60 protein-coding genes and 1 tRNA gene (2 of these 61 only partly in view) are annotated in these 54,670 nt (G+C 66.7%); 22 read left to right on the top strand and 39 right to left on the bottom strand.

From position 1 onward, the window contains the following. From AB0P11_RS10405 to infC, 15 genes are all read right to left on the bottom strand, one after another. On the bottom strand, nucleotides 1–865 hold the 5' portion of the coding sequence (locus AB0P11_RS10405) for an NAD-dependent epimerase/dehydratase family protein (protein ID WP_072591500.1). 98 nt of this gene lie to the left of the window's left edge; 865 of the gene's 963 nt are visible here — the first part of the coding sequence; its start codon is at nucleotides 863–865; its stop codon lies off the left edge, out of view. Nucleotides 866–927: 62 nt separating this feature from the next. Further along, on the bottom strand, nucleotides 928–1,644 hold the full coding sequence (locus AB0P11_RS10400) for a DUF402 domain-containing protein (protein ID WP_363521738.1): 717 nt from the start codon (nucleotides 1,642–1,644) through the stop codon (nucleotides 928–930). 132 nt (nucleotides 1,645–1,776) lie between these two features. Beyond that, nucleotides 1,777–4,281: a phenylalanine--tRNA ligase subunit beta gene (pheT, locus tag AB0P11_RS10395; protein ID WP_363521735.1), complete on the bottom strand. Its 2,505-nt coding sequence runs from the start codon at nucleotides 4,279–4,281 to the stop codon at nucleotides 1,777–1,779. Continuing rightward, complete coding sequence (pheS, locus tag AB0P11_RS10390) at nucleotides 4,281–5,321, bottom strand: phenylalanine--tRNA ligase subunit alpha (protein WP_072591503.1); 1,041 nt, start codon at nucleotides 5,319–5,321, stop codon at nucleotides 4,281–4,283. The genes pheT and pheS overlap by 1 nt, the downstream gene beginning before the upstream one ends. Before the next feature lie 48 nt (nucleotides 5,322–5,369). Then, nucleotides 5,370–6,311, bottom strand: a complete 942-nt coding sequence (locus AB0P11_RS10385) for an amino acid ABC transporter permease (RefSeq protein ID WP_053096895.1) — start codon at nucleotides 6,309–6,311, stop codon at nucleotides 5,370–5,372. After that, complete coding sequence (locus AB0P11_RS10380) at nucleotides 6,308–6,964, bottom strand: amino acid ABC transporter permease (RefSeq protein ID WP_053096897.1); 657 nt, start codon at nucleotides 6,962–6,964, stop codon at nucleotides 6,308–6,310. The genes AB0P11_RS10385 and AB0P11_RS10380 overlap by 4 nt, the downstream gene beginning before the upstream one ends. Nucleotides 6,965–7,022: 58 nt before the next feature. Then, nucleotides 7,023–7,931, bottom strand: a complete 909-nt coding sequence (locus AB0P11_RS10375; protein WP_053096898.1) for a glutamate ABC transporter substrate-binding protein — start codon at nucleotides 7,929–7,931, stop codon at nucleotides 7,023–7,025. Between the two features lie 46 nt (nucleotides 7,932–7,977). Continuing rightward, nucleotides 7,978–8,724, bottom strand: coding sequence for an amino acid ABC transporter ATP-binding protein (locus AB0P11_RS10370; RefSeq protein WP_053099175.1), 747 nt, complete (start codon nucleotides 8,722–8,724; stop codon nucleotides 7,978–7,980). A gap of 355 nt (nucleotides 8,725–9,079) precedes the next feature. After that, on the bottom strand, nucleotides 9,080–10,060 hold the full coding sequence (locus tag AB0P11_RS10365) for a TAXI family TRAP transporter solute-binding subunit (protein ID WP_053096900.1): 981 nt from the start codon (nucleotides 10,058–10,060) through the stop codon (nucleotides 9,080–9,082). Further along, nucleotides 10,057–11,433: a HAMP domain-containing sensor histidine kinase gene (locus AB0P11_RS10360; protein WP_056280153.1), complete on the bottom strand. Its 1,377-nt coding sequence runs from the start codon at nucleotides 11,431–11,433 to the stop codon at nucleotides 10,057–10,059. The genes AB0P11_RS10365 and AB0P11_RS10360 overlap by 4 nt, the downstream gene beginning before the upstream one ends. 6 nt (nucleotides 11,434–11,439) lie before the next feature. Further along, a complete protein-coding gene (locus AB0P11_RS10355; RefSeq protein ID WP_053096904.1) occupies nucleotides 11,440–12,108 on the bottom strand; it encodes a response regulator transcription factor in 669 nt (222 codons plus the stop codon). A 76-nt stretch (nucleotides 12,109–12,184) separates the two neighbouring features. After that, a complete protein-coding gene (locus tag AB0P11_RS10350; RefSeq protein WP_363521728.1) occupies nucleotides 12,185–12,997 on the bottom strand; it encodes an RNA methyltransferase in 813 nt (270 codons plus the stop codon). Nucleotides 12,998–13,099: 102 nt separating this feature from the next. Next, nucleotides 13,100–13,486 (bottom strand): 50S ribosomal protein L20, encoded by a 387-nt coding sequence (gene rplT / locus AB0P11_RS10345; RefSeq protein WP_045252681.1) that lies wholly within the window; start codon nucleotides 13,484–13,486, stop codon nucleotides 13,100–13,102. Nucleotides 13,487–13,518: 32 nt separating this feature from the next. Further along, nucleotides 13,519–13,713 (bottom strand): 50S ribosomal protein L35, encoded by a 195-nt coding sequence (gene rpmI, locus AB0P11_RS10340; RefSeq protein WP_017828564.1) that lies wholly within the window; start codon nucleotides 13,711–13,713, stop codon nucleotides 13,519–13,521. Nucleotides 13,714–13,785: 72 nt separating this feature from the next. Next, nucleotides 13,786–14,436 (bottom strand): translation initiation factor IF-3, encoded by a 651-nt coding sequence (gene infC / locus AB0P11_RS10335; protein WP_072591506.1) that lies wholly within the window; start codon nucleotides 14,434–14,436, stop codon nucleotides 13,786–13,788. Between the two features lie 231 nt (nucleotides 14,437–14,667). Between infC and AB0P11_RS10330 the strand changes: the two genes are divergently transcribed. Then, nucleotides 14,668–15,066, top strand: a complete 399-nt coding sequence (locus tag AB0P11_RS10330) for a DUF1844 domain-containing protein (protein WP_053096908.1) — start codon at nucleotides 14,668–14,670, stop codon at nucleotides 15,064–15,066. A gap of 48 nt (nucleotides 15,067–15,114) precedes the next feature. Here the strand turns inward: AB0P11_RS10330 and AB0P11_RS10325 are convergent, their stop codons facing one another. Beyond that, nucleotides 15,115–15,942: an SseB family protein gene (locus tag AB0P11_RS10325; protein ID WP_363521725.1), complete on the bottom strand. Its 828-nt coding sequence runs from the start codon at nucleotides 15,940–15,942 to the stop codon at nucleotides 15,115–15,117. Further along, complete coding sequence (gene priA, locus AB0P11_RS10320; RefSeq protein ID WP_053096912.1) at nucleotides 15,926–16,672, bottom strand: bifunctional 1-(5-phosphoribosyl)-5-((5-phosphoribosylamino)methylideneamino)imidazole-4-carboxamide isomerase/phosphoribosylanthranilate isomerase PriA; 747 nt, start codon at nucleotides 16,670–16,672, stop codon at nucleotides 15,926–15,928. The genes AB0P11_RS10325 and priA overlap by 17 nt, the downstream gene beginning before the upstream one ends. A gap of 666 nt (nucleotides 16,673–17,338) precedes the next feature. On the opposite strand from priA, the gene AB0P11_RS10315 reads away from it, so the two are divergent. Then, nucleotides 17,339–18,346 (top strand): AAA family ATPase, encoded by a 1,008-nt coding sequence (locus AB0P11_RS10315; RefSeq protein ID WP_053096914.1) that lies wholly within the window; start codon nucleotides 17,339–17,341, stop codon nucleotides 18,344–18,346. 75 nt (nucleotides 18,347–18,421) lie between these two features. On the opposite strand, the gene hisH is transcribed toward AB0P11_RS10315, so the two are convergent. The 4 genes from hisH to AB0P11_RS10295 form a co-directional block, all read right to left on the bottom strand. Further along, on the bottom strand, nucleotides 18,422–19,063 hold the full coding sequence (gene hisH / locus AB0P11_RS10310; RefSeq protein WP_053096916.1) for an imidazole glycerol phosphate synthase subunit HisH: 642 nt from the start codon (nucleotides 19,061–19,063) through the stop codon (nucleotides 18,422–18,424). After that, a complete protein-coding gene (hisB, locus tag AB0P11_RS10305) occupies nucleotides 19,060–19,677 on the bottom strand; it encodes an imidazoleglycerol-phosphate dehydratase HisB (RefSeq protein WP_053096918.1) in 618 nt (205 codons plus the stop codon). Before hisB ends, hisH begins: the two co-directional genes overlap by 4 nt. After that, a complete protein-coding gene (locus AB0P11_RS10300; protein ID WP_198032320.1) occupies nucleotides 19,674–20,768 on the bottom strand; it encodes a histidinol-phosphate transaminase in 1,095 nt (364 codons plus the stop codon). Before AB0P11_RS10300 ends, hisB begins: the two co-directional genes overlap by 4 nt. A gap of 91 nt (nucleotides 20,769–20,859) precedes the next feature. Continuing rightward, nucleotides 20,860–21,222 (bottom strand): LysM peptidoglycan-binding domain-containing protein, encoded by a 363-nt coding sequence (locus AB0P11_RS10295; RefSeq protein WP_053096921.1) that lies wholly within the window; start codon nucleotides 21,220–21,222, stop codon nucleotides 20,860–20,862. A 282-nt stretch (nucleotides 21,223–21,504) separates the two neighbouring features. On the opposite strand from AB0P11_RS10295, the gene lexA reads away from it, so the two are divergent. Both lexA and AB0P11_RS10285 read left to right on the top strand, forming a co-directional pair. Then, a complete protein-coding gene (gene lexA / locus AB0P11_RS10290) occupies nucleotides 21,505–22,191 on the top strand; it encodes a transcriptional repressor LexA (RefSeq protein ID WP_056280140.1) in 687 nt (228 codons plus the stop codon). Nucleotides 22,192–22,246: 55 nt separating this feature from the next. Then, complete coding sequence (locus AB0P11_RS10285; RefSeq protein ID WP_363521718.1) at nucleotides 22,247–24,112, top strand: prolyl oligopeptidase family serine peptidase; 1,866 nt, start codon at nucleotides 22,247–22,249, stop codon at nucleotides 24,110–24,112. Here the strand turns inward: AB0P11_RS10285 and smpB are convergent, their stop codons facing one another. From smpB to ftsE, 3 genes are all read right to left on the bottom strand, one after another. After that, on the bottom strand, nucleotides 24,113–24,589 hold the full coding sequence (gene smpB, locus AB0P11_RS10280) for an SsrA-binding protein SmpB (protein WP_053096927.1): 477 nt from the start codon (nucleotides 24,587–24,589) through the stop codon (nucleotides 24,113–24,115). It abuts the gene before it with no gap. Between the two features lie 85 nt (nucleotides 24,590–24,674). Then, on the bottom strand, nucleotides 24,675–25,589 hold the full coding sequence (gene ftsX, locus AB0P11_RS10275; protein ID WP_056280135.1) for a permease-like cell division protein FtsX: 915 nt from the start codon (nucleotides 25,587–25,589) through the stop codon (nucleotides 24,675–24,677). Then, nucleotides 25,586–26,638 carry a cell division ATP-binding protein FtsE gene (gene ftsE, locus AB0P11_RS10270; protein WP_363521714.1) on the bottom strand — a complete coding sequence of 351 codons (1,053 nt, stop codon included), beginning with the start codon at nucleotides 26,636–26,638 and terminating at the stop codon, nucleotides 25,586–25,588. The genes ftsX and ftsE overlap by 4 nt, the downstream gene beginning before the upstream one ends. Nucleotides 26,639–26,777: 139 nt before the next feature. On the opposite strand from ftsE, the gene AB0P11_RS10265 reads away from it, so the two are divergent. Then, nucleotides 26,778–28,205, top strand: a complete 1,428-nt coding sequence (locus AB0P11_RS10265; protein ID WP_363521711.1) for a DUF2510 domain-containing protein — start codon at nucleotides 26,778–26,780, stop codon at nucleotides 28,203–28,205. 21 nt (nucleotides 28,206–28,226) lie between these two features. Next, nucleotides 28,227–29,273, top strand: coding sequence for a DUF2510 domain-containing protein (locus AB0P11_RS10260; RefSeq protein ID WP_363521708.1), 1,047 nt, complete (start codon nucleotides 28,227–28,229; stop codon nucleotides 29,271–29,273). A gap of 12 nt (nucleotides 29,274–29,285) precedes the next feature. On the opposite strand, the gene prfB is transcribed toward AB0P11_RS10260, so the two are convergent. After that, nucleotides 29,286–30,395: a peptide chain release factor 2 gene (gene prfB / locus AB0P11_RS10255; RefSeq protein ID WP_053096937.1), complete on the bottom strand. Its 1,110-nt coding sequence runs from the start codon at nucleotides 30,393–30,395 to the stop codon at nucleotides 29,286–29,288. Between the two features lie 108 nt (nucleotides 30,396–30,503). Here prfB and AB0P11_RS10250 point away from each other — a divergent pair, with 108 nt between their 5' ends. Together AB0P11_RS10250 and AB0P11_RS10245 are read left to right on the top strand one after the other, a co-directional pair. Next, nucleotides 30,504–31,736, top strand: coding sequence for an MFS transporter (locus AB0P11_RS10250; RefSeq protein ID WP_363521792.1), 1,233 nt, complete (start codon nucleotides 30,504–30,506; stop codon nucleotides 31,734–31,736). Next, nucleotides 31,733–32,287, top strand: a complete 555-nt coding sequence (locus AB0P11_RS10245) for an NUDIX domain-containing protein (protein ID WP_363521705.1) — start codon at nucleotides 31,733–31,735, stop codon at nucleotides 32,285–32,287. The genes AB0P11_RS10250 and AB0P11_RS10245 overlap by 4 nt, the downstream gene beginning before the upstream one ends. A 50-nt stretch (nucleotides 32,288–32,337) precedes the next feature. Here AB0P11_RS10245 and AB0P11_RS10240 read toward each other — a convergent pair whose 3' ends face one another. Genes AB0P11_RS10240 through AB0P11_RS10225 form a run of 4 tightly spaced genes read right to left on the bottom strand, consistent with a single transcriptional unit; the run spans nucleotide 32,338 to nucleotide 33,804 of the window. After that, nucleotides 32,338–32,748, bottom strand: a complete 411-nt coding sequence (locus AB0P11_RS10240; RefSeq protein ID WP_363521702.1) for a hypothetical protein — start codon at nucleotides 32,746–32,748, stop codon at nucleotides 32,338–32,340. Beyond that, entirely contained in the window at nucleotides 32,745–33,179 is a 435-nt protein-coding gene (locus AB0P11_RS10235; protein WP_363521699.1) for a TadE family protein, read from the bottom strand. Before AB0P11_RS10235 ends, AB0P11_RS10240 begins: the two co-directional genes overlap by 4 nt. Beyond that, complete coding sequence (locus tag AB0P11_RS10230; RefSeq protein WP_363521696.1) at nucleotides 33,169–33,579, bottom strand: TadE/TadG family type IV pilus assembly protein; 411 nt, start codon at nucleotides 33,577–33,579, stop codon at nucleotides 33,169–33,171. Before AB0P11_RS10230 ends, AB0P11_RS10235 begins: the two co-directional genes overlap by 11 nt. A gap of 12 nt (nucleotides 33,580–33,591) precedes the next feature. Then, entirely contained in the window at nucleotides 33,592–33,804 is a 213-nt protein-coding gene (locus tag AB0P11_RS10225) for a hypothetical protein (protein WP_187250602.1), read from the bottom strand. 131 nt (nucleotides 33,805–33,935) lie between these two features. Here AB0P11_RS10225 and AB0P11_RS10220 point away from each other — a divergent pair, with 131 nt between their 5' ends. From AB0P11_RS10220 to AB0P11_RS10190, 7 genes are all read left to right on the top strand, one after another. Continuing rightward, nucleotides 33,936–35,339, top strand: coding sequence for a recombinase family protein (locus tag AB0P11_RS10220; RefSeq protein ID WP_363521693.1), 1,404 nt, complete (start codon nucleotides 33,936–33,938; stop codon nucleotides 35,337–35,339). A gap of 931 nt (nucleotides 35,340–36,270) precedes the next feature. After that, entirely contained in the window at nucleotides 36,271–36,672 is a 402-nt protein-coding gene (locus AB0P11_RS10215; RefSeq protein WP_363521690.1) for a hypothetical protein, read from the top strand. Next, on the top strand, nucleotides 36,669–38,534 hold the full coding sequence (locus tag AB0P11_RS10210; RefSeq protein ID WP_363521789.1) for an AAA family ATPase: 1,866 nt from the start codon (nucleotides 36,669–36,671) through the stop codon (nucleotides 38,532–38,534). The genes AB0P11_RS10215 and AB0P11_RS10210 overlap by 4 nt, the downstream gene beginning before the upstream one ends. 229 nt (nucleotides 38,535–38,763) lie before the next feature. Further along, a complete protein-coding gene (locus AB0P11_RS10205) occupies nucleotides 38,764–39,066 on the top strand; it encodes a WhiB family transcriptional regulator (RefSeq protein WP_363521687.1) in 303 nt (100 codons plus the stop codon). A 10-nt stretch (nucleotides 39,067–39,076) separates the two neighbouring features. Beyond that, nucleotides 39,077–39,649, top strand: coding sequence for a hypothetical protein (locus AB0P11_RS10200; RefSeq protein WP_363521684.1), 573 nt, complete (start codon nucleotides 39,077–39,079; stop codon nucleotides 39,647–39,649). A gap of 182 nt (nucleotides 39,650–39,831) precedes the next feature. Beyond that, nucleotides 39,832–40,155, top strand: coding sequence for a hypothetical protein (locus AB0P11_RS10195; RefSeq protein ID WP_363521681.1), 324 nt, complete (start codon nucleotides 39,832–39,834; stop codon nucleotides 40,153–40,155). Further along, nucleotides 40,152–40,793 carry a recombinase family protein gene (locus tag AB0P11_RS10190; RefSeq protein WP_363521678.1) on the top strand — a complete coding sequence of 214 codons (642 nt, stop codon included), beginning with the start codon at nucleotides 40,152–40,154 and terminating at the stop codon, nucleotides 40,791–40,793. Before AB0P11_RS10195 ends, AB0P11_RS10190 begins: the two co-directional genes overlap by 4 nt. 63 nt (nucleotides 40,794–40,856) lie before the next feature. On the opposite strand, the gene AB0P11_RS10185 is transcribed toward AB0P11_RS10190, so the two are convergent. Both AB0P11_RS10185 and AB0P11_RS10180 read right to left on the bottom strand, forming a co-directional pair. Continuing rightward, the gene (locus AB0P11_RS10185) at nucleotides 40,857–41,585 is read right to left on the bottom strand and encodes a hypothetical protein (protein WP_363521675.1); all 729 of its coding nucleotides are present in this window, start codon (nucleotides 41,583–41,585) and stop codon (nucleotides 40,857–40,859) included. Nucleotides 41,586–41,645: 60 nt separating this feature from the next. After that, nucleotides 41,646–42,251 carry a hypothetical protein gene (locus AB0P11_RS10180; protein WP_363521672.1) on the bottom strand — a complete coding sequence of 202 codons (606 nt, stop codon included), beginning with the start codon at nucleotides 42,249–42,251 and terminating at the stop codon, nucleotides 41,646–41,648. A 179-nt stretch (nucleotides 42,252–42,430) separates the two neighbouring features. Between AB0P11_RS10180 and AB0P11_RS10175 the strand changes: the two genes are divergently transcribed. Then, nucleotides 42,431–43,306 (top strand): hypothetical protein, encoded by an 876-nt coding sequence (locus AB0P11_RS10175; RefSeq protein ID WP_363521669.1) that lies wholly within the window; start codon nucleotides 42,431–42,433, stop codon nucleotides 43,304–43,306. 50 nt (nucleotides 43,307–43,356) lie between these two features. Here AB0P11_RS10175 and AB0P11_RS10170 read toward each other — a convergent pair whose 3' ends face one another. Both AB0P11_RS10170 and AB0P11_RS10165 read right to left on the bottom strand, forming a co-directional pair. Next, nucleotides 43,357–44,211: a DUF6602 domain-containing protein gene (locus tag AB0P11_RS10170; RefSeq protein WP_363521666.1), complete on the bottom strand. Its 855-nt coding sequence runs from the start codon at nucleotides 44,209–44,211 to the stop codon at nucleotides 43,357–43,359. Then, nucleotides 44,208–44,432, bottom strand: coding sequence for a helix-turn-helix transcriptional regulator (locus AB0P11_RS10165; protein ID WP_363521664.1), 225 nt, complete (start codon nucleotides 44,430–44,432; stop codon nucleotides 44,208–44,210). Before AB0P11_RS10165 ends, AB0P11_RS10170 begins: the two co-directional genes overlap by 4 nt. Before the next feature lie 124 nt (nucleotides 44,433–44,556). Here AB0P11_RS10165 and AB0P11_RS10160 point away from each other — a divergent pair, with 124 nt between their 5' ends. The 3 genes from AB0P11_RS10160 to AB0P11_RS10150 all read left to right on the top strand — a co-directional run bounded on the left by AB0P11_RS10160 (nucleotide 44,557) and on the right by AB0P11_RS10150 (nucleotide 46,723). Then, on the top strand, nucleotides 44,557–45,006 hold the full coding sequence (locus AB0P11_RS10160) for a hypothetical protein (protein WP_363521661.1): 450 nt from the start codon (nucleotides 44,557–44,559) through the stop codon (nucleotides 45,004–45,006). A gap of 74 nt (nucleotides 45,007–45,080) precedes the next feature. Then, the gene (locus tag AB0P11_RS10155; RefSeq protein ID WP_363521658.1) at nucleotides 45,081–45,809 is read left to right on the top strand and encodes a hypothetical protein; all 729 of its coding nucleotides are present in this window, start codon (nucleotides 45,081–45,083) and stop codon (nucleotides 45,807–45,809) included. A 62-nt stretch (nucleotides 45,810–45,871) separates the two neighbouring features. Further along, nucleotides 45,872–46,723, top strand: a complete 852-nt coding sequence (locus AB0P11_RS10150) for an AbiJ-NTD4 domain-containing protein (protein WP_363521655.1) — start codon at nucleotides 45,872–45,874, stop codon at nucleotides 46,721–46,723. A gap of 12 nt (nucleotides 46,724–46,735) precedes the next feature. Here AB0P11_RS10150 and AB0P11_RS10145 read toward each other — a convergent pair whose 3' ends face one another. The 4 genes from AB0P11_RS10145 to AB0P11_RS10130 form a co-directional block, all read right to left on the bottom strand. Then, the gene (locus tag AB0P11_RS10145; protein WP_363521652.1) at nucleotides 46,736–47,491 is read right to left on the bottom strand and encodes a hypothetical protein; all 756 of its coding nucleotides are present in this window, start codon (nucleotides 47,489–47,491) and stop codon (nucleotides 46,736–46,738) included. 208 nt (nucleotides 47,492–47,699) lie between these two features. Next, the gene (locus AB0P11_RS10140; protein ID WP_363521649.1) at nucleotides 47,700–48,575 is read right to left on the bottom strand and encodes a type II secretion system F family protein; all 876 of its coding nucleotides are present in this window, start codon (nucleotides 48,573–48,575) and stop codon (nucleotides 47,700–47,702) included. A 5-nt stretch (nucleotides 48,576–48,580) separates the two neighbouring features. After that, a complete protein-coding gene (locus AB0P11_RS10135; protein WP_056280114.1) occupies nucleotides 48,581–49,438 on the bottom strand; it encodes a type II secretion system F family protein in 858 nt (285 codons plus the stop codon). After that, complete coding sequence (locus AB0P11_RS10130; RefSeq protein WP_295102826.1) at nucleotides 49,435–50,616, bottom strand: ATPase, T2SS/T4P/T4SS family; 1,182 nt, start codon at nucleotides 50,614–50,616, stop codon at nucleotides 49,435–49,437. Before AB0P11_RS10130 ends, AB0P11_RS10135 begins: the two co-directional genes overlap by 4 nt. A gap of 120 nt (nucleotides 50,617–50,736) precedes the next feature. Between AB0P11_RS10130 and AB0P11_RS10125 the strand changes: the two genes are divergently transcribed. Then, nucleotides 50,737–50,818 (top strand) — tRNA-Leu (locus tag AB0P11_RS10125). 66 nt (nucleotides 50,819–50,884) lie between these two features. Next, entirely contained in the window at nucleotides 50,885–51,655 is a 771-nt protein-coding gene (locus tag AB0P11_RS10120; protein ID WP_187250481.1) for a VTT domain-containing protein, read from the top strand. A gap of 27 nt (nucleotides 51,656–51,682) precedes the next feature. Here the strand turns inward: AB0P11_RS10120 and AB0P11_RS10115 are convergent, their stop codons facing one another. Further along, the gene (locus tag AB0P11_RS10115; protein WP_053096954.1) at nucleotides 51,683–52,537 is read right to left on the bottom strand and encodes a Ku protein; all 855 of its coding nucleotides are present in this window, start codon (nucleotides 52,535–52,537) and stop codon (nucleotides 51,683–51,685) included. Nucleotides 52,538–52,595: 58 nt separating this feature from the next. On the opposite strand from AB0P11_RS10115, the gene ligD reads away from it, so the two are divergent. Then, nucleotides 52,596–54,572: a non-homologous end-joining DNA ligase gene (ligD, locus tag AB0P11_RS10110; protein ID WP_363521786.1), complete on the top strand. Its 1,977-nt coding sequence runs from the start codon at nucleotides 52,596–52,598 to the stop codon at nucleotides 54,570–54,572. 3 nt (nucleotides 54,573–54,575) lie between these two features. Here the strand turns inward: ligD and AB0P11_RS10105 are convergent, their stop codons facing one another. Beyond that, nucleotides 54,576–54,670 carry the 3' end of a cation diffusion facilitator family transporter gene (locus tag AB0P11_RS10105; protein ID WP_053096956.1) on the bottom strand. Its footprint extends 826 nt past the window's final position, so only the last 95 of its 921 coding nucleotides appear in the window; the start codon falls outside the window, past its right edge; it ends in the stop codon at nucleotides 54,576–54,578.

Genomic DNA, 54,670 nt, shown 5'->3' with positions numbered 1-54,670 from the left:
CGGCGATCGTCTCGTCGAGCGGACGAAGCCGACCTCCTGCCGCGCGGTAGCGGGCGTTCGACCTGGTCATGAATCCGGTCATCTCGCTCGGCAGCCACAGCGGCAGCGACCGCTCCCCCGCCCAATACGCCACACCGTGCTCGACGAGCCAGGCGTCAGATGCCGCGACCGTGTCTCCCCGGTGCCCCGCACGTCTGCGCACGGCGTCGAGGACCTCGCTCAGCCGATGCCGATCGCCGATCGTGTTGATCACGCCGGTGGCCCCCGTGGTGGCGACGAACTCGGACAGGTCGTCGACGTCGATCACCTGCACGTCGCGCTCCTCGACAGGCGGAAGCAGCACCGGGCCGTCCTCGGCACGCAGAAAAGCGGCAGCCCAATACCCGAAACGATCACTCGGGTCGTCCGCCCCGACGATCAATCCCGGGCGCACGATCAGGGTGCGGTCGCCGAGTGCACGGACAGCGTCCTCGGCGGCCACCTTCTGCCGGCCGTACTCGTCGTCTCCCCTCTCAGCCGGCGGATGCAGCGTCGCCGACTCGTCTGCACCGACCGTCTCCTCGTCGGAGTATGCCGACATCGACGAGACGTACGTCCAGCGGCCCGCTCGCTCACCGAGTGCCGCGACCGCAGCGGAGACGTGGGCCGCGTTCGACGAGACGTCGATCACGTGATCCCACTCCCGACCGGACACCGCATCGTAGGCGTCCCTGGCGTCACGATCGGCCAGCACCAGGCTCGCGCCCTCCGGAGACGGTCGTCCTCCGCGCGCCAGGCACATCACCGTCGCCCCGCTCAGGAGCAGCCGTCTGGCGATGCGGCCGGACAGCCAGCCGGTGCCGCCGAGGATCAGAACATCCGTCATGACCCCATGCCACCATCTTCGCCGCGCGAGGGGAAGGGTCTTCCGCTCAGGGCGGATGCCGGTCAGCTCGTGCGAAGATCCGACAGGCCGGACAGTTCCGGGACCATCCACGAGGGATCCGGGCGCCAGTAGCGCCATTCGGCGTCGAACGGCCAGTCACCGTGATGGAAGGACTCGATCGCCGCGTCCGCGTGTCGTTCGATCTGCGCGGCCTGCTCAGAGGTGAGACGTCCCTGCTCGACGGCCGCGATCACCTCGTCCTCGTCCTTGAGGTGCACCTGACCGTCCGCCTGGATCTCCACGTCGAGGATGTGATCCGATGAATACGTGTCGCGGTCGGTGCGCAGATGCGCGTTCTCGAGATTCACGTACCACCCGGCGAACTCCCATTCGGGACCGCTCACATCGCTCCAGAACAGCCACACCGACCACGCCGCACCGGCCGGAGCGATGCGGAGGATGCCGTTGCCCCACCACTCCTCCACGATCCGGGTACGCGGATCGAGCCACCGACGCTCGAGCGGAACGGTCCGGATGCGCTCGCCCGCCGGAGTGCCCTGCCCCTCCTGGAGCGTGCCCGGAGCGAGCCATGCCACCAGACCGCGTTCATCGTCGCGGACCACCCGCATGGGCGTGATGGTCGACGCATCGCCGGGCTGCCAGCCGGGCTTGCGGTAGTGCCAGGAGATCTGGTCGCCGGGTTCGAGGAACGGCGCTTCACCCATCGGTCGGACACCATCGGGAACCGCCGCGGGAGTGCTGTGGGGCAGGATGCTCATCCCGACACGGTACCTCGCAGGTCCACCGCGCTCAGGTCGGCTCGGCGGCGTCGGCAGCATCCCGAGAGCACACGCGCACGCGGACCGCACCGTTCGAGTGCGGTCCGCGTGCGGGTCGGTTCAGGCGGAGCTTCAGTCGCGCAGGGTCGCGTCGAAGCGCTCAGCTGCGACAGCGACACCCGCGAGCTTCGCCTCTGTCGCCTCGGCTGCGGTGAGCGTGCGGTCATCCGCACGGAAGCGCAGCGCGAAGGTGAGACTCTTCTGACCATCCGCGACGCCGTCCCCCCGGTAATCGTCGACGAGGCGGATCGACTCGAGAAGCGCACCGGCGCCCTCGGTGAGCGCAGCGCGCACGTCGCCCGCCGGCACATCAGCGCCGACCACCAGCGACACGTCCTGTGTCGCAGCGGGGAAGGTCGACAGCGAGGGGGCGACCGCACGGTTCCCGCCGAGCGCGATGACCTCGTCGAGGTCGAGCTCGAGCACGGTGGCGCGACCGGGAAGGTCTGCTCCGGCGGCGACCTCGGGGTGGAGTTCGCCGACGTAGCCGATCTCGACGTCGCCGACGGAGAGCACGCCGGTGCGTCCGGGGTGCAGCGCCGCGCGCTGCCCCTGCTCGACATCGAGGTCGACTCCGGCTGCAGCCGCGATGACTCTGGCGGCGTCGAGCGCCTCGGAGAGCCCGTAGGGCTCCGCGGCGCGTCCCGGCTGCTTGGTCACGACGTTGCCCGTGAACAGCGCCGCGACATGGCGGTGCTGCGGTGGGATCGACGCGTTCAGTTCGGCGAGCGTGTCGTCCGACGGACGCTCGCCGAGCGGCGGCACCTCGTCCGTGCCGTACTCGACACCCGGCTCGGGCAGGAACACGACTCCGGTCTCGAACAGCGCGAGGTCCGTGAGGCCGCGCGAGATGTTGCGGTGCGCGGTCTGCAGAAGCCCGGGGATCAGCGATCGACGCAGGAACGGAGCGGAGCCGTCGAGCGGGTTCGCGAGCCGGATGCTGGGCAGATGCTCTCCCGACGCCGAGCCGTGCAGGTCGTTCTCCGCCTCCGTCGTGAAGGGGAATGAGGGCGTCTCGACGAGACCGGCAGCCGCCAGCGCGTCGGCGACGCGGCGACGACCCTGCTGGTGTGCGGTGAGCCCGCGGCCGGACGGCGGCGTCGGCAGCACCGACGGGATGCGGTCGAGACCGTGGATGCGAGCGACCTCTTCGGCGAGAGACCACTTGTCGGTGAGGTCGGGACGCCAGGTCGGCGGGATCACGGTCCACCCGGCATCCGACCCGGAGACCTCTGCGCCGATGGTCGTGAGCGCGCCGGCGATCTCGTCGTCGGAGTAGTCGACGCCGATGAGCCCCTGCACGAATCCGCGCGGGAGGTCGATGTCCGCGACGAACACCTCGGCGAACAGAGCGCCGCCCTCGTCGGTGAGCGTGCCGCCGGCGAATTCGACCATCAGGTCGGCTGCACGGCGGGCTGCCACGAACGGCACGAGCGGGTCGACACCGCGCTCGAACCGCTTGGATGCCTCGCTGGGCAGCTTGTGACGGCGTGCGGTGCGGGCGATCGTCACGGGGTCGAAGGTCGCGGCCTCGATCAGCACGTTGTGCGTCGTGTCGCTCATCTCGGTCGTGCCGCCGCCCATGACTCCGGCGAGACCGATGGGACCCGATTCGTCGGTGATCAGGAGGTCCTCGACGTGGAGCTTCCGCTCCTGGCCGTCGAGGGTCGTCATCGTCTCACCGGCCGTCGCACGACGCACGGTGATGCCACCGGAGAGCCTGTCGAGGTCGTACCCGTGCAGCGGCTGCCCCAATTCGAGCATCACGTAGTTGGTGATGTCGATCAGGATGCCGAGCGAGCGCATGCCGGCGAGCGACAGCCGCGCGATCATCCACGGCGGGGTCGGCCGCGCGGGGTCGACGTCTCGGACGACGCGCGTGACGAACTCGCTGGCGCCGACGCGGCCGCGTACGGGGGCTGCATCGTCGACGATCGCCGTGTGACCGGCGCCCGGCTGGAGCTCGGTGAAGTCGCGCTCGGCCGGGTCGCGGAACGGTGCTCCGGTCGCGTGGGAGTACTCACGGGCGACACCGCGCAGCGAGAACGCGTACCCGCGGTCGGGCGTGACGTTGATCTCGACCGCGACATCGTCGAGTCCGAGCAGGCTGATGGCGTCTGTGCCGACGGGTGCATCGATACCGAGGTCCGCGAGGACGAGGATGCCGTTGTGTTCGTCGCCGAGCCCCAGCTCACGCGCAGAGGCGATCATGCCGTCGGACACGTGCCCGTAGGTCTTGCGGGCGGCGATCGGGAACGGCCCCGGCAGCACTGCACCGGGAAGCGTCACGACGACCTTGTCACCCGCGACGAAGTTGTGCGCGCCACAGACGATTCCGCGGATTCCGCCGTTCGCCTCACCGACATCGACCTGGCACCAGTTGATCGTCTTGCCGTTGGACTGCGGCTCGGCCTCGAGCGAGACGACCTGTCCGACGACGACGGGACCCGAGATCTCGAAGCGGTGGACGTCCTCCTCCTCGAATCCGACGGTCACGAGCGCTGCGAGGACGTCTTCCGGTGTCGTATCCGCTGCCAGATCGACGTACTCACGCAGCCACGAAAGCGGGACGCGCATCACACCACCATCCCGTACTGCTCGCTGAAACGGACATCGCCCTCTGCCATGTCCCGCATGTCCTGCACATCGCTGCGGAACATGAGTCCCCGCTCGACGCCCATTCCGAACGCGAAGCCGCTGTAGACGTCGGGATCGATCCCCGCCGCGCGGAGCACGTTCGGGTTGATCATGCCGCAGCCGCCCCACTCGATCCAACGGGCGCCGCCCTTGAAGGTGGGGTGCCAGAGGTCGAGCTCGGCCGACGGCTCGGTGAAGGGGAAGAAGTTCGTGCGGAAGCGCGTCTTGGCCTCGGGGCCGAAGAGCTGACGCGCGACGTGGTCGAGCGTTCCCTTGAGATGCGCCATCGAGATGCCCTTGTCGACGACGAGTCCTTCGAACTGGGTGAAGACGGGGAGGTGCGTCGCGTCGAACTCGTCGGTGCGGTACACACGGCCGGGGCAGAGCACGTAGATCGGCACCTCGCGATCGAGCATCGAGCGCACCTGCACGGGGCTCGTGTGCGTGCGCATGACGAGATGGCGCGACGGCGGGTCGACGTAGAAGGTGTCCTGTTCCTGACGGGCGGGGTGGTCGACGTCGAAGTTCAGAGCGTCGAAGTTGAACCACTCGTGCTCGAGCTCGGGTCCTTCCGCGATCTCCCAGCCCATGCCCACGAAGATGTCCGAGATCTGCTCACTCAGCAGGGTCAGCGGGTGCCGGGCGCCGACGCGCGTGCGCGAGGGGATCGCCGTGATGTCCAGCCGCTCGGCCTCGAGGCGCTCAGCGACCTCCGCGGCGGCGAGCTCCTCCTCCTTGGCGGCGAGCGCCTTGGAGACCTGACCGCGGCCCTGTCCGACGAGCTTGCCGAAGGCGGCCTTGTTCTCGGGGGCGACCTGACGCATCGAGGCGTTCAGGACGGCGAGCGGCGATCCGTCGGCGACGTGCGCGGCGCGAGCGGCTTTCAGTTCGGTCGTATCGGCGGCTGCGGCGATCGCTTCGAGCGCGGCCGCCACGGCGGCTTCGACCGCTTCCGGGGTGATTTCGGGAGACTCAGACACGAGACAGGAGTCTACCGGCGCGAGGCGGTCGCCCCGCGCCGGTGGACATCACTTCGGATCGGAGCTGTCCAGCCCGCCTACACCACCGGTGCCGCCGAAGCCGCTGCCCCCGCGCTGCAGCGTGATGAGCTCGGTGTCGGTGCCGTCGCCGTGCTGGCGGGGATCCTCTGCCGCGTGGATCGCCTTCACCTTCGGCGAGCGACGGGTCTGGATCTCGACCCACTTCGCGATGCCCGACAGGATGAGGCACATGACGATGTAGATGCCGCCGATGACGAAGGCCGACTGCAGGATCGGGCGACCCTGCTGCGACGTCAGCTGCTTCGCGTAGTACAGCAGCTCGGGGTAGGTGATGATGAAGCCCAGAGCGGTGTCCTTCATCGTGACGACCAGCTGCGCGACGATCACCGGGAGCATCGCCCGGATCGCCTGCGGCAGGAGGATGAGACGCATCACGCCGCTCTTGCGGAGTCCGATCGCGTAGCCCGCCTCTTTCTGCCCCCGAGGCAGGGACTCGATGCCGGCCCTCAGAACCTCGGCGAGCACGGAGCCGTTGTAGGCCATCAGTGCGATCACGACGGCCCAGTAGGGATCCATCTTGATTCCGACCACGGGGAGCCCGTAGTAGAGCAGCATCATGAACACCAGCACCGGAACGGCACGGAAGAGCTCGGTGACGGCTGTCACGGGGATCCGCACCCACGCGTGCTCGGAGAGCCGCCCGATGGCCAGCACGAAGCCGAGGACGACGCTGAGGACGGCGGCGAGCGCGAAGGCTGCGAGCGTGTTGCCCAGGGCCTTGAAGATACCCATCCACACGTTGGAGAACGTGAACACGTACCACTTCTCCGCCGAGAACTGGCCTGTCTCCACCATGCGGAGCACGATGAAGCCGATGGCGGCCAGGACGAGGACGACGGTGGCGACCGCGATGATCCGGTTGCGGGCGATCGCCCGGGGTCCGGGGACGTCGTACAGTACAGAGCTCATCGCGCGATCCTCCAACGGTTCTCGAGATATCGCTGCAGCCAGCTCAACAGCAGCACCAGGGCGACGAACACGACGGCGACCCAGAGGAGGACCTCCATCGGGTTGCCCGGACGGTCGGCCGAATCGTTGATGGTCGACCGGAGAGCCGCGAGCTCGGCGACCGAGAACCCGGCTGCGACGGTCGTGTTCTTCAGGAGCGCGATGAAGACGCTCATCATCGGCGGGACGACCGAGCGGAACGCCTGCGGCAGGATCACGAGACCCATCACCTGTCCGAAGGGAAGTCCGATGGCCCGCGCGGCCTCGGCCTGACCGACGGGCACCGTGTTGATACCCGCCCTCAGGACCTCGGCCACATAGGTCGCCGTGTAGATGCCGATGGCGAGGATGCCGAGCACGAGGTTCGACAGTTCGGGCAACCCGAGTTGCGGGTACCCGAAGATGAAGAAGAAGAACACGAGGGTGAGCGGGGTGTTGCGCACGGTGTTCACGTACACCGTGCCGACGCCGCGGGCGATGGGCACCGGGGAGACACGCATGGCCCCGACGATCAGACCCAGGATCAGTGCGATGATCCCGCCCGCGAAGAACACGATCAGCGTGTTGCTGATCGCCTGTCCCCACAGGTCGAGGTTGCCGAAGATGACGTCCACGCCACCCTCCCTTCTTCAGAGTGAATGGGCGGCCCCCGGAGGGGGCCGCCCATGTCGATCAGTACGCGTCGACCTCGGGCTGTTCGACCTCGATGCCGCTGGAACCGAGGTTCGCGTCGAAGATCGCCTGCCAGATGTCGCCACCGTCGGTGAAGAGCTCGTTGATGTGCGTGCGCAGCGCGTCGTCGCCCTTCGTGAGGCCGACACCGTAGCGCTCCTCGGTGAAGAGGCCGCCGGTCACCTTGACGTCATCCGGGTACTGGGCCGCGTAGCCGATCAGGATCGCCTGGTCGGTGGTCACGGCGTCGACCTTGCCGTCGATGAGGTCCTGGACGCAGGCGGAGTACAGGTCGTACTCCTGCGTCTTGATCTCGGGGAAGTTCGCCTTGATGTTCTGGATCGGCGTCGAGCCGGTCGCCGAGCAGACGGTCTTGCCGTTGAAGTCCTCGAGAGCCTCGGCGTCGTCCGCGTCGGCGGCGACCAGGAGTCCCTGACCGGTGATGAAGTAGGGACCCGCGAAGTCGATGAGCTCCTTGCGCTTGTCGTTGATCGAGTAGGTGCCGACGTAGTAGTCGATGTCACCGTTGGTGATCGCCTGCTCGCGGTTCGCCGAAGCGATCGGCTTGAACTCGATCTTGTCCTCGTCGTAGCCCAGGGATGCGGCGATCCACCGTGCGATGTCGACGTCGAAGCCGGTGCGCTCTCCGGTCGTGACATCGAGGTAGCCGAGCCCGGGCTGGTCCTCCTTGACGCCGACGATCACCTTGTCGCGCTCCTGGATGGCGTCGAACGTCGGGCTGCCCTCGAGCTGGACGTCGTCAGCGACCTCGAACCAGGTGGAGTCCTCGCTCTCTTCGCCGCCGGTTCCGGCGCCGGGGCTGGACGGGCTGCCGCTGTTGCAGGCCGTCAGCGCGAACAGTGCAACCGTCGCGATCCCGATTCCTGCCAGTGTCCGTGTGCGTCGCATGTGCGTCTCCTTCGTGTGCTGTGTGTGCAAAGGTCTGTGAGGCTCGTCAGTGCGTGAGGAGCTTGGAGAGGAAGTCCTTGGCGCGGTCGCTCTTCGGGTTCGTGAAGAACTCCTCAGGCGTCGCCTCCTCGACGATCTTGCCGTCGGCCATGAACACGACCCGGTTGGCGGCCTTGCGAGCGAAGCCCATCTCGTGGGTCACGACGATCATCGTCATGCCGTCACGGGCGAGCTCCACCATGACGTCGAGGACCTCGTTGATCATCTCGGGGTCGAGCGCGCTGGTCGGCTCGTCGAAGAGCATGACCTTGGGCTGCATGGCGAGAGCGCGGGCGATCGCGACGCGCTGCTGCTGTCCGCCGGAGAGCTGTGCGGGAAGCTTCGAGGCCTGCTGGGCGACGCCGACGCGCTCGAGAAGCATCATCGCCTCCTTGTCGGCATCGGCCTTCTTCATGCCGCGGACCTTGATCGGGCCGAGCGTCACGTTCTCGAGGATCGTGAGGTGCGCGAAGAGGTTGAACGACTGGAACACCATGCCGACGTCTGCGCGCAGATGCGCGAGGCCCTTTCCCTCAGCGGGGAGCGCCTTGCCGTCGATGCTGATCGTGCCGCTCGTGATCGTCTCGAGGCGGTTGATCGTGCGACACAGTGTCGACTTGCCCGAGCCTGAGGGACCGATCACCACGACGACCTCGCCGGCGTTCACCGTGAGGTCGATATCCGTGAGCGCCTGGAAGTCGCCGTAGTGCTTCTGGACGTTGTCGACAACGACGAGGGGCTTACCGGTGGTCATCATTTCTCCAAACTAGCCAGGTCGCTCACGTGGCTCCACAGTGATGCGTCGACATTTACACGTTCGTAACCACGCGATGGGGCCGATCCCGCCCGATAACCGGAGTGCCCCACGGTCCGCCCCCGCGGACCGTGGGGGCGTCCCTGCTGCTCCGTTCCTCCCCCGAGTAGAACGTGGCAGCAAGCCTCCGACCGGATCCGATCGCAGGACGACTCCGGAGAATGGCCGAGTCCGCGCCTCAATGAGGGGCGTGGACTCTGTGGCATCTGAATTCTCCGTTGAATCGAGCGCGATCGACCCCCACATTGGCAGAGTGACATGCCGGAATGAGACTTCTTGAGGATTTCTTGAGGCCTCAGTCCCGCTGGTCCCGGTAGTACTCGACGGCCCCCGGATGCAGGTCGACCGGCCCCGTGAAGATCGCCTGCCTGCGGTCGAGCAGGGACGCGACCGGAACCCGCTGCGCGATATCGGTGCGGACCGTGAAGAGGCTCGTGAGGACGTCCCGTACGACGCCGTCCGGAGTGTCGGACGAGGTGACCAGATAGTTCGGCACCGCCATCGTGGGCGCGGACTCGTCGAGTCCATAGAGCCCGACGGGGAAGTCGGACGGCCGATACGCATCGGAGTATCGAGCGTTGATCGTCGTGACCCATGTCTGCTCGATCGGCACCAGCCGCACGGGCGTCGTCGTCGCGAGCTCCGCGATGCCCGGTGTCGGGATGCCGCCGACCCAGAAGAATCCGTCGATCTCGGATCTCTCGAGCGCGCTGATCGACTCACCGAGATCGAGCCGGGGATCCGTGATCGTCGCGACGTCGACGTCGGCGGCGTCGAGTGCTCGCGCCGCGATCACATTGACGCCGGAATTCTCGGCCCCGAGCGACACCGTCCTGCCCGCAAGGTCGCTGAGGGCGGCGATGTCCGAATCCGCGCGTACGACCACGTGGAGGTACTCGTCGTACAGGCGAGCGACAGCCTGCACCGGCATGGGCTCGTCGAACGCTCCCACTCCGGCGACGGCGTCGGCCGCGGCATCCCCTTGCGCGAAGCCGAGGAGGGCCTCCCCCGAGCTCACCCGCAGGAGGTTGTCGACGGACCCGGCGGTCTCGGCTGCCGACACGCGGATGCCCAAGGACTCCGACAGCTCCCGAGCGAGTTCGTCGCCGTAGGCGTAATAGACCCCGTTGGCTCCCCCGCCAGCGATCTCGTAGGCAGAGTCGTTCCACTCCGTCGATCGAGCGCTGCACGCGCTGCTCGTGGCGGCGAGCAGCAGCACGAGTGCCGTCGCCACCCCTCTGCGCCACCATGCGCGGCGGCTAGCCCGCCCGCTCATCCCTCAGCTCCGTCCGGCAGCATCAGCGACACCAGCAGCCCGCCGTCGTCCGGCGTATCGACCCGCAGCTCGCCGCCGATCGACTCCAAGAGGTCGGTCGCTATCGCGAGGCCGAGCCCTGACCCCGGAACCCCGCCGCTGTCGTCGCTGCGCCAGAATCGGTCGGCGGCGTTCGCGGCCTGCTCTCGCGTCAGGCCGGGGCCGTGGTCGCGGACTGTCAGCACGCAGAGTCCACCGCTGCGGTGCGCGTCGACCTCGACGGCCGACTCGGCGGGCGAGAACTTCACCGCATTGTCGATGACGGCGTCGAGCGCGCTCTCGACGATCGTGCGGTCGGTGATGCTCATCACCGGGCCCACTCCTGTCGAGAGCATCCGGACGCGTCGCTGTGACGCGACCTCGCTCCAGGCGTCTGCGCGGCGGGTGGCGAGCGTCGTCAGATCGACGGCTGAGATCGTCGTGTCGGCGCGTCCGCCGCGCGCGAGTCCGAGGAGCGTCTCGAGGATGCGGGCCATCCGGCGCCCTTCCTCCCTCGTCTCCTCGACGTCGTCCTTCCAGTCGGCTCCGAGACCGGTCGAGAGGTGCTCGACACGCAGCAGCAGCGCGTTGAGGGGATTGCGGAGCTCGTGCGAGGCGTTCAGGGCGAACTCCTGCTGACGCGTCATGACGCGCTCGATCTCATCCGCCATGCCGTTGAACACGCGCGTCATCCGGCGTAGCTCAGGAGGCCCCGTGTCCTCCGCGACCCTCGCATCCATCTCGCCGCGTTCGATCGCGATCATCGCCTCATCGAGACGTCGGACCGGAGAGAGCACCCACCGGGCGAGTTGGAAGACGAGGAGCACGCCGAGTCCGATCGAGACGATCGACACGACCGTCAGCACAAGAATCTGCTGCAGGATCTGGGTCCGTGGCGCCTCGACGTCCGCGGAGAGCATCACGGCGCCGATCACGTCGCCGTCGTCGAAGACCGGCTCGACGAGCGAGGACTCTGCCGCGATCCAGGGGAACACCGGCTCGGGCGCCTCGGCGCGGCGCCCCGAGAGCGCGAGGCCGACCCGTGCGGCATCGTCCTCTGACAGGACTTCGCCGCCGCCGTCGCGCGCTGACCACACCCCACCGGAAAGATCGAAGACGATCACATCGATCCCGTACACCTCGTGGAAGCGGGCGACCTCGGCATCGATCACCGTCGCGCTGCCCGACCGCAGCGCCTGCCGCGCGCTGGTCACGAAATACCCGAGGTCACCGAGCTGCTCGGTGTAGAAGGCCTGCTGGATGCTGCGGGTCGCGCTCCACGCCGTGGCGCCGCCCAACGACAGCAGGATCGCGACGAGCGGCACCAGGAAGACGACGACGAGACGTCTGCGCATCGAACGCTACCCGGCCAACCGATAGCCGACACCGCGCACGGTCTCGATCAGATGCCGCTGACCCGCCTTCTTGCGGATCGCGCCGACGTGCACCTCGAGCGAGTGCCCGAAGCCGCGCCAGTCGGTGTTCCAGACCTCGCGGATGAGTCTCTCCTTCGGCACGGCGACGCCGGGGTACCGGGCGAGCACCGCCACGATGTCGAATTCCTTGCGAGTGAGTTCGATGGGAGCGCGTCCGATGATCACCTGCCTGGCGACGAGGTCGATCTCGATCTCGCCATCCTGCAGACGTACGCGCGCCTCGGATTCCGGTCGCACGGGTCGAGAGCGTCGTGTGACCGCCTCGATCCGGGCGAGGAGCTCGTGGACGTCGTAGGGCTTGACGACGAAATCGTCAGCGCCGGCACGCAACCCTCTGATGCGCTCCGTGACCTGGTTGCGTGCGGTGACGATCACGATCGGCACCTCGGAGCGTGCGCGGATCCGACGGCAGAGATCGATGCCGTCGACATCGGGCAGACCGAGGTCGAGGAGCACCACCTCGGTGTCCGCACCCAATTCCTGCAGCGCGGAGGCTCCGTCCGCGGCTCGCACGGTGGCGTACCCGGATCGCGCGAGGAAGGCCTCGAGTGCAGCGGCGACACGCTCGTCGTCCTCCACGATCAGAATCTGCATCGACCCTGGGTCCCCTTCTCCGCTCGAGCAGGGACAAACCTACCAGCAGGACGGGCGGCCGCTCGTCCGCCGGAGATCAGGCCGAGGATGCCGCCCGCTGCGCGAACGCGCTCTCGTACAGGCAGACGCTCGCTGCCGTGGCGAGGTTCAAGGATTCGGCGCGGCCGAAGATCGGCAGCTTCAGCACCTGGTCGGCCTGCGCGAGCGCCTCGTCCTCGAGACCGCGCGCCTCATTGCCGAACAGCCACGCCGTAGGCTCGGCGAGCACTCCGTCCGCCCGCGCATGAAGGAGATCCTCGCCCTTGACGTCCGCGGCCAGAATCCGGAGTCCGGCGGCGTGAGCCTTCTCGACCACATCCGAGAGCTCTGCGCCCACGGACACGGGCAGATGGAACAGCGAACCTGTCGTGGCGCGCACGACCTTCGGGTTGTAGGGGTCGACCGTGCGGCCCGTCAGCACGACGGCGTCGGCTCCCGCCGCATCGGCGGCCCTGATGATCGTGCCGAGGTTTCCCGGGTCCCTGATCTCCTCGCAGATCGCCACCAGACGGGGGGATGCCGCGAAGATGTCCCGCACCGACGCGGGCGCCTGCCGGACGACGGCCACCAGCCCCTGCGGAGTGACCGTGTCGGCCATCGCGTTCAGCACGTACTCCGTGACGTACTCCACGTCGATGCCGGCATCCGATGCCTTCGCGCGGATGTCCGGATGCTTCTCCCAGCCGGTCGGGGTCGCGAACAGCTCCACGATCGCCTCAGGACTGTAGGTCAGCGCCTCGCGAACCGCCTGGGGACCTTCGAGGAGGTAGAGCCCTGTCTCGGCGCGCGCGCTGCGCTTGGTCAGCTTGGCGACGGCACGGACTCGGGGCGAACGGGGGTTCTCCAGCACGTTCACAGTCTAGAGAACGGCAGGACCGTTCCTGCGCAAACGCCGGACGAACGACAGAGGACGCCCTCCCGAAGGAGAGCGTCCTCTGTGGTGAAGAGCTGCTTACGCAGCCGACTTCGGAGCGTTGACGTCGGAAGGCAGAGCCTTCTTCGCCGTCTCGACCAGCGTCGTGAAGGTCGCTGCGTCGTTGACCGCGAGGTCGGCGAGCATGCGACGGTCGACGGTGACACCCGCGAGACCGAGGCCCTGGATGAAGCGGTTGTACGTGATGCCGTTCTGGCGTGCAGCGGCGTTGATGCGCTGGATCCAGAGACGACGGAAGTCGCCCTTGCGCTTGCGACGGTCACGGTACGAGTAGACCAGCGAGTGGATGACCTGCTCTTTGGCCTTGCGGTAGAGGCGCGAACGCTGACCGCGGTAGCCGGAGGCGCGCTCGAGGATGACCCGACGCTTCTTGTGGGCGTTTACCGCCCGCTTGACTCTTGCCATTTTCCTGTGTTCCTATCGTGCGTTCGGGCGCGTCAGCGACCGAGAAGCTTCTTCGCGACCTTGGTGTCAGCCTTCGACAGCACCTGGTCCTGGTTGAGGCGGCGGGTGCGACGGCTCGACTTGTGCTCGAGGTTGTGGCGCATTCCGGCCTGCTGCTTCTTCAGCTTGCCGCTGCCGGTGATCTTGAAGCGCTTCTTAGCACCCGAGTGGGTCTTCTGCTTCGGCATCTTCTCTTCCTTCGTATGGCGCCTTCTCAGGCGACGGTGTCAACCCGCGGTGCGGGAGTCTGGGGGCGGGAGTTACTCCGCTGCGGCCTCGGCCGGCTCGTCGGCGTCGGTCTTGGCTTCGCGGGCGGCCTGCTTGTTCGCTGCGCGCTGGGCGTCGCGAACCGCATTCTGCTCCTGCTTCGCCTCGGACTTGCTCTTGAGCGGAGCCACGATCATGACCATGTTGCGGCCGTCGATGGTCGGGTTCGACTCGACGGTTCCGAGTTCGGCGACATCCTCGGCGAACTTGCGGAGGAGACGGACGCCCTGCTCGGGACGCGACTGCTCGCGACCACGGAACAGGATCATGGCCTTCACCTTGTCGCCGGCCTTGAGGAAGCCCTCGGCGCGCTTGAGCTTCGTCGTGTAGTCGTGCGCCTCGATCTTCAGTCGGAAGCGGACCTCTTTGAGGATGGTGTTCGCCTGGTTGCGGCGAGCTTCCTTCTCCTTCTGGGCGGCTTCGTACTTGAACTTGCCGTAGTCCATGATCTTGACCACGGGCGGCTTCGAGTTGGGCGCGACCTCGACGAGGTCGAGATCTGCTTCCTGCGCAAGGCGCAGCGCCGCCTCGATGCGGACGACGCCGATCTGCTCACCCGCGGGACCGACGAGGCGGACCTCGGGGACGCGGATGCGCTCATTGGTGCGGGGATCGCTGATGCGTAGCTCCTTAGACGATGGGATTCGGCCACCAGGATGCTGTCAGCACCCCGGGCGAAATCAGAATCGTCCCACCCACCGGCATTCAGACGCCGGCTCCGCACCCTGCCTGCCGGACCCCGTCTGACGACGCGATCCGGTGGAGTGCAAGACCCGGTAGCCTGGAACGGCAAGCGCGGGTGGGAAGTGAATCCTCTTTCGTACCGGAGCATGACGCTCCGGAGCCCGACAAAGTCTAACAGAAGGCAAGGCGAAGTGACGAACCAGGCATCGGATGAGGCTGCACGCGAGCGCGAAGAGCGCTGGGCACGGCAGGAGGAGGCGGCGTCCTCCGCCACGCGGGACATCGCCGATGTGCCGGCGGTCGAGGTCATCACGACCGCAGCCGTCCACCTCATGAGTGCCGCGGCGGTCAAGCTCGGCCTCGCCGACGACCCGCACGCCGCGGAGCAGCTCGACCTCGATGAGGCGCGCAAGCTCATCAACGCCCTCGCCGGGCTGATCACCGCCGGCGCACCGGAGATCAGCGACATGCACGCGCGGTCCCTCCGAGACGGGCTGCGCTCGCTGCAGCTCGCGTTCCGCGAGGCGTCGACCATTCCCGACCCGATCGGCAAGGGTCCGGGCGAGAAGTGGACAGGCCCGGTCAACTAGGGACTGCCGGCCGCTGCGGCTGACCGGTCGGTGGCAGCACCGAGCCGGTCAGGCCGAGCGACGCAGCTTCACGGTGAGAGAGTCGGCGAGCACCGCGATGCGATCATCCGCCGCCCACCGCTGCGCCAGGCGCGCGAGCACGGCATCGAGCACCTCGCGCTCGAGCCCGTCGACCAGCTCGAGGATGACGATCAGTTCCGGTCCGCGTAGACGGGCGTCCGGGTCTCCGGCCGCGACGGCGATGTCGATCACTGCGAGTTCATGCGCGACACTCTCCTGCAGAGCAGTGAAGACCTCGGGCGAGAGGAAACTCGGCTCCCACCGATGACCCTGCGCGACTGCCCACACCGCGGGACGACGGAGGACGAACTCGGTGTCGGACGTCGGGTCGAGAACGATCAGATCCGTCTCCTCCGCCGACGCTGCGAGAGCGGCGCGCACGGCTTCCACCGGGATCGGACGGGCCGTCGCGTCCCAGCGCTGCATCGCCTCGACCGACGAGAACACCGGCTGCACGCGACGACCGTCGGGAGCCGCGACCGTCACGATCGAGAGCTCCTGAGTCTTGTCGACAGCGAGACCGCTCGGCGCCACGCCCTCCTCGCCCTTCTCGGCGATGAGCGGGATCAGGACCCGCGCCGAACGGAACGCGTCGACGACCTCGGTCTGAGCACCGTCGCCCGCCCGAAAACGCAGCAGCGCGTCGAGCAGAACCGGGTCGGCCGATCCGTCGTCGGCGGCATGAGGGTTCGACTGGAAGCTGCGGCCTTCCCAGGGCACACCGGCCGAGTCGCCCCGATCGCTGGACGGGTGCTCGTGCGACCCATGACGGTCGTGGGGACCGTGGTCCCCGGCGTCGTCAGTCCCCTGCGACATCCAGCGCCTCAGCCAGCGTGAACGCGCCGGCGTAGAGTGCCTTGCCGACGATGGCGCCTTCGACGCCCAGCGGCACCAGTTCGCGGAGCGCCACGATGTCATCGAGGTTCGAGATGCCTCCGGATGCCACGACGGGCTTCGGGGTGCGGGCTGTGACCTCGCGCAACAGCTCGAGGTTCGGCCCCTTGAGGGTCCCGTCCTTGGTGACGTCGGTCACGACGTAACGGCTGCAGCCGGCATCCTCGAGGCGCTCGAGCACCTCCCAGAGGTCGCCGCCCTCCTTCGTCCACCCGCGAGCGGCCAGCGTCGTACCGCGGACGTCGAGCCCGACAGCGATCGCTTCGCCGTAACGGCTGATCACGTCGGCGGCCCACTCGGGGTTCTCCAGCGCGGCCGTGCCGAGGTTGATGCGGGTCGCACCGCTCTCGAGAGCCGCCTCGAGCGTCGCGTCGTCACGGATGCCGCCGGACAGCTCGACGTTGACGTTCTTGAACTGCTTGATGACCTTGCGGAGGATCGGCGCGTTGCTGCCGCGTCCGAAAGCGGCATCGAGGTCGACGAGATGGATCCACTTCGCCCCCTGTGCGACCCACTCCCCCGCGGCGTCGAGCGGGTCGCCGTAGCTGGTCTCGGTGCCGGCCTCACCCTGAGTGAGGCGGACGGCCTTGCCCCCGGCGACATCGACGGCGGGAAGCAGGGTGAGAGCGGGAGACTGCGCGAAGTCGTTCATGACGTCCTCAGGTGAGATGGAGAGACCGATTCGTCGGCACGAGAATCGACACTAGCCCGCGTATCGGCCCGCTCCAAAACGATGACAGCAGAGAACCTCCCGTGCCACGCGGTAGCCTCGATGACGCCCCTGTTTCGGTGTGTGAGGAGATGTTCCATGGTGCGCGATGCGGAAGCGCGAGGAGGCGGACCCCTGCGACGCGGGAATGCGCTGCCTCCCGAGACTCCGGATGAGCGCGCTCAGATGCCGGCTGGACCCGACGCGGAGCCCACAGCCCCGCACCCCCGACCGGCACCCCAGCCCGCCCCCGCGCCGGGGACACGAGCCGCAGCGGCATGGGCAGCAGCCTCCGCCGCAACTCCTCCTTCCGATGATGCGCGACCGGCCACGCCCGCTGTACCGATCTCCGCACCGCCTTCGGTCCCCGCTGCGCCACCCGCCGCCCCTGCAGTACCGCCCGCGCCCTCAGCCGCATCGCCCGCAGCCCCTGCGGTACCGACGACGCCGGCACCTTCCGGTGCGCCCGCTGCGACCGGATCGCTTTCGACCGCGTGGTCGGAACAGCAGAGCTCTTCGACTCAGGACAGCACCGCGCGGCCCGCCGTTCCGGCGGCCACGGCGCCGCGCCCCCAGTCTTCCGACGTACCGCCTGCTCCGCCGCTGCCCGTGCCCGCCTCGGCCCCGTCCGCGCCCAACGCCGCCGCTGCAGAGTCGGCGTCCTCGGCATCCTCGCGTCGTCAGCAGCGCGAGCAGGGCGTGGGGCGTCGCTCGTTCCTTCAGGAGGAGCGCCGTGAGGAGCCAGCGCGTCAGGGCGGACGCGGGCTGCTCAACCGCGTCGGGTTCACCCTCGGCCCGAGCGCTCGCGAACGCGCCGTCCGCGACGACGAGCACGCGGTGAGCCGCCATTGGCCGGGCCCCCGCACCGTCGCTGTCGTCAACGGGAAGGGCGGGGCGGGAAAGACACCGGCCACCGTGCTGCTGTCGGCGGTCTTCGCGCAGTACGGCGGCGCCGGGGTTCTCGCGTGGGACAACAACCAGACCCGCGGCACCCTCGGTTGGCGCACCGAGACGGGGGCGCACGATCGCACACTGCTCGAACTGCTTCCGCAGACCCAGCGCCTGCTCGGAGCCCAGGGACAGTCAGCCGACCTCGCGCACTTCGTGCATCACCAGCCGCAGGAGAAGTACGACGTCCTGCGGTCGAAGCCCGTCCGACTGGCCCACGAGAATCGGCTCCGGCCGAGTGACGTCGACTCCATCCACGCGATCGCGGCTAAGTTCTACCGTCTGATCATCATCGACTCCGGCAACGACGAGTCCGATCCGATGTGGCTGCGGATGATCGACCTCGCCGACCAGATCGTCGTGGCGACGACGACACGTGACGACCATGCCGAGGCCGGGGCGCTGCTGCTCGAGGCACTCGAAGACCGCGACGAGCGATCCGCACGGTTGGCTCGCGAGTCAGTGGTCGTCGTCAGCCAGGCGGACCCGAAGGCATCCCCCGCCGAAGTCGCAGACGTCATCGCCGGATATCAGCCGCTCGCGCGCGAAGTCGTCGGCATCCCCTTCGATCGGGAGATGGTCGACGGTCACCTCCGTCTTCGCGCACTCGCGGCGCCGACGCAGCGGTCGTGGCTCTCTGCCGCGGCCGCCGTCGCCCGAGGCTTCTGAGCCGTTCGGCAGTGGACCCGGCGGATCGGTCGTCCGAGGTTCGGATCGACGGCGGCTCAGCGGGCTGCCGACGCGTCAGGACCGAAGGCTGTCGACCCAGTTGCGGAGCAGCTGGATTCCGGCCTCGCCGGACTTCTCAGGATGGAACTGCGTCGCGGAGAGCGGCCCGTTCTCGACCGCAGCGAGGAACGGATCGCCGTACGTCGACCACGTAAGCACCGGCTGAGGGAACGGCGGGATGACATCGAGCTCCCACGACTGCGCGGCGTAGGAATGCACGAAGTAGAAGCGTTCGTTCTCGATGCCCTTGAACAGCACCGATTCGGCGCCCGGCTCGACCGTGTTCCACCCCATGTGCGGCAGCACCGGCGCGTTGAGCTCCGTGACCGCTCCCGGCCATTCGCCGAGACCCTCGGAATCGTGCCCGCGCTCGACACCGTGCGCGAACAGAACCTGCATGCCGACGCAGATGCCGAGCACCGGGCGCCCGCCTGCGAGCCGGCGATCGATGATCTCGTCGCCGCCGTGCGCGTAGAGCGCATCGCGGACGGCCTGGAACGCGCCGACCCCCGGCACCACGAGACCGTCTGCCTCGAGCGCTTCCTTGCGGTCGCGCGTCAGCACCGCATCAGCACCGGCGGCGATGAGCGCCTTGACAGCCGAGTGGACGTTGCCGGATTCGTAATCGAAGACGGCGACCCGGGGAGCCCTGCTCACAGTGCGCCCTTCGTCGACGGGATGCCGTCGACCAGAGGGTCGAGGGCCTTGGCCTGGCGGAACGCCCGAGCGAATGCCTTGTACTCGGCTTCGGCGATGTGGTGGGGGTCGCGGCCCCCGAGAACGCGCACGTGCACCGTGAGTCCCGCGTTGAAGGTGATGGCCTCGAACGTGTGGCGCACGAGCGAACCGGTGAAGTGGCCGCCGATGAGGTGGTGCTCGAAACCGGCAGGCTCCCCCGTGTGAACGAGATAGGGACGCCCCGAGATGTCCACGACAGCCTGAGCGAGCGCCTCGTCGAGCGGCACGAGAGCGTCGCCGTATCGCGAGATGCCGGACTTGTCGCCCAGCGCTTCACGGATGGCCTGACCGAGAACGATCGAGATGTCCTCCACGGTGTGGTGTGCGTCGATCTGCGTGTCCCCCGAGGCGCGCACCGTGAGGTCCGTGAGCGAGTGCTTCGCGAAAGCCGTCAGCATGTGATCGAAGAACGGCACCGACGTGTCGATACGGCTCGCACCGGTGCCGTCGAGGTTCAGCTCGAGCTCGACGGTGGACTCCGACGTGCTGCGCACACGCGTGGCGGTGCGCGGGGTCTGGGCGGGGCTGCTCATGAAGCCGATCCTATCGAGGCGAGGGCATCGAGGAATGCCGTGGTCTCCGCCTCGGTGCCCGCGGTGACGCGGAGGTGCCCGGGTATCCCGACGTCGCGGATGAGAACACCCTGCTCGTAGAGCTGCTGCCAGACCTTCTGGGGCTCTGCGACACCCCCGAACAGGACGAAGTTCGACCAGGACTCATGCGGGGTGTACCCCAGCGCCTCGAGCGTCGCGGAGATGCGATCCCGCTGCTCGACGATCTCCTCGACCATGCCGAGCATCACGTCGGAGTTGCGCAGAGCGGCGACGGCTGCGGCCTGCGTGAGAGCGCTGAGGTGGTACGGCAGGCGCACGAGCCGCAGAGCGTCGATGAAGGCAGGATCCGCGGCGAGGTACCCCACGCGGGCACCCGCGAAGGCGAAGGCCTTGCTCATCGTGCGGGAGACGGCGAGCCGCGGTCGTCCCTCGAGAAGGGTCAGAGCCGATGCCGCGTCGTGCGGCGCGAACTCCTGGTACGCCTCGTCGACGACGACGATTCCGTTCGACGCCTCGTACACGGCTTCGACGACGTCGAGGCCCAGCGGCGTGCCTGTCGGATTGTTCGGAGAGCACAGCAGGATGACGTCAGGATCGACATCTCGCACCTGCGATGCCGCCTCTTCGGGGGTGATCGTGTAGTCGGGCTGCCTGGTGCCGGCGACCCAGCGCGCTCCGGTGCCCTTCGAGATCAGCGGATACATCGAGTAGGTCGGGGCGAAGCTGAACGCCGTGCGGCCCGGCCCGCCGAACGCCTGCAGAATGTGCTGAAGGACCTCGTTCGACCCGTTGCCCGCCCAGATCTGAGCCGGTTCGAGACCATGACCGAGGTACTCCGCGAACCCTTCCCGGAGCGTGGTGAACTCGCGATCCGGGTAGCGGTTGACATCGCGGAGCGCGACCGCGATGTCGTCCAGGATGTCACTGGCGACCGCGTCGGGAACCGGATGCGTGTTCTCGTTGACGTTGAGTGCGATCGGAAGAGGCGCTTGCGGCGCTCCATAGGGCGTGAGCCCTCGGAGGTCGTCGCGAAGAGGGAGGTCGGCGAGTGATGCAGTCACCCTCCCCATGGTAGGCCGCCTTCGCTACACAGACGCTCGTGGTGACGGAGTGTGAACGCGCTTCCGCGCCGCACCGCTCGATCGAACGGCCCTCACGGGTTCATTCCGAATACTGCGCCGGAATCGCCAGCTCCTGGCCGATCTGCAGCTCGCCGCCGCGCAGCAGGTTCAGACGCGTGATGTCGCCGATCACGTCGCGCGGATCCGCGCCGGGGGCCACGCTCTCGGCGATCGACCACAGCGTGTCGCCGGGCATCACCGTCACCGTCGCGAACGATGCCGTGGCGGTCTGTTCGCCTGAGGCCATCGCACTGCCGCCGCTGAGTGCGGCGAATGCGATCCCGGCTGCGAGCGGCACGGCCGCGACAGCGAGAACGACACGTCGACCGCGCGCCGTCAGCTTGAGCCGCGTCGCCGGACGAGCCGGAAGGACTGCTGCACTGCTGAAGGTGATGGTGCTCATGTCGTGCTCCTCTGCATCTACCGCGTGCGCGGTGAAGTTGGCGTAGCGTTCGCATTCGCGCCTCGGCCGGGAGCCGTGAATGCGAAGCTACGTTCCGAAGTTATCTTCGAATTCGAACATCTGTCAAGCGTTCTTCGAAACAGAAGTCCGGGAATCGTCCGACACGCTCGAACAGATCTTCCACTTCGGCGCGATTCTCGGATACGGTTTCGATGTCAACACCCCACCACGGGCCTCCGACATTCGAACTGAGACGCCGGAATCGCACACCTGAGGAGCACCATGAGCGACATCTCCGCCCCCGACGCCGACGTCCCGCGCACCCGTCGCCGCAAGAGCCTGAGTCCCAAGCAGATGGCGATCCTCGAGGTCATCCAGACGTCGATCAGCCGTCACGGGTACCCGCCGAGCATGAGAGAGATCGGCGACGCCGTGGGCCTCAAGTCGCTGTCCAGCGTGACCCACCAGCTCGGCCAGCTCGAGCTGAGCGGATATCTGCGACGCGACCCCGGCAAGACCCGTGCCATGGAAGTGCTCATCGACCTCCCCGGCACCAGCGGAGAGAATCCCGCCGATGTGGCGACCCCCGTTGGCGATGCGGCGCTCGTGCCGCTCGTCGGCCGCATCGCCGCAGGTGTCCCGATCACCGCCGACCAGCAGGTCGAGGAGATCTTCCCGCTCCCCCGGCAGCTCGTCGGCAAGGGCGACCTGTTCATGCTCAAGGTGTCCGGCGAATCGATGATCGATGCGGCGATCTGCGACGGCGACTGGGTCGTGGTGCGGTCGCAGAGCAGCGCCGAGAACGGCGAGATCGTCGCCGCCATGCTCGACGGCGAGGCGACGGTGAAGGTTCTCCGTCGACGCGACGGCCACACCTGGCTGCTGCCTCGCAACTCCGCATTCGAGCCGATCCTCGGCGACGAGTCCGTCATCCTCGGCAAGATCGTCGCCGTGCTGCGCGCGGTCTGACTCCCCTCCCACCCTGCCGGTGACGGCGGGCGTCGACGCACCATAGGCTCGAACCATGTCGTCGCCGTTCGGTACCTGGACCTCTCCGTTCACCCCCGACCGGATCGCCGCGTCGTCTCCGCGGATCGATGGCAGCGCCTTCGTGGCTGACGAGATCTGGTGGGGTGAGTCGATCCCTGCCGAGGGCGGTCGCCTGACCGTGCGAAGTTCGACGGGTGCCGAGATCCTTCCCGCGCCATGGAGTGCTCGGTCTCGCGTCCACGAGTACGGCGGCGGGGCGTGGACCGCGGATGCCGACGGCACGCTGTACTTCGTCGATGCCAAGGATCAGCGCGTGCACCGCATGCCCCGCGGCGGTGTCCCCGTTCCTCTGACACCCCCGGGCCCGGCGCACGGCGGTCTGCGTCTGCAGAGCGGCCGCCTGTTCGCCGTGCGGGAGGATCTGTCCGTCTCCCCTCACCGACGCGCCATCGTCGAGATCCCGACCGACGGGTCGGCATCCGACCGGCCTGCGCTGTTGAAGACCCTCGTCGAAGGCGAGTCGTTCTACGCCCATCCGGCACTGTCTCCCGACGGTTCTCGTGCAGCGTGGGTCGAGTGGTCCGGCGATCGGATGCCGTGGCAGCGAGCGTCGTTGGTGATCTCGGACGGCACCGCGCGCACAGAGCTGTCCACTCGCGCCGCGCTGCAGCCCGAGTGGACGGCTGACGACGAGATCGTGTACTCCGACGATCCCTCGGGCCGCTGGGCTCTGCACCGACAGCGTGTCAGCGGAGCCCAGGCGGTCGGCACGGCGGAGCAGATCATCGACGACGACGCCGACACGGGATACGGCCTCTGGGTGCTCGGCAATCGCTGGTACCGCCCGCTCGCCGACGGTCGCGTCGTGGCTGTGCGCACGAACGGTCGCGACCGGGTCGTCGTCATCGACCCCGACGGCAGCGCCCACCGCATTCCCCTCCCCGCAGACGGCCACGTGAGTGTCGACGATGTCGCGGGCTCCCGCGTGCTGCTCTCCGGAAACAGCTCGACGACAGAACCCGGGGTCTGGTGCGTCGACGTCGACACGGGTCGCGTCGAGGCCGTCGCGGGAGCTGCGCCGACCGATCCTGCGTGGATGCCGCCCGCATCCGAGGTCCTGGTCGACGGCTCGCACGGGCCCGTCCATGCCTTCGCGTACCCGCCGACGAATCCCTCGGCCCACGCTCCGGCCGTGGATGACGAGCTCCCGCCCTACATCGTGCTCGTCCACGGCGGCCCGACCGCGCATGTGACCGGCGCGGCGTCCGCCGCCGTCGCGTTCTGGACGAGCCGCGGCATCGGCGTGCTCGACGTCAATTACGGCGGATCGACGGGCTACGGCCGTGCGTACCGCGAACGGCTGGACGGCGGATGGGGCGTGGTCGACGTCGACGACGTGATCGCAGCGGCCCGCGGCCTCGCCGATGCCGGGCTCGCGGATCCCGCCCGCATCGCGATCAGAGGCGGCTCGGCGGGTGGTTGGACAGTGCTCTCGTCGCTGGTGCGGGGAGGGACGTTCGCCGCGGGGATCAGCCGATACGGAGTGGTCGACCTGCGGATGCTGAGCGCGCACTCCCACGACTTCGAGGCGCACTACATCGAGGGGCTGGTGGGTCCGCTGCCCGAGGCGGAGGCACTCTACATCGCGCGTTCGCCCCTGACACACGCCGACCGGATCGACGTGCCGGTGCTGCTGATGCAGGGTGCGGACGACCGTGTCGTGCCACCGGCACAGTCCGAGGCGATCCGCGATGCGCTGGCGACGAGTGGTGTGGAGCACGAGTACGTGCTGTACCCGGGTGAGGGCCATGGCTTCCGGTCGAGCGAGACGATCATCGACGCCCTCGAGAGGGAGCTCGCTTTCCTCGGACGCGTGTTCGGATTCACGCCCGCGCGCTGATCACTCCCCCACGCGGTTGCGCAGGCGCATCGCGCGCTCGGCTTCGCGGGTGTCCTGACGCTCGCGGAGGGTCTGGCGCTTGTCGAACTCGCGCTTTCCCTTGGCGAGAGCGATCTCGACCTTGGCGCGACCGTCGGAGAAGTACAGCTTCAGCGGGATCAGCGTGTAGCCGCCGGCGGAGACCGCGTGCTGCAGCTTCGCGATCTCCTCACGGTGCAGCAGCAGCTTGCGGACGCGCTTCGCCGAATGGTTGGTCCAGTGGCCCTGCGAGTACTCCGGGATGTGCACCGAGTCGAGAAAGACCTCGTTCCCCTTGACGAACGCATATCCGTCGCTCAGGTTCGCGCGCCCCTGGCGCAGTGACTTCACCTCGGTGCCGGTGAGCACCATCCCCGCCTCGTACGACTTCTCGATGTTGTAGTCGTGACGTGCGCGACGATTGGTCGCGACGACCTTCTCCCCGCGTTCCCTGGGCATGATTCTCTCCTGATCCGCGTCGCGCAATGGTTCCGGTGCCCGTCACGGGCGCACGACAGCCTGTCAGTCTATACCGGCGCGCGGGTCAGGTGCGAAGCCAGCGACGGATCGCGAAACCCGCCGACAGCGCGGCGAGCACGACGCCGATGCCGATCAGCACCGGGACGACGACGGCAGCGTCCTGCATCGACACCCAGGTCGTGATGAACGGCACGCGTCCTCGGAGGTAGCCGTCGACGCCGAAGTGGACGCCGGCGACGACGGCCGCGCTTGCGAGGGCCGAGCCGAGGAAGGCAGCGAAGACGCCCTCCAGGACGAACGGCGTCTGGATGAAGCGGTTGGACGCCCCCACCAGGCGCATGATCCCGATCTCCTTGCGTCTGGCGTACGCGGAGAGCCTGATGGTCGTGCCGATCAAGAGGATGGCGGCGATCAGCATGAGCGCTGCGATACCGACCGCGATGTAGGTCGCGACCGTCAAGGCGGAGAACAGGGGTTCAAGGTACTGGAGCTGATCCTGGACCTGCTCCACCCCCGCGACACCGTTGAACGCCTCGGAGATGACCTGCGACTGGCCGGGATCCTTCATGGTGACGAAGAAGACCTCGAACGCCTGCTCGGGCGAGATCACGCTCGCCTGGTCCTCGCCGAGCTGATCGACGAGCTTGGCGTAGGTGTCTTCCTTGGAATCGAAGCTGACCTCGCTGATGAGAGGAGCGAGCGCCTCGCCGTCGAGCTGTGCTCGCACGGCGTCGACCTGCTCCTCCGAGGCGCCGCCGTCGACGCAGGTGTCCTGCTCCGAGATGTCGGAGCACATGTAGACGGCGACCTGCGCCCGCTCGGTCCAATAGCCGCGCATCGTGCCGATCTGCGCCTGCATCAGGATCGCGGCGCCGACGAAGGTCAGCGAGACGAATGTCACGAGCACGACGGAGATGACCATCGAGATGTTGCGACGAAGCCCTCCGAGGGCCTCCGCGAGGATGAGTCCGATTCTCACGACGTCGGCCCCACTTTTTCCGTGCCGTCGTCGGACAGACCGAGTCGATCGGCCACCCCGAGCTCGGCGACGTCGACCTGCGGCAGCACGATGGGATGCGTCCGCGCCGCGAGGGCGACCGCCGGCTGCTCGTCTATCACCGGCGGCTCGATCGGCGCCGCCTGAGCCTCGGGAGTCTCGGATGCGGTCGGGACGGCGTCTGCGGACGCCGATTCCGCCTTGCGCTGCGCGCTGAGCTCCTCAGCGAGCGCGGCGCGGACCAGCGAGAGGTCGGCGGTCTGGCGCTGCACCTCCTGCACAGCAGTGAGTGCAGCGGCCGCGGCGGCACCGCGCACCTCCTCGGGAACCAGACGCGGGATGTTCGACGTGTCTCCGTAGCCGCCGTGCACCTCGTCTCGCACCATCTCGCCATCACGAAGTTCGATGACCCGACGCTGCATCTGGTCGACGAAGCCCGCCTCGTGTGTCGCCATCAGCACGGTGGTGCCTCCGGCATTGATCCTGGCGAGGAGCTGCATGATGTCGACCGACGTCGCCGGGTCGAGGTTTCCGGTCGGCTCGTCCGCGAGCAGGACCTGGGGGCGATTCACGAGCGCCCGTGCGATCGCGACGCGCTGCTGCTCGCCGCCGGAGAGCTCGTGCGGCATCCGCTTCTGCTTCCCGTCGAGTCCGACCAGCGCGAGCGCCTCGGGCACGGCCTGCTGGATGAAGCCGCGCGACGAGCCCGTCACCTGCAGAGTGAAGGCGACGTTCTGGTAGACGGTCTTCGACGGCAGCAGTCGGAAGTCCTGGAACACGGATCCGATGTGGCGGCGGAAGTACGGCACCTTCCGGTTCGCAAGCGAACGCAGATCGCGGCCGAGCACGGCGACTCGACCCGTCGTCGGCACGTCCTCGCGGAGGATGAGTCGCAGACAGGACGACTTGCCCGACCCCGACGCGCCGACGAGGAAGACGAACTCCCCGCGCTGCACTTCGAAGTCGACATCGGACAGAGCGGGCCGCGAGGTCCCGCGATAGCGTTTCGTGACGTTCTCGAACCGAATCATGGCGGTTCGAGCCTAAGCGCGCACCCTCGTCTGCCTGCGAGCGACACCCCGCTCGACCCCCCTGCGTGTCGCACTCCACTGCTATACATGGAGGTGCCGATCCGTGCCGTCAGCATGGACGATACTCCGAGGGGGAACCATGACGACGCCTGCAGGCTGGTATGACGACGGATCCGGGCGTCAGCGGTGGTGGGACGGCACCCAGTGGACCGAGCACTTCGCCCCCATCGTGGAATCCGCCCCGTCTGCAGCAGGCGAGTCGGCCGGCGGTCTGACCGGCGAAGCGACCACGGACCGGGGTTCCGAGTCGGCTGACGTATCGGGCCACTCCTCGTCCGACGCGACTCCCGATTCGGCAGCAGCCGCGGAGACGGCCGCTGCGATCGAGTCGGTCGCCGCGGTCGAGAGCCAGTCGTGGAACACGCCCGCACCCTCCGACTCCCGCGCCGACGCGGAGACTCCGGCCGAGCCGTCCGCCCACCAGGACGCGGGCGCCGCGCCCTCATACGGCGCGCCCGTGACCGATGCCCCTGTCGACGAGGCCGGCACCACGCATGAGCAGGGTTCCACCTCTCCGGAGTCCCCGACGCCGACCGACGACATCGTGCCCCCGTATGCGAACACCGCGGGTCCCTCCGAAGGTGGTGCACCCTCCTACCCGGGTACCGCAGCCCCCTCGTATCCCCAGGAGTACCCCGCCGCGCCCGCATACCCGGGTTCGGCGGCACCCTCACCCTCGTACCCCGGCGCCGCCGCGTACGCTCCCGCCGGACAGCAGTACGGTGCGCCCGCCGGATACCCGCCCGCATACGGCGCCACGACCCCGGTGGCTCCGGCCCGCCCGTCGGTCCTCGGGCTCGTCGGGCTCGGACTCGCGGCGCTCGGAACGATCCTGTCGTGCATCCCGGTGATCTTCTGGCTCGGATGGCTCCTGCTCGGCGTGGGCTTCATCGTCTCGCTCATCTCGCTCTTCCTCAAGGGCAGGAAGTGGCCCGGCATCTCCGGACTCATCCTCTCGATCATCGGCGCGATCATCGCGGTCGTCATGTTCTTCGTCATCGTCTTCGCGACGGTGTCCGAGGCCGTGCGCGATCTGCCGTCCGCGCCGCCGTCGAGCGATTCCGACACCGGAATCGACGACGGCACGACCGACGACGGCACGGGGTCCGCGCAGGTCGAAGAGGGCACGATCGGCGACACCGTCGCACTCACCTTCCTGGGCGGGAGCGGCGAGATCACTGTCACCGAGGCGCGCTGGGCGACCAGCGACGGCTCGAGCGTCCCCTCGACCAACGGCGGTTACGTGACCCTCGAGACGACGTGGACCGGTGTCGAGGGCACGACGGCCGCGAACCCGCTGTTCACCTCTCTGGAGACGGCAGAAGGAGTCGAGGGTCAGGTCGACTTCTTCGTGACGGGCGCACCGAACGAGCTCCTCGACCCGGGGCAGACGGTCAGCGGCCCGATCACCTTCGACATCGCCCAGAGCGAGTCCTACGTCTTCGTCGTCACTGACGAGGCCGGACGCGACATCGCGCGCATCGACGTCGCTCCGTCGGCCGGCTGAGACCCGAGCGGAACGGCGATCATGACGGTCCCGGCAGGGTGGTACGACGACGGAGCGGGCCGGCAGCGCTGGTGGGACGGCGCAGTCTGGACTGAGCACACCGTGACCACCGAGACGTCGTCCGTGGCGAACACGCCACAGGAGCACGGCCAGCATGCCACGGAGGAGCCCCCGGTCGCCGCATCGGCGGACCCGATCTTCGAACCGCCCTATGCCTGGCGGTCGTCGAATCCCTCCCCCGGGGCCTCCGCAGAGGTGCCGCAGTACGGGCGCGCGTCGATGCCCGCGACCTCGGCAGGCGTCGTCGCCTCCCCGGATGCGACGGCAGGGTTCGGATCGTACGGCCCTGTGCCCTCGAAGGCGAACACGAAGGTCTCTGTGCTCGGCATCATCGGTCTCGGCATGGCCGTGCTCGGAGTGGTCCTCTCGTGCATCCCGCCGATCTCGATGGCTGGTGGGGTTCTGCTCGGGATCGGATTCGTGCTCTCGCTGATCTCCCTGTTCCTCCGGGGTGCGAAGTGGCCGGGAGCGGTGGGCATCGCGGTGGCCGTGCTGGGTGGTGTCGTCGCGATCGCCATGATGCTGCTGACCCTGGGCTCCTCGGGGCTGTCGTCGATCGTGCCGACGTCCACCTCGACCCCTCAGGCGACCCAGAGCACAGAACCCGACGACACCGCCGAAGGCTCTCCCGGCAGCGCGGGAACCGAGACCGTGACGGTCAACGAACTCGAGGTCGGTCACTGCATTCCGCTCATCGAATGGGAGGAAGAGGTGTACGAGCTTCCGATCGTTCCGTGTGACGCGCCGCACACCGACGAGGTCTATTTCATCTTCGATGTGCCAGAGGGCGAATTCCCCGGGGACGAGGAACTGCAGACCACCGCGGCCGAGAGGTGCGACGTCGCTTTCGAGGAGTTCGTCGGCATCCCCTACGCCGATTCGGAGCTCGACAACTACTGGTTCGTGCCGACTGAGTCGTCATGGAAGCGGATGAACGACCGAGCAGTCCAGTGCATCGTGATCAGCTACGACGAGATCACGGGCACCCTCGAAGGCGCCGACCGCTGAGACGAGCGTCGCTCAGTCCTCGTCTTTGCGCTTGCGCCAGCGGATGCCGGCCGAGATGAACCCGTCGAGATCGCCATCGAACACGGCAGCCGGGTTGCCCGACTCGTGTCCGGTGCGGAGGTCCTTCACGAGCTGCTGACCGTAGAGGAAGTACGAGCGCATCTGGTCGCCCCAGCTCGCCGTGATGTTTCCGGCGAGCTCCTTCTTCTTCGCGGCTTCCTCCTCCTTCTGCAGCAGCAGGAGTCGGGTCTGAAGCACGCGCATCGCGGCAGCACGGTTCTGGATCTGCGACTTCTCGTTCTGCATCGAGACGACGATGCCGGTCGGAAGGTGAGTCAGGCGCACGGCGGAGTCGGTGGTGTTGACGGACTGCCCGCCGGGACCCGACGAGCGGAAGACGTCGACTCGGATGTCGTTCTCGGGGATGTCGACCTCGGTCGCCTCCTCCATGAGAGGGATGACCTCGACGGCGGCGAAGGACGTCTGCCGCTTGTCCGCCGAGCCGAACGGGCTGATACGGGCGAGGCGGTGCGTCCCTGCCTCGACCGACACCGTTCCGAATGCGTAGGGAGCGTCGATCTCGAACGTCGCCGACTTGATGCCGGCACCCTCGGCGTACGAGGTGTCGAGAACCTTGACGGGATACTTGTGGCGTTCGGCCCAGCGCAGGTACATGCGCATGAGCATCTCGGCGAAGTCGGTGGCGTCGTCGCCGCCTGCACCCGAGCGGATGGTGATGATGGCGGAGCGCTCGTCGTACTCGCCGTCCATCAGCGTCTGCACCTCGAGCTGATTGATGATCTCGGTGAGCGCGTTGAGCTCGGCGCGCGCTTCGACGGCGGAGTCCTCATCGCCCATCTCGTTCGCCAGGTCGACGAGAACCTCGAGATCGTCGAGTCGACGACCGATGCCCTCGACTCTGGCGAGCGCCGACTGGCGGTGGCTCAGAGCACTGGTCACCTTCTGGGCGCGTTCGGGGTCGTCCCAGAGGTCCGGCACGCCGGCTTCCTCGCTGAGGCGCGCGATGTCGGAGCGGAGGGTCTCGACATCGATGACCTCGCGGATGTCACCGTAGGTGAGTCGCAGGGCCTGGATGTCGGCGGAGAGATCGAGTTCGAGCATGTCGCGTCCAGCCTAACGTGCCGCCCCTGCGGGCGGGGACGGCGTTCGAACGGGAGTAGCGTGAATCGGGTGAGCAGCGCATCCACGGTCCTCAGGCGATTCGGACCGATGGTGTACCTCCCGACCGTGCTGTTCTCGCTCGGTGAAGGCGCGGTGATCCCTCTGATCCCGGTGATCGCTGCGCGGATGGGCGCCGACGTCGCCTTCGCCGCCCTGGTGGCATCCGCCCTCGTCGTGGGTCAGCTGTGCGGCAACCTTCCTGCGGGCTGGGCCGTCGCGCGCATCGGCGAGCGCTTCACGATGGTGATCGCGGGTGCGATAGCGATCCTCGCCGGCGTCGGAATGGTGTTCGCCCCCTCGCTGGGCGTGCTGGCCGCCTCCGTGTTCCTCCTGGGGTTCTGCGCGGCCGCCTTCGGCCTGGCGCGTCATGCGTTCATGACGACGAGGGTTCCCCTCGCGTTCCGTGCTCGCGCGCTCTCGCTGCTCGGTGGCAGCTTCCGCCTCGGAATCTTCATCGGGCCGTTCGTCGCCGCTGGGCTCCTGCAGCTGTTCGGTTCGGAATCAGCCGCGATCTGGTTCTTCCTGGGCTGTCTCGTCGTGATGGTGCTGCTCGTGCTGCTGGGCCCCGATCCCGAGAAGACGATCGCCCCGACGACCCCTGTGCGCACCGCCGCACTCGCGGATGATTCCGGCGAACCGGTCACGGGCTCGATTCCGACGACCGCGCGCGCGGGCATCTTCCGCACGATGTGGCAACAGCGCAGCGTGCTCGGACGACTGGGACTCGCCGCCGCGTCGCTGTCCGCGGTGCGATCGGCACGTCAGGTCGTGCTTCCCCTGTGGGGACTCTCACTCGGACTCGACGCCTCGACCATCGCCCTCGTCGTCGGAATCTCGGGAGCGATCGACTTCGCCCTGTTCTACGCCAGCGGCCAGGTGATGGACAGGTTCGGGCGTCTGTGGGCGGCTATGCCGGCGATGGTGCTGATGGGCGCGGGGTTCCTCGCCCTCTCCTTCACGCACGACCTGGAAGCCGCGGTCCTGTGGTTCGGCATGTTCGCCGCCGTGCTCGGGGTGGGCAACGGGCTCTCGAGCGGCATTCTGCTCACACTCGGCGCCGACGTCGCGCCGAAGAAGGAGCCCGCCGCGTTCCTCGGCTCGTGGCGCACGCTGACGGATGCCGGCGGAGCGGCCGCTCCGCTGCTGGTGTCGGCGATCGTCGCGATCGCGTCACTGCCGATCGCCGCAGCGGCGATGGGTGCGATCGGCCTGATCGGCGCGGGTGGATTCATCCGCTGGATCCCGCGTTTCGTTCCGCGCAGCAGACAGGAGGAGTCATGACCGCTGCCCTCCGCGCAGACGTGCGCCGCCTGGTCGTCGCGGCTCCGTCGTCGACGGATCACGATCGCGATGCCGCGGCCGACTTCGCGACGTTCTTCGCCGACGATCATGGGCCGGTCTCCCGCGACGACGGTCCCGATCACGCGACCGCTTCGGCGCTCGTGTTCGACCGCTCACTCACTCGCACGCTGCTCGTCTTCCACGCCAAGGGGCAGTTCTGGGTGCAGCCAGGCGGACATCTCGAACCCGACGACACCTCTGTGGCGGATGCCGCTCTGCGCGAGCTGCGGGAGGAGACCGGTGTGGACGTCTCCGCCAGCGCGGAACCGCTCGTGTACGACCTCGATCATCACGCGCTGTCCTCGGCGTTCGGTCGGTGCGCATCCCATCTCGACATCGGGATCGGCGTCGTCATCAGCGACGATGCCGACCTGATCGTGAGCGACGAGTCGGAGGACGTGCGCTGGTGGGCGATCGACGCGCTGCCGTCGCAGGTGCCGCAGGGCTTCGCCGGGCGGGTGCGACGACTGCGCGATCGTCTGGTGAGCTGACGTCGCATCCGGCGGAGGTCGCCCTCGTGCAGGTCGACCCGAGCGAACGATCACCCCAGAGCGGTGCGACTCATCCCCGTCGCCTCGAGGCGCACCCCGTCCGTCACGAACAGTGACACGAGCGGCGGATGCCACAGGGTCGAGACGGTCACGCGTGCTGAGTGCCCGTCGGGGCTCGACGCTGAATCGAGGTCCACGGGTGACGGCAGCGCGGCGAGCACTGCGTCGACCTGCTCTCTGACCCCCTGATCGGTGAGGTCCGCCCGTGCCGTCGTTCCGTCCACAGCCAGGGTGAAGCCGTCCGCTCCGGCGAGCGCTGCGGCGTCAGCGATCGCATCCAGCCGCTTCTGCGAGATGTAGAGGTCGGTCGCGCAGACACTCACGAAGATGAGTGCGAGCGCCAGCAGGGCATAGCCGAGCGTCAGCAGCAGCACGCTTCCGTCGTCACCCGACGCTCTCATCCGGTGCCCCACAGGCGAGAGACCTTCTGGACCGCCGACCCCTCGACTCGGATCGCGGCCGCCGAGTCCGATCCGAAGACCGCCGGCATCAGTCGCAGGGACACCGACGCCGTGACCGTGACGGTCACGACCGCGCCGGCCGACGGACACTCCGTCCCGACGGGCACGCACGCCACAGACACCTCGGTCGATTCCTCATCGATGCCGTACTGATCGGTGACGTCGGCGAGCACGAGCTCACTCCGCACTGCTGCAGTGGCGGCATCCGGTGCGAGCACGATCGTGCGCGCGACGTGGCGCGCGGCCGCCCCGACTCCCAGTGTCTGCTCCTGAATCGCGCCCAGCGCGATGATCAGGTAGACCAACGGCACAAGCAGGATGACGCCCACCGTGATGAATTCGAGTGCCGCCGAACCCTCGTCATCGATCATCGAAGGACTCTTCCGGCGCATGCGCCTGCACCTCCAACGCGAAGGGCACCCCGAGCAGCCCGATCACGGGGAGCGTCGTTCGGACGCGCACCTCGATCGTCGCGCGATCCAGTGCCGTCGATCGAACGGCCGTCACATCGTGGGCGTACTCGGCCCCGACCGCGAGGGTGATCGCCGCGCGGGCGCGCTCCACGCCCTGTTCCATGGGCGTGTCTGCCAGGGCCGCGTAGTGGGCCCCTTCGACCGCCGCGTCGTGCACGACATTGCGCACGTAGACGGCGAGCGCGAGCTGCATGACAGCGAGAGTGAGAAGGGTGAGGAGCGTGCCCACGAGCACGAACTCCACGGGACTCGATCCGCGTTCATCGCCGAGAAGGCGCCGCGGTGGATCGACAGTCATCAGGGAGACCTGTCAGAGACCGGAGACGCGTTGGATGGCCTGCTCGAACAGTGCGCTGAGCGCCGGGCCGGCGACCGCCCAGATGAGCACCACGAGACCGGCGGTCATCAGCGTGACCAGCACCCATCCGGGTACGTCCCCCGATTCGTCGCCGACGAGATCGTCCATGAGATCGGGGGTGAGCGAGGCATCCCTGGTGGTGCTCCGTGGTCGAGAGGTGTGCATGTCGTCCTTTCGTGGTCGCTCAGCCGATGCCGAGTCGCAGGATGAAGAGACCGGGGTAGATGGCGAAGAGCACGGACAGCGGGAGGATCAGGAAGACGAGCGGGCACGGCAATGGGTAGTAACCTTTCTGCATGGAACTCACCCCCGCAGCGAGCTACGCACGCATCAGCGAGAAGGTAGCTGCCCGCGACAAGGTGGCCGACCAGCACACACAGAACGAGCAGCACGCCGCCGCACGTGGCTACCGCATCGTGGCGCGCTACACCGATGACGGCATCAGCGCACTTGGGCACAAGGAGCGCCCCGACTTCGAGCGGATGCTTGCCGATGCCGAGGTGGGCGCGTTCGCCGTTATCGTCGCCACAGAAGAGGAGCGCCTAGCGCGCAACGTCGAAGAGAAGCTGGAGTTGCACGCCGCGTGCGAGGTCGCAGGGGTCGTATGGGACACGGCTCGTGATGGCTACGTAGACCCGGCTACCGACTCCGGTGAGTTCATGTCCACCGTGCGTGCTGCGATGGGCCGCATCGAGTCGAAGCGTAAGGCCCGCCGCCAGCGTGCCGCATCCGATGCACGCGCTGCGGATGGCCTGCCCACCGCGCGCCCCGGATACGGATACCGACGTGAAGACAGCTGCGACGTCGTCGTTGAGGCCGAGGCTGTCGTCATCCGTGAGGCAGCACGCCGGGTGCTGGATGGGGACTCCCTGCGGAGCATCGCCACCGACTTCAATGCGCGCGGCATCCCTTCCCCTGCTGGTGCGCCGTGGCAAGGCATTACGCTGCGTCAGCTCATCCGCCGTCCGTCGCTTGCTGGACTCCGCACCCACCGGAGCAAGGTGGTCGGCAAGTTCAATCCCGAGGCGCACCCGGCGATTCTCGATGAGGATACGCACACACGACTAGAGGCACTGCTCACCGACCCCAGCCGAGCACAGGGCACGGGCGGTCGCACTCCGGTGCATCTGCTGTCGGGGCTGGCTGTGTGCGGTCGGTGCGGCGGGCGCATAAAGCGGCTACCCGGGTGGACGCCGAAGCCCGGGCAGAAGTCCAAGCCGGTAAAGGCCGCGTACGCATGCGGCGAATGCCACAAGGTGCGCCGCATCCAGGAGCCGGTCGACGAGTTCGTGACCGAGGTTATCCTCCGACGGCTCGAGCAGCCCGATGCTAGCCAGCTCTTCAGTCAGGGTGATGAGGGTGCTGCGCAGGAAGCCCGCAACGCGATAGAGGTCATCGACGCACGGCTCGCGACAGCCGCGGATCAGTTTGCCGAGGGCGTGCTGACCGGCGACCAGCTACGCCGCATCACCGAGCGGCTGCGGGCCGACCGCGCGGCGCACGAGCGCACCGTGGCCGAGTCCATGCCTGCTCGCGTGCCAATGCGAGTGGTGGGGCCGTTGGCTCGGGAGACGTGGGCGGGCCTGCACATCGATAGTCAGCGGGCCATCATCGACGCGCTCGCCGTGGTAGTGATCGAGCCGCAAGGTAGCGGTCGGTCCTTCGACCCGAACCTGATCCGCATCGACTGGCGCTCGTAGCGGGGGTCTCTGCGCCCGTCGCTAAGCGTCGCGCTGGGTCGCCAACGGCACCCTCCCGACCCCAACTACTACCCGGAGACCCCCAACGACGCTGGGGGTCGCAGAGAGCCCCGCAACAGAAAACCCCAGGTCAGAGAGCAAGAATCTTGCCTAGCCGTAAAACCCCAGATCAGAAGGGAAAATGCGGCCATATTGGGAATCCCCCCCTCCCGCAAGGCATAACGCAACTCGCCAGTTGAACTGGGCTTTTCCCAAGTCTTTTGGCAGCCCCGCAGCGGCGAGGGCAAGCTTGTGTTCAGCATGAGAAGCCAGAACCGAACCCAGTGGTCTACCAACCCTGCCACCGACCGCGACCCAGATGTCGTCGCTCGGGGCAGGTGCCGGTGCGTCCTGGTGCAAGGGTGGCTCACTGAGGATGGATGGCTGCTGCGTCCGGTTTTGACGCGAGGCGTCCGCGAGGAAGCCAAAACGCTGACTCGCCAGTACGACTCCATCCTCCTGGAACGTCGAGTAGGCGATTGGGATGACCCCAGCCCGCTCAGCGTTTGGTGCCGTCACGGTGTAAGCACACCGAACGTCGCCGAGGCTGCGCAGCGTTGGCGTCCTCGCATGCGCACCGCTGCCTGACGTAGCATTGTCCCAGCAGTAACTCAATATCACTCGTTAGCGCTGTAGAGCCAACTAATCTCGCAAGGTCATGTCGAGAAGAGCCCAAAAGGGGTATCTTCACCATGTCCTCCAAGCTCCAGACGTCATCGAGTGCTATCGCTCGTGCACGACGCTCGCGTAACCCCGAAGCCGAGGTTGAGGCCCGCCGCAACCACGCATTCTCGACTATTGAGGTCGCGATTGACCGCGCGCTTGCCGTTGCCCCTCCACTGAATCAGCAGCAAATCCGTACACTGTCGCGCCTCTTGCGCGGAGGTCAGAGATGAGCCGCCGCTGGCAGCGGGTCGACCTCCCGTCCAAGACCTGGCTGTCCGAGTCTGAGGCGATGGACGTGCTGCGGCGCGGCGCCGATCCTGCCTGGTTCGAGCCTGCGTATCAGCGCGCAGTCGTCATCCCTCACAGACCCGAACGCGCATACAGGTATGGACTCATCCGCATTTACGGCGACCCCGCCGCGCCCGAAGCGCATGACATCCAGCTGTTCTGGGATCGGGAGGGGCTGTCAGGGGCGCTCGAGGTTCAGTGGTCAGACCTCATCCAAAACACCCGCCCGGGCGAGCCTCGCCTGCCGTACGACGTGTTCTTCTTCGAGTTGGACCAGTCGCCGCGGCTATACCTCGTGATCGAGCAGGACGAAGACGACGAAGGCGAGGACGACGAGTGAGCGCCGTAGAAATCGCTCTGAGCCTGGCATCGGTCGGGTGGCATGTATTCCCCTGCTCCCCCGAGGGAAAGCCGCTGGTCCCGTGGAAGGACGGCGCAACCACCGACCCGGAAACCATCAAGAAGGCGTTCCGTCGGGATGACCGACGCATCGGCGTTCACTGTGGGCGTAGCGGTCTGCTCGTGGTGGACCGCGACCGGAAGGGCGGCAAGGACGGCTTCGAGAGCCTGAGGCACGCGGGCCTCTCCCTTCCGCGCACATTCCATTACAAGAGCCGAAGCGGTCGCGGCAGGCACGACTACTACGAAGCTCCCGAGGGCGTCGATTGCACCATCGCCGCGAACGTGCACGACATGGCCGGTGTGGATATACGCGCAGGCGTCGGCATGATCATTTACAACGGTCCGGAACTCACCGAGGCACCGACACTCGCACCGGCTCCCGAATGGGCCGTCATTCACCGCAAGGAGCGCGGCTACGAATCCATCGTGTCACTCGAGGACTGGCTCGCTGACGAGTACAAGCCCGAGCCGACATTCAAGAGCCGGCACCTGGCCGAGGCGGTTCCTCTCGAAGGCGTCGGTGACGGTGACCTGCTGCCGCTCGTGACGCCTATCGTGTCGAGCCTCAAGCGGCGCTACGGCAGGCGTCGGACGTTCGAGGTCGCCCGCGAGCGGTACACCCGCAACTATCCCGACTACGGCGACGCATTCGATCAGGCATGGACGAAGGCCATCGCGAGGGTCGAGCACGACTGGGAAGAGCCGCGCGCGCCGACCGCCGCGGTCGACGAGCGAGGGGGTAAGCCCACCGAGCGGAACAAGGGGCGGAAGCTCAATCTGGTCGACCTCAACGACATCGACGAGGAGCCGATCTACTGGGTGATCCAGGACCTGATCCCGCTCGGCACCCTGACGATCCTGTCCGGCACCGCCGACGTCGGCAAGAGCACCCTGTTGGCGGCATGGGTGACTCAGATCATGAGTGGCACCGCAGAGGGCGACCTCGACGGACCTGCAACCGTGTTGACCGCCATCGGTGAGGACGATCTGGGTCGCGTACTCAAGCCGCGGATGAAGGCCGCTGGTGCCGACCTCAGTTCCGGACGCCTGCAGGTCATCAGCATCACCAACGATGGACGCGACACAGCGTTGCAGCTCGCGAATGATCTGGACTCCATCCGGCAGGCCGTGATCGATACCGGTGCGCGCGTGCTCGTGCTCGACCCGATCATCTCTTACGTAGAAGGTGACCCGAACGCAACCAAGGATGTGCGCGCCGCACTCGATCCCATCCGCGATCTGGCGACCGAACTCAATATCGCGATCATCGCCGTTCACCATCACAAGAAGGGCATAGGCAACGCGGCGGAGAAGCTGTCCGGCTCTCACGCCTGGAGGGACGCATCACGGTCTCACATCCTTGTGGTGAAGGACGAGGACACGGGCGTGCGGTTCGCCACCGTAGAGAAGGGCAACTACACCGGCAAGCGACTGTCGTTCTCGTTCGAGACGGAAAGCGTCGTTCATCAGAACGCGCGGGGTCAGGACATCAAGACGGCGCGTGTGATCAACCTCCAAGGATCCACGACCACCGCTCACGACCTGCTGGCGAGGGCCGCCGAGATGACCGGCACCAACAGCGAGCTGATGCAGGGCATCGTGCACTTCGTCAGCAGTCAGCGGGTCTCCGTGACCACATCCGAAGTATCCGAGGCCCTCGGCGAGGATCCCAAGAAGGTGAAGGTGTACCTGAACCGTGCGTATCTCAAAGGACAGATCGCCAAGGCGTCTCGAGGCACGTATCACTCTCTAGCTGGCGTGGACATCCAGGCCGAGAGCGCGAAGAGGGCGAAGAAGTGATCCCCGTGTCCGCCGCGGAAAAGGTAACAACACCACGCGTAGGGTGCCCCGGCGTTACCTGCGTTACCTTGCCCCCTCGCGAAGGTAACAAAGGTAACTCAGGTTACGCCGGGGCACTGCACGCGCGAGGCGTTACCTTGCGGTCTCGTCGCGGTCGAACGACCCCATCCGGGCAAAACGGGGTCCGGCTTGTGTGGACATTTCACACGCACAACAGGAAGAGGCCGCTGTGAACCCTGAAGACGCATGGGACGCCCTCAATTCCGCACTGGAGCACATAGCGCCACTTTGCAAGGGGCAGGCACTCTTCACCGCCGACCGCCTGTCAGACGACGAACGGGCGCTGTGCGAGTCGACCTGCACTAGGTGTGCCCTCTTCGACCTCTGCGACGCCTACGCGACCGCCGCGAAAGTCGATGCGGGCTACTGGGCCGGGGTCGAGCGTTCACCGAAGCGGCGCATCACCCAGAGCCGTCGATCTCAACCATCAACCACCGCACCGGACGGTATCCGGCAACCATCACCGAAGTAAGGAACACATCATGGCTAAGTACACCGCAGCATCCGTGGAGACGTCCCTCCCCAAGGCGCAGGCAGGCTTCAAGGAGCGCGCGATCGCCGTCAAAGCGGCACACAACTCGACTAAGCAGACGATCAAGGCCGACCCCATGACGTCCGACCTCGCAAAGAGGGACAAGCTCGAAGCCCTCACCAACGACACCCGGTCACAGCTCGACGCGATCAAGGCCGAGCAACTGTCGTACGAGGCTTCGCTCCGGTCCAGCCTGGAGAGCCAGTTGCGCGGGAACCAGCCCGCCGACGCGAACAGCGTGCTGCTCCGTCGCGACGCCGCCGATCGGGTGCGCCGGATTCAAGACAAGCAGGAGGCGCAGGACGTGCTGAACGACGCCCTGGCCAACGGTGACGAGTCGATGGCCCACGCGATCGGCACCCGTGCTCGCAACTCCGCATGGCTCGACGTGGCCGATGTCTACCAGGCCGCATACCCCGACACCGCGGACACTGCGTCGGCTCTCTCCTTCGTGGAGGCGAACACCAGCGGCGGCGCATACAACCTCAGCAATAGCGCAACGTACTCGTCGCCGCTCGACTGAGCTCACTGACCCTCACCCACGCTGGGCTTGGGTAACCCAGCACCAAGAGACTCCTGGTCACGAGCCGGGAGTCTCTTGTATGTCGGCGGCGGCGGCGCATTTGGCACGAAGGGCCACCTTCAGGCAAAGTTCAGCTTGCTCGAACATCTGTTCGATTCGCGTTTGCGCAAAAGGAGAACATCATGGCCACCAAGAACTCCACGAAGGACATCGAGACCGTCGAGCACGTCGAGGCCGCGGACCTCCTCCAGGTCGTCAACGACGGCATCATGCAGGTGATCGACGCGCACAGCATCAACGTGCAGAAGAATCGCTACAAGGCGATGCGGGCTATCGCCTGGCAGGCGTTCATCGAGAGCATCGAGGCCGGCGACTTCGATGCACTGGTCAAGCGTGCCAGCGCCAACGCGGGCACGCTCCCCTCAGGCTGGGAGATCAAGCCTCCGACCAAGCCCGCGCCGAAGGCGACCCCGGCCAAGGCACCTGCGAAGAATGCCGCGCGATGACCACGATGATCGGCTACTTGCGGGTGTCCACCGAGGAGCAGGCCACCAGCGGCCTCGGGCTGGAGGCTCAGCGCGACACAATCCAGCGCTACGCCGTCGCACACGACTGGGACGTGGTCTGGTACGAAGACGCAGGCCTCAGCGCCAAGTCTCTCGCCAGGCCTCAGTTGCAGGCCGCGCTCGACCGGCTAGGTGTACCCCTGAAGCGCCGGGACGTTGACGGCATCGTGGTCGCCAAGCTCGACCGCTTGAGCCGTAGCGTCGTCGACTTTGCCGGAGTGCTGGATCTCGCCCGCGCCCGGAAGTGGGCACTCGTCGCTATCGACCTTGGCGTGGACACCTCCACTCCGACCGGCGAGCTAGTCGCTAACGTGATGATGTCCGTCGCCCAGTGGGAGCGCCGCGTGATCGGTGAGCGCACGTCTGCCGCCATGCAGGCCGCGAAGCGCGCTGGCAGGCACATGGGTCGCTACTCGACGCTCCCCGAGGCGACGGGTGCACGTCTGCTGGAGCTTCGAGCCGTGCACAGCCTTGCAGCCACGGCTGACGGACTGAACGCCGAAGGCCTCACCACGGCGACGGGCCAACCGTGGACCGAAAATTCAGTCTGCAAGGTGCACAAGCGCATCGGTTCATGAACACGATGCGTACTGGTTGGCCCCGTCGCATCGGATCGCAAGAAGCGGCGAGGGTGTGACGTTCTACAGCGGTTCGATCAGTCGGCGCTCTTCGACAGACCGTAAACCTAGCTGCGTTATATGGGCTGCATCGTCAGCGAGAGTGATGAGGTAGTCGTCGTGCAACGCGCGAAGAACGCGACTCGGGTTCTTGCGCATATTTACCGGGAGCCACGAGTTCAGTAGTTTGCGGCTGAGCGGGCGGTCGCCCCACCAATACAGAAGCACCAGCATGTGGTCCGCGTGGCCCAGTGTCTTTAGGATTCGAGGCTTGCCGTCAAACTCCTGAATCATGGGCACCTCGCGTCGAACCAAGGCCTCGATGATCTGCTGGGCCTCCGCCGCTGAAACGCTGTGATACAGCCTGACTAGTTCGGCGAGGATCCAGTCAAGGACAGCAATAACGATCGACGCGTCCTGCATGCTCGGATCGATACCATCGCTTAGATGTGCGGTGTTCCGCTTGTTGCGGATGTCGTAGACGACGCGGACCGCGCGCGGTAGATGAAGTCTGACGCTCTCCGGGAACGAACCGGCAGGAAGTTGTCCAAGCCTCGTTATGACCGTGTCAGCCTTGAACTTTGGGTCGGCAAGAGGCGTGTACCCGCCAGTCGTCTGCCACTCCAGGATGCGCAACACCGCTTCAGAGAAACGACCGCCCTCGACGGCGTTCGGGCGAAAGTCTCCAAGGTGAAACCTGCGTTTCGCACTCACGAATGCCTGCAGCGTCTCGGCAGCGAGTGTGGCGGGCACCCCCGCGGACACTAACCCCTGCTCGACTGAAGCGAGGTCTACAAGCTGCGCCAAACTCGCTTACTCTTTCGTCTTGCGAGCAACGTTCACGACGGCTCGCAGTGCCGTTTCGATTTCGCTGGACTTGATTCGGAGAACGCGGCTGCTCCCCGAACCAGATAGCACTGTCCCGGGAGCCGAGGCCATGTGAGTGAAGAAGTTCTTCTTGTCGAAGCACTTCAGGCGGGTGCACTCCGCGCGAATCAGTTCGACTGACACCAACGGTTCATCAGCGGCGTAGTGGTATGCAGCAGCAATTGCTGTCGCGACCGCCTTGGCTTTAGAGGCCGTTGACTCGCCAAGCTTGCGGCCTGCGACGTTCAGGTGGGCCGTTCCATCCGCGTCGAAGAAGAAGACCTCGACGAGCTCTGCGATATCAACGCCGGACTCGTCTGCAAACTTGTGGATGAGCGCCTCAGTGTCGACCTCCGCCACCTCCGCCGGTCCTTCCGTTGCGGCTTCGGCACCTGCACCGGTTTCGTCTACTCGCGGGGGTGTGCGACGCGGTGCGTTTGCCCCCTTTAGGAGAGCGACGGCTTCGCGAAACGCAACTTCATAGAGACCCTCGGGAACTCCTGACGCCTGCACGGCAGACCACGCCTTCGTCAAGATATCGCTGGCTTCCATCGGACCTCCGTAGCTCGGGTGCCTGATTGTCCCACTAATGAGCCATCATCAGCCGGTTCGACACGCCGCGCAGGTACCCGCGGGGAGACGCCGCGACCGGCGCTACGCTTTCGCCATGCGCGAGTCGAAGGGCGTCGTCGAGCACTCGACGCGGTTGCTCGCATGAGCGGAGTTGAAGAATGCGTATCCCTGAGGACATGGTGGGCTTCCGCGGCGACCCGAAGTGGCGCGACATGTCGGACTACCTTGTGCACTTCACCAAGCGAGACGCGCTACTAAACATCCTTGATGCTGGCCACGTGGAGGCCCGCAATCAGTTTGGCTGGGGTCGCAATGATGGAGCGACATCCCACCTACGAATGTCGACCTGTCTCAGCGAGGTCCCAGTGGATCAGATTGAGCGTATTGCCTCACGTCGCGGCCACTACGGGATCGGCTTCCGACGCGACTTCATCCAGAGCCTTGGCGGAGCGCGCGTCTGGTATGCCGAGGAGCCCCAACGGACGCTCCTATTCGAGACGTTCGGACCGCTCTATAGGACTGATACAGCACGTGAGAACGGCTTGTGGAAACTAACCCCCTTCATCGACGACGTCACTCCGGGTTACGACTTCACATGGGAGCGGGAGTGGCGGGTACCGGGCGGCGTGCGATTCGACCTCTCCGATGTGCAGTTCCTCGTGCTGCCGCGTGGCGAGGACAAGGAGCTGTTCCGCAACCCGGCTCCTGATGTTCCGCTCCTCAGTCCTCAAGGGATGGAGTTCTGGACGGATGCCTGGAACGCACTAGGGAACGATCAGGACCGATACGTCGATAGATTCCTGCGGGTGTACGCCAACCCCTCCGACTACCTCACGTGGGATCACGAGGACTACGACTACCAGTGGCCGGTGGAAGGGCAGGATTCCGCCGAAGCCGTCGAGGACGTGTTCGACACCGAACTCGATTACGACGCGAAGGCGGAGTTGGCCGCACGCCTTGACGGCATCTCCGCCATGTGGTTGAACATCAGAGCGTTCGAGGAGTGGGTGGCAGACGCAGACCTGGGAATCTAGGGGATTTTACCAAGAAGCAAACGCCTGAAGGGGACCCTTCGGGCAGTGCGTCACTCCTCCGGGACGGAGGCGTCGGGAGCTGCGCCAGGCAGATACGTGTCGCTCGTAGCTACGTATCGCAACGGCGCGACGTCGATGAGTGGTGCCACGCGCAGCCAACTCCAGAGGTCTCCCGCCAGGTCCACAAGTGGCTCGACGTTGGTTTCCTCGCTCGGCAGATACATGGCCACGCCGGTCGCGATATGAACGTCGGTTCGCGGTTTCTCATCAGGGACCTGATAAGCCAGATAGAACTTCTCAGCAACGGTCAAGCTATTCGGCCAAACGGAGCGAGGGAGGGCCTGCAACGCCTCATCGAAGGTTCTGTGCGCCGCCTGCCATGACACATCGGTGCTTGCCGCGACGATGAAGGACTTCAGTTCGTGCCGGTCATTGTCCTTCTGGGCAGGTTCGACGCTCATTCCGCCACCGCCACCGACTACGAGATAGTTCTGCCCGCCTCCTGTTCGATCCAGACGCTTCACACTGCCAGCGTTGCGGATAGCTTCGAGCAGGGTGGACCGGTTCAGACTCGACTTCACTTCGATTACGGCAGCTACGGCCTCGACAGGGAAGTAAAACGCCCCGCCAACTTGAAACCTTGGGTGATAATCGCGGCGCACGATGATGAGGTCCTGCTGGCGACTCTGCTCACCATGGCTGTCGATGATGAATCCCGTAGCAACATCGAAACCGGTAGGAACGATCTCAGCCAAGTACTGGCGCAGCACCTCCTCCCGCGCGCGCCCCCGTTCGCCGGGATGGGTAACCAGGTCGGCGGTGCGCATCCGCTCGATAGCTTCCCGGGCGTGTGCTTCGATGATGCGACGAGGAATAGAGGACTGCGCCGGTTCGGAGTCGGTCATGCGCTGTGCTCCGCGAGGAGGTCGGCGGCTGGCACGTCGAGCGCCCAGGCGAGCTTCTGGATGATGTCGAGCGTTGGGTTCCGTGTGCCGCGCTCAATTCCGGAGACGTACGTGCGGTCGAGGTTAGCGCGATGAGCGAAGTCCTCCTGCGACCAGCCGTAGCCAGTTCTGAGCTCGCGCACGCGCGCACCGAAGGCGGCGCGATGGGATGGAACGGGCATGTATCCACGGTTTCGCTAAGGTGACAATGAGTCCACGGACTATGAGTCACATAACGAGGGAGCGTCACCGATGTCCGAGCAGTCACTACAGCCCCCAGCATCTGCACCGAAGAAGGCGTGGTACATGAAGTGGTGGGTCTGGCTGATCGCGGCAGTTCTTGTCCTTGGCGGAATCAACGCCTTGATCAATCCGAGCGGTGACGTGGACCCCGCGGCGACACCTCAGCCAGTGCAGACCGCCACGGCCGAGCCAACCGCGTCTGAGCCTCCGGCTGCACTGGCCCCGCTCGATTTGGAGCGCTTCCTCACCGATTCGGGCGTCGCCTTCGATAGCGCCACCATGTCTGCGGGCAAGGCGTACATCTACGTGCCGACCGAGACGACCAATGAACAGGCTCAGCAGATCGCCAACGATGCGATGTTGTACATCTGCGATCATGCTACACAAGCTGGCGACAGTTCCCCTGCTGCCAACCGAGTAGAAGTCTCTGACGGTGTCAGTCCCACCTCGCCGGACTACAACGCTGCCGATCATCCCTCGGGCTTCGCCGCCCAGGACGTCTGCGAAGGCTGAGGCCTTCCTCCTGCAGGTTGGCTAAACTAACGGCCAAACAGCAGACTATGAGTCACATCACCCACAGGAGCGCCATGTCCAGCACAGCCAGGCTCAGCACGACCCTCGCCGCACTCACGCTAGCCGTGACTGTGCTGGCCGGGTGCACCGCGCCCCAGGCGACTGATCCGTCGCAGAAGCCTGATTCCAGTCCAGCGCAGAAGCCCAGCACCGCCGGGCCTGACGCGGATGCAGGCCTCCCAGGCGGCTACGTGGACGTCGGCCATGGAACCTCTGTCCCTGCGGGCAGTCCCGACGGTTGCGAGACACCGGCGTACATCCACATCGGCGGCATGAGCGCGGAAGTGACTGGGGAAATCGTGGATCAGGGTGCACGCGACTTCGCAGCGGGCACGGTGGGCCTCGACGACGAGGGCAACATCGTGTCCTACACCGTTGCGCCCGGTGACGTACCGACTGCGATCGGCGAGCGGTTGTGCATCTACAACGGAATAATGCTCGCGACACTCAACCACACACGGACAATTCATCCTGACCAGGTGCTGCGACTCGATCCCGACCCCACTGTTCCGTGGGTGCCGTACCACAACCCCGACGAAGCCGAGGCGGGATTCCAGCAGATTCCGTACCAGGAAGCCATCGAGGCGATGGGCCGCGCTGCCGACACGGGCGACGTGGACACGATGCGCGGCATCTGGAACGACAAGCTGAAGGCCATGTTCACGAATCCGGCAGTCATCGACCAGATCCAGGCCGCGCTTGATGTCGGCGACCTCGACGTGCTGAACCAGATGTTCTCGTAGCGCCACAGGAGGGCACCAACCCCACAGCGACAGGTGCCCGAGAGCCTCGATAGCCTTGCCGTATGGCGTCTTTCTCTGAGCGAACCGGGCACCGAGCCACTCGTGCACTAGTGCAGTCGGACGATCTCGATACGGAGACTCGAACCGAGTTGTGGAACGTGCTCGTTCTGCTACAAGAGACCTTCCGCAAGAGGGGCTCGATCGATCCAGCCCAAAAGAAGATCCTTGATGCTGTCTGGGAGAGGCAGTTCAAGCGGGCACGCGATGAGCGCCCCAGCGATATGGGCGTGTGGTCGCTCATAAAGAAGCAAGTTCTGAGCGCTGAGTGGTTCGACGTGCTCGATTTGATCGAGGCGATCGTCAAGTACATGAACATGTACCCGAGCGGCTACGACAGCGGCCTTTCAAAGGTGCTTGCAGAGGCCTACAACAGCCGATTCGAGCACTACCTCGTCGGCTACCGATTCATCGGAGAAGAAGTTACACCGATCGATTCCTCCGCCGAAGCGGGGGCGGTTACCACCGCTTCCAGTGATGTGGCATCAATCGCGGGGGCACGACACCACCTGGGGCGCGCGATCGAACTCCTGGCTGACCGACAGAACCCGGACTATCCGAACTCGATCAAGGAGTCAATCTCGTCCGTCGAGGCGGTAGTCAAGAAGGTAACGGGCGAGGGAACGCTCGGCTCTGGGCTAGGAAAGCTCGAGTCCGCCGGACTTACGATCCATCCGGCGCTCAAGGGCGCATGGCTCAAGATGTACGGCTGGACCTCAGACGACGACGGGATCCGCCACGGCGGGATTGAAGCCGCCAACGCAGACCAGGCCCTTGCCAGGTACGTACTGGTGACCTGCTCTGCATTCGTCTCGTACCTGATCGAGGAGGGTCGGAAACGAGGACTGCTCCAGTAGCCCTCCATCGCGCTAGACGCCTTGCAGCCCCATCCAAGTGGCAATTGCGATCACGGCTATACCTGCGACGACGGTCACCACGAACGTAGCGGTGTGGTCACGCCAGGTTCGTGAAAGCCACGAGCCCTGGAGTTCCCCAATGGATGGAGGGGTGCTCGTCGTCGTATCCCCCACGGCGACTGATCCAACCGAACCGTGATTGTTGCCAAGGACGCCGACATTCACGTTTCCGCTGAACACGTTCGTCTGTACTGAGTGCGGCGGAACGGCCTCGGGACTAGCGGCCAACCCTTCCCGTTCTAGTGTCTGACTTTCGGCGGACAACTTGGCGTGAAGAGCGTCAATCATCGACTTGTCGGAGCCTTCAAGCTCAACAATCAAGCTCGCGCTCTTGAAGTTCTCTCCCATGAACATAGAACGCAGCCGAACCACAACGTCAGAAAAGACAATCGTCTCGGTCCTGAACCACTCCAACTGGCGTTCGTCTGCGCCCTCTGGGGGTCTTACTCCTCGCCGAAAGGAGAATCGGGCGCTTATGTCTGACGGCCGGATGTGGTGCTCGCGAGCGGCCGCGCGAGCCGCCTCAAGATCCTCGCGCTCAACAGACGAGCCCTCATCATCCCTAACAGACACGCCATCCTGCACAGCGAATCCGTCGAACTGCGCGAGCGCAGCGTGTATGTAAGGAAACAGGTGTTGCGTCACGTTCCACACATCGTCGTTCGTGCTGACGCTGAAGCTCACGCTTCTCTTAAAGTTGTCGGCCACCGCTACCCCTCTCCGTCATGAGGGTACCGGCGTTTGTCAGTGTTCCCACGCCGCCTGGCTGACTCATCGTTGGCCTCACTGCGTTTCACTTGGGCGGACGGCAGATCGACATAGACGTGGCATGCCTGGCAGAACCACCAAGCCGCGCGTGGTTCCATCCGCTCCAGACACTTCGGGCAGTTTGGTGTCGCGAAGTCGAGGTCATCCATCAGCAAGGTGTAAATCCAATCTTGCGCGGGAGGAGCATCAGGATCTCCTTCCGACCGGCCTGTTCGATGAGGACCCGCTTGGCGTCCTCGCGAGCGTCCCCCGCCTGCGCATGCAGGACGGCCGAGAGCGGTGCGCCATGCTCGAGCGCGGCGGTCACCTGGTCGATCGCACGGGAGAGCCCCGGAAGCTGCAGTCGCGCGGCCATCTCCGTGAGCGCGTCGGCGAGCGGCGACCCCGTGCCGACAGCGAGCACCACGCGGCGGAACTCATCGGTCAGTTCGCCGGAGCCGACCGCGGCCACCCGACGCAGCGAGTCCAGGAAGCCTTCACCCGCCGACAGGCACAGCGCGAGGAACTCGAGAGTGGTCGGCAGCTCGTCGGTCAACCGGGCGCGACGCGAAGCGACGCGAGCCGTGAGCCGCATGTCGTATGCGAACCCCGCTGCGGCTCCGAGGATCCCGGGCAGCAGGGCGATCGGCGGGCTCATCCGGCCCGTGATGGCGAACACGATGACAGCGATCGAGCCGATGACGATGCCGACGAGCACCCAGCCGAGCTGACGCCCGCGGAAGGCCCCCTGCTCCAGAGGAATCCCCGCCTGCTCGATCCTCCGATGCAGAGCGTCGCCGCCGCCCACAAGGCGTTCGAAGAGCACACGTGACCGAAGCCAGAATGCGCGGTCACCTGCGGAGAGCACGCCGACTCGCGGGAGCGCGTTTCCGGGCAGGTCTTCATCGGCGACCGCATCGCGCACATAGGGCGCGATGCGCAGAGCCAGCGGCGCTGCCGACCACCGTGGAAGCGACGCGAGTATGCAGAGCAACCCCATGCCGAGTGTTCCGCCGCCGAGCACGGCGACAGCGATCGCGGACATCGGGTTCACCCGAACCACCGCCCCGGCTCGGGGAGCCGACCGATACGGATCATCAAGCGATAGGCGATCACCGACACGGCAGCTCCCGCGCAGATCACCAGCATCCCTTCACCGGTGCCGTAGGCGGCCGCGCCCTCGGGGCGCAGCACCAGCAGGCCGAGGATCACCCACGGCGCGACGGCACCGAGCACGGCAGCGCCTCGGATCCATGACTGTCTGGCTTCGACCTCGCCGCGCAGCACGGCGTCCGCGCGCACCGACGACGACAGCGCGCGGAGGACGCCTGTGAGCTCGGTGCCGCCGACCTGTCGCGCCATGCGGAGCGTCTCGATGATCCGATCGGCGATGGGATCAGCCAACGCCACCTTCAGCCGGTCGAGGCTCGTCTCGAAGCGGCCGGTGGCGCGCAGGTCTCTGGCGAACACGGCGAAGGCCGGCCGCATCATCGTCGGCGATGACTCGGCCAGACTCGCGACGGCGTCCGGCAGTGACAGTCCGACACGGATGGATGCGATCAGCAGGTCACAGACGTCGGGCCAGAGCTGGCGACGAAGTCTGCGCAGCCGGAGGCGTCGGGAACGCACGAAGACGATCGGCACGACGGCCGCGGTCGCGCCTGCCAAGCCCGCGAGGACCGGGATGGCTGTGAAGAGCCAGACAGAGGAAGCCGCGGCGAGCGCGACCGTCAGCATCACCAGCAGGAGCGTGCGCGGGCTGACAGATGCCATGCCGCCCTCTTCGAGAAGGCGAGTCAGACGTCCGCGGTGCCGGACCCTTCCTCCGTCTTGAGGCGGGGGCCAGAGCCACGGCGATGCGCACAGCAGCAGACCGGCCGCGAGCATCGCACCGAGCAGGACCGTCACAGAGTGCCTCCGCGACGCCACGCCGTCTGTTCAGTGGACGCCTCGTCGCCGCGGATGTACACGGTTCGCGTGATGATCCGGCCGTCGACCACCGCGCCCGTCGGCGCGATGACCTCGTGCACCCGTCGCACTCCGGTGTCGTCACGCACGCAGTGCACCACGAGATCGACCGCGCCGGCGAGGGCCGGCGCGATGAACGATCGATCGATGTTCCGTCCCGCGAGGAGCGGCAGAAGCGTGAGCTTGTCGAGCGCCTCGGCCGCGGAGTTCGCGTGCACGGTCGCAGCACCCGGCACCCCCGTGTTGAGTGCGAGGACGAGGTCGAGCGCCTCCGCATCTCTGACTTCGCCGACGACGAGGCGATCGGGTCGCATCCTCAGCGCCTCCTTCACGAGCCTGCGCAGCGTGATCTCCCCCGTTCCCTCCAGACTCGCCTGACGCCCCTGCAAGGACACGACATCCGGCCCCTGCACCGCGAGCTCGAAGGTCTCCTCGACGGTGATGATCCGCTGACGGTCGGCGCACGAGTCGAGCAGCGCACCGAGGAAGGTGGTCTTGCCTGCGTGGGTGGCACCGGACACGACGACGCTCCTGCCCGCGCGCATCGCGTCACGAAGCATCGCGGCCAGGTCCGGAGTCAGCGCCCCGTGGTCGACGAGCGCCTCGAGGCTTCGATACCGGGGCAGGAACTTGCGGATGTTGACGGACCACGATCCGCGGACGACATCCGCGATCGCGACATGCAGTCTCGACCCGTCGGGAAGAGACGCATCCACGAACGGCTGACTGATGTCGACACGGCGCCCTGTCGACTGCAGCATCCGCTCGATGAGATCGCGCAACGACGATTCCGTGAGACGCATCTCGATCCGCTCGGCGACCCCTCCGCGTGCGACGTGGATGCTCTCGGGGCCGTTGAGCCAGATCTCCTCGATCTCAGGGTCGTCGAGGAGCGACTGCAACGGCCCGAAACCGCTGACCGCCGCGAGCACGTCACGCACGCATGCTGCTTCGTCGTCGATCACCGCCGCGCCCCGCGCCAGCGCCAGATCGTTGAACTTGCGCACCTCGGCGAGCGTGACCGAGCGCGCTGCCGAGGAGTCGAACGTCGGGTCCGTTCCTTCGGCGCGGAGCCGCTGACGAACGCGCTCGGCGACGAGGACGGAGGGCTGGATCACCCGAGCATCCTCGCAAGGATCGGGTGACACGCGCCGGAGTTATCCACAGCGGCGGCGGTGCTCCTGCGGGCGGATCCCCAGCAACGCACGATCCCCCGATCAGTAGACTTATCCCAGCGCGCGGGAGTGGTGAAATTGGCAGACACGCAGGATTTAGGTTCCTGTGCCCTAGGGCGTGTGGGTTCAAGTCCCACCTTCCGCACCGATCTGTCGCACCCCCTGCGACCGACGACTTGACCGCCGCACAGCGCACGACGACGGGAAATCCATGCATCACGCCGCTCTCATCCCCTGGCTCGACCCCGCCACGATCATCGGCTCGGCCGGCCCCTGGGCGCTTCTCGTGGTGTGCTTCATCGTCTTCGCGGAGACGGGCCTTCTGGTCGGGTTCCTGCTTCCTGGCGACACGCTGCTCGTGATCTCAGGACTCCTGTCGCACCCGATCGCGGGCTCGGAGCACGGGGTGTTCGGCATCAACGTGTGGATCGTCGCGCTGCTCATCGGGCTCTCGGCGTTCGTCGGCGGTGAGGTCGGCTACCTCATCGGCCACAAGGGCGGACCCGCAGTCTTCGAACGCAAGGAATCGGGCCTGTTCAGCAAGAAGAACGTCGAGCGGACGAACGCCTTCTTCGAGCGTTTCGGCGGCATCACCGTCATCCTCGCCCGCTTCGTGCCGATCGTTCGCACCTTCGCCCCGGTCGCCGCCGGCGTGGGCCACATGCCATGGCGCCGCTACACGCTGTACAACCTCATCGGTGCGATCCTCTGGGGCTTCGGTCTGACGATGTTCGGGTACGCCATCGGCTTCATCCCGCCGGTCGCGCACTTCGTCGAGAGCTACATCGACCTGATCCTGCTCGCTGCCGTCGGCGGCACGGCACTCATCACGCTCTGGCACTACCTGTCCGAGCGTCACAAGGCGAAGAAGGAAGCCGCGGCCGGCGAGGGTGAGACAGACGCCACCGAGGCCGAAGAACTCGCCCTCGACCCCGAGGTCTTCGACCGTGCTCCGGACTTCGACGGAGACGGCAAGCACTGATCTCGGTGCAGAAGAAGGCGGGCTGTCTCAGCCCGCCTTCTTCTTGCTCGGGCTCTTCTTCGTGCTCGCCTTGTCGCCGGTCGACTCCGACCGAGCGGCCTTGGTGCGAGCCACACTGGCGCGCAGCGCCTCCATCAGGTCGATGACCTCACCGCTCTTGGCATCGCCCTCGGCCTCGCCGAAGGTGTCCGAGACATCGAACGTGTCGCCCGCCTCGATCTTCGCATCGATCAGAGTGCGCAACTCCTTCTGGTACTCGTCGACGAACGACTCAGGATCGAAGTCAGCCGAATAGCTGTCTACGAGGGATGCCGAGAGCTCGAGCTCCTTCTTCGAAATCCTCACATCCTCGTCGAGCACCGGGAACGCCGCCTCACGCACCTCGTCGGCCCACAGCAGCGTCTGCAGCACGAGCACCTTGCCACGCACACGGAGCGCGGCCAGTCGGGTCTTCTGTCGCAGCGTGAAGCGCACGATCGCCGTGCGGTCGGTCTGTTCGAGCGTCTTGCGCAGCAGCACGTACGCCTTCGGTGACTTGGAGTCCGGTTCGAGGTAGTACGGCTTGTCGAGGGTCAGCAGATCGACCTGGTCGGAGGGCACGAACTCGACGACGTCGATCTCGCGGCTCTTCTCCGCCGGCAGCGCCGCCAGATCGTCCTTCGTGAGCACGACCGTCTGCCCTTCCTCGACGTAGGCGCGATCGATGTCGGCGTAGGCGACGGTCTCGCCGCACACCTCACAGGTGCGCTGGTACCGGATCCGGCCGCCGTCCTTCTCGTGCACCTGGTGCAGCGGCACATCATGGTCCTCGGTGGCGGAATACACCTTGACGGGCACGTTCACGAGGCCGAAGGTGAGCGCACCTTTCCAGATCGTTCTCATGACCCCAGTGAACACCAGCCGCGCGGCTCACGGCCAGTACCTTGACTACGCTGGCGTCATGGTCGCAGAGGCGCAGAACGTGCAGATCGATGGCCGCCGGCTGCGCATCACCAACCTCGACAAGGTCGTCTACCCCGAGACCGGCACCACGAAGGGCGAGATCATCGCCTACTACACGGCGATCGCGCCGCACCTCCTCCCTCTGCTCGCGGGCCGCCCCGTGACCCGCAAGCGCTGGGTGGAAGGGGTGGGGACCGCGGATGCTCCCGCCGACGCGTTCTTCACGAAGCAGCTCGAGCCGGGAGCTCCGGAATGGATCCCCCGACAGCCGATCCGGCACTCGGACGGCCCCAAGGAGTATCCCCTCGTCCAGGACGTTCCCACGCTGGTCTGGCTCGCGCAGGTCGCCGCGATCGAGCTGCACGTGCCGCAGTGGCGCTTCGCCTCCGACGGCATGCCGGGAAAGCCGGATCGGCTCGTCCTGGATCTCGACCCGGGCCCGGGGGTCGGGCTCGCCCAGTGCGCCGAGGTCGCACGGATCGCTCGCAGCCTGCTCAGCGACATCGGACTCGATCCGGTGCCCGTGACCAGCGGAAGCAAAGGGATCCACCTCTACGCCGCCCTCCCCGGGCAGCAGACGAGCGCAGAGATATCCGCGGTCGTGAAGGAGATCGCCCGTCTGATCGAGACCGGGCATCCGGATCTCGCCACGAGCACGATGGCCAAGGCCGCGCGCGGCGGCAAGGTCTTTCTCGACTGGAGCCAGAACAACGGCAAGAAGACGACGATCTCGCCGTACTCGATGCGTGGTCGCGCGCACCCCTGGGTGGCGGCTCCGCGCACCTGGGACGAACTCGACGACCCCGACCTCGCGCAGCTCGACTTCGCGACGGTGCTCGAGCGTGCGGGTTCCGGGCAGGACCCCATCGCTCCGCTTCTCGCCGCCCAGGAGGGCCCCCCGGACACCACCTCTGCGCCGGGCCCCCGCGTCGACGCACACGGCGCGAACTCGCATGCGAGCCGCCACCGCCCGCGGACGACCGGTGCGGCACCGCTGGCCTCGTCGTCTCCCCCCTCCGTCTCCCCCATGCTGGCCGAGAACGGCACGCCGGCGATCGCCCGCACTCTGAGCTCTCCGTCGTGGGTGGAGGTGAAGTGGGACGGCATCAGGGCCATCGGAACCTGGGCGGACGGACGGATGCTGCTGCATGCCCGCAGCGGCACCGACATCACGGCCCGCTACCCCGAGCTGACTGCCGACGGCGCGCCGTTCCTGCCCGTGTCCGATGCGATCATCGATGGCGAGATCGTCGCCTTCGATGCGCAGGGCAGGCCGAGCTTCTCGATGCTGCAGAACCGCATGCACCTGACCCGGCCCCGCGAGATCGAACGCGAGGTCGTGCGCACGCCCATCGTCTACATGGCTTTCGATCTGCTCCGACTGAACGGTCACGACCTCAGCACCATGGCGCTGTCGGAGCGACGGACCCTCCTCGAGGAGGTCGTCGCCGACCTCGATGCGCCGGTGCAGGTCCCGCCCGTGTTCGACGATCTCGACGCCGCTCTCGCGGCGAGCGACGAGTTCGGCCTCGAGGGCGTCGTCGTCAAGGATCCGTCCTCGCGGTACCGTCCGGGCCAGCGCTCACCGGCCTGGCTGAAGATCAAGCACACCCGCATGCAGGAGGTCGTGATCGTCGGTATCCGCCCCGGCAAGGGCGACCGGGAGGGCACGTTCGGCTCCCTGCTGCTCGCGGTCCCCGAGTCCGGACGGCTGCGCTATGTCGGTCGCGTCGGCACGGGATTCACCGACCGGATGCTGCGCGACCTGCTGAGCCGGCTCGCTCCCCTGCGCACCGACTCCGCGCCCCTCGAGGACGTGCCCGCGCTCGATGCGTCGGATGCGCTCTGGGTCCGACCTGAGCTCGTCGGCGAGGTCGAGTTCGCGAACTGGACCCCGGACGGCGTTCTGCGTCACTCCCGTTGGCGGGGACTCCGGCCGGATAAGACTCCCGACGAGGTGATCGTCGAGTCCTGAACGTCAGGCGTGGTGCGGTTGGCAGTCGGACTGCTCCGCGGGCTCGATCTGGAAGGTCGAGTGAGCGACGTCGAAGTGGTGCGACAGACACGACTGGA

It is taken from the genome of Microbacterium sp. NPDC079176, assembly GCF_040686675.1.
Taxonomy (GTDB): Bacteria; Actinomycetota; Actinomycetes; order Actinomycetales; family Microbacteriaceae; genus Microbacterium.
The sequence above is the reverse complement of the archived record's forward strand: the minus strand, read 5'-3'. Positions and strand labels throughout refer to the sequence as shown.

Excerpts from the sequence above, each read along its gene's own strand:
- AB0P11_RS10400 (WP_363521738.1), bottom strand. The coding sequence starts at position 1,644 with ATGAGCATCCTGCCCCACAGCACTCCCGCGGCGGTTCCCGATGGTGTC.
- pheT (WP_363521735.1), bottom strand. The coding sequence starts at position 4,281 with ATGCGCGTCCCGCTTTCGTGGCTGCGTGAGTACGTCGATCTGGCAGCG.
- AB0P11_RS10385 (WP_053096895.1), bottom strand. The coding sequence starts at position 6,311 with ATGAGCTCTGTACTGTACGACGTCCCCGGACCCCGGGCGATCGCCCGC.
- AB0P11_RS10375 (WP_053096898.1), bottom strand. The coding sequence starts at position 7,931 with ATGCGACGCACACGGACACTGGCAGGAATCGGGATCGCGACGGTTGCA.
- AB0P11_RS10370 (WP_053099175.1), bottom strand. The coding sequence starts at position 8,724 with ATGACCACCGGTAAGCCCCTCGTCGTTGTCGACAACGTCCAGAAGCAC.
- AB0P11_RS10365 (WP_053096900.1), bottom strand. The coding sequence starts at position 10,060 with ATGAGCGGGCGGGCTAGCCGCCGCGCATGGTGGCGCAGAGGGGTGGCG.
- AB0P11_RS10360 (WP_056280153.1), bottom strand. The coding sequence starts at position 11,433 with ATGCGCAGACGTCTCGTCGTCGTCTTCCTGGTGCCGCTCGTCGCGATC.
- AB0P11_RS10355 (WP_053096904.1), bottom strand. The coding sequence starts at position 12,108 with ATGCAGATTCTGATCGTGGAGGACGACGAGCGTGTCGCCGCTGCACTC.
- rplT (WP_045252681.1), bottom strand. The coding sequence starts at position 13,486 with ATGGCAAGAGTCAAGCGGGCGGTAAACGCCCACAAGAAGCGTCGGGTC.
- rpmI (WP_017828564.1), bottom strand. The coding sequence starts at position 13,713 with ATGCCGAAGCAGAAGACCCACTCGGGTGCTAAGAAGCGCTTCAAGATC.
- AB0P11_RS10325 (WP_363521725.1), bottom strand. The coding sequence starts at position 15,942 with ATGTCGCAGGGGACTGACGACGCCGGGGACCACGGTCCCCACGACCGT.
- priA (WP_053096912.1), bottom strand. The coding sequence starts at position 16,672 with ATGAACGACTTCGCGCAGTCTCCCGCTCTCACCCTGCTTCCCGCCGTC.
- hisB (WP_053096918.1), bottom strand. The coding sequence starts at position 19,677 with ATGAGCAGCCCCGCCCAGACCCCGCGCACCGCCACGCGTGTGCGCAGC.
- AB0P11_RS10300 (WP_198032320.1), bottom strand. The coding sequence starts at position 20,768 with ATGGGGAGGGTGACTGCATCACTCGCCGACCTCCCTCTTCGCGACGAC.
- AB0P11_RS10295 (WP_053096921.1), bottom strand. The coding sequence starts at position 21,222 with ATGAGCACCATCACCTTCAGCAGTGCAGCAGTCCTTCCGGCTCGTCCG.
- lexA (WP_056280140.1), top strand. The coding sequence starts at position 21,505 with ATGAGCGACATCTCCGCCCCCGACGCCGACGTCCCGCGCACCCGTCGC.
- AB0P11_RS10285 (WP_363521718.1), top strand. The coding sequence starts at position 22,247 with ATGTCGTCGCCGTTCGGTACCTGGACCTCTCCGTTCACCCCCGACCGG.
- smpB (WP_053096927.1), bottom strand. The coding sequence starts at position 24,589 with ATGCCCAGGGAACGCGGGGAGAAGGTCGTCGCGACCAATCGTCGCGCA.
- ftsE (WP_363521714.1), bottom strand. The coding sequence starts at position 26,638 with ATGATTCGGTTCGAGAACGTCACGAAACGCTATCGCGGGACCTCGCGG.
- AB0P11_RS10265 (WP_363521711.1), top strand. The coding sequence starts at position 26,778 with ATGACGACGCCTGCAGGCTGGTATGACGACGGATCCGGGCGTCAGCGG.
- AB0P11_RS10260 (WP_363521708.1), top strand. The coding sequence starts at position 28,227 with ATGACGGTCCCGGCAGGGTGGTACGACGACGGAGCGGGCCGGCAGCGC.
- prfB (WP_053096937.1), bottom strand. The coding sequence starts at position 30,395 with ATGCTCGAACTCGATCTCTCCGCCGACATCCAGGCCCTGCGACTCACC.
- AB0P11_RS10250 (WP_363521792.1), top strand. The coding sequence starts at position 30,504 with ATGGTGTACCTCCCGACCGTGCTGTTCTCGCTCGGTGAAGGCGCGGTG.
- AB0P11_RS10245 (WP_363521705.1), top strand. The coding sequence starts at position 31,733 with ATGACCGCTGCCCTCCGCGCAGACGTGCGCCGCCTGGTCGTCGCGGCT.
- AB0P11_RS10240 (WP_363521702.1), bottom strand. The coding sequence starts at position 32,748 with ATGAGAGCGTCGGGTGACGACGGAAGCGTGCTGCTGCTGACGCTCGGC.
- AB0P11_RS10235 (WP_363521699.1), bottom strand. The coding sequence starts at position 33,179 with ATGATCGATGACGAGGGTTCGGCGGCACTCGAATTCATCACGGTGGGC.
- AB0P11_RS10230 (WP_363521696.1), bottom strand. The coding sequence starts at position 33,579 with ATGACTGTCGATCCACCGCGGCGCCTTCTCGGCGATGAACGCGGATCG.
- AB0P11_RS10225 (WP_187250602.1), bottom strand. The coding sequence starts at position 33,804 with ATGCACACCTCTCGACCACGGAGCACCACCAGGGATGCCTCGCTCACC.
- AB0P11_RS10220 (WP_363521693.1), top strand. The coding sequence starts at position 33,936 with ATGGAACTCACCCCCGCAGCGAGCTACGCACGCATCAGCGAGAAGGTA.
- AB0P11_RS10215 (WP_363521690.1), top strand. The coding sequence starts at position 36,271 with ATGAGCCGCCGCTGGCAGCGGGTCGACCTCCCGTCCAAGACCTGGCTG.
- AB0P11_RS10200 (WP_363521684.1), top strand. The coding sequence starts at position 39,077 with ATGGCTAAGTACACCGCAGCATCCGTGGAGACGTCCCTCCCCAAGGCG.
- AB0P11_RS10195 (WP_363521681.1), top strand. The coding sequence starts at position 39,832 with ATGGCCACCAAGAACTCCACGAAGGACATCGAGACCGTCGAGCACGTC.
- AB0P11_RS10190 (WP_363521678.1), top strand. The coding sequence starts at position 40,152 with ATGACCACGATGATCGGCTACTTGCGGGTGTCCACCGAGGAGCAGGCC.
- AB0P11_RS10180 (WP_363521672.1), bottom strand. The coding sequence starts at position 42,251 with ATGGAAGCCAGCGATATCTTGACGAAGGCGTGGTCTGCCGTGCAGGCG.
- AB0P11_RS10175 (WP_363521669.1), top strand. The coding sequence starts at position 42,431 with ATGCGTATCCCTGAGGACATGGTGGGCTTCCGCGGCGACCCGAAGTGG.
- AB0P11_RS10170 (WP_363521666.1), bottom strand. The coding sequence starts at position 44,211 with ATGACCGACTCCGAACCGGCGCAGTCCTCTATTCCTCGTCGCATCATC.
- AB0P11_RS10165 (WP_363521664.1), bottom strand. The coding sequence starts at position 44,432 with ATGCCCGTTCCATCCCATCGCGCCGCCTTCGGTGCGCGCGTGCGCGAG.
- AB0P11_RS10160 (WP_363521661.1), top strand. The coding sequence starts at position 44,557 with ATGAAGTGGTGGGTCTGGCTGATCGCGGCAGTTCTTGTCCTTGGCGGA.
- AB0P11_RS10155 (WP_363521658.1), top strand. The coding sequence starts at position 45,081 with ATGTCCAGCACAGCCAGGCTCAGCACGACCCTCGCCGCACTCACGCTA.
- AB0P11_RS10150 (WP_363521655.1), top strand. The coding sequence starts at position 45,872 with ATGGCGTCTTTCTCTGAGCGAACCGGGCACCGAGCCACTCGTGCACTA.
- AB0P11_RS10140 (WP_363521649.1), bottom strand. The coding sequence starts at position 48,575 with ATGTCCGCGATCGCTGTCGCCGTGCTCGGCGGCGGAACACTCGGCATG.
- AB0P11_RS10120 (WP_187250481.1), top strand. The coding sequence starts at position 50,885 with ATGCATCACGCCGCTCTCATCCCCTGGCTCGACCCCGCCACGATCATC.
- AB0P11_RS10115 (WP_053096954.1), bottom strand. The coding sequence starts at position 52,537 with ATGAGAACGATCTGGAAAGGTGCGCTCACCTTCGGCCTCGTGAACGTG.
- ligD (WP_363521786.1), top strand. The coding sequence starts at position 52,596 with ATGGTCGCAGAGGCGCAGAACGTGCAGATCGATGGCCGCCGGCTGCGC.